The organism is Paraburkholderia dipogonis (assembly GCF_046027395.1).
In the GTDB taxonomy this organism is placed as follows: Bacteria; Pseudomonadota; Gammaproteobacteria; order Burkholderiales; family Burkholderiaceae; genus Paraburkholderia; species Paraburkholderia dipogonis_A.
Genome location: NZ_JAQQEG010000019.1, coordinates 1 through 56,871, shown reverse-complemented (window position 1 = coordinate 56,871; position 56,871 = coordinate 1). Strand labels below are relative to the sequence as shown.

Here is a 56,871-nt window from a genome sequence, read left to right as displayed (position 1 = left end):
GCCTGGCCGCAGTCGCCGGGCAGTCTTGACGCGCCATTGGACGTCATGGCCAGCACTTCGACAATCCCCTTCGTAGAAATACTGACCGGCAGATTGGCTACCTCTGTTACCTTCGCCCACGTACAACGCCTAATTTCGTTGCTGGGCACGGGCTGTTCGCCATCGGCAATCGTTGCGACGAATACATGGTGACAGGTGTGGATGCCGGTGAAGCCGAAGATGTACCGCATGTCCATTGCATGAAGGCGCGTTTCCTCCATCAATTCTCGCAGCGCGGTTTCACGAAGATCTTCCCCTGCCACGGGCTTGCCGCCAGGCAGCGACCAGCGGGTGCCTTCCCGGCTGACCAGCAAGATTCGCCTGCCAAGCTGGCAGACAACAGTCGCGCGTTGCTTCACGGTGTCTCTCATATTTTCGCCGCGTTGTGTAGCGCACGTCGCATGCCTGGATCTGGCGAAGCGGTGCAACACTGCGGTCACTATCGTCGGGACAGCGACAGAATCTCTGCGCCATACCGCCCGTCCGGGCCAAGGACGGTGCAACCACCGATCGTCGTTTTAAAGTGTGACAATAGTGTGGCGACGATGCAGCGGCGATTTCACCTGTAGCGTGGCGCCGACTGTCGAAGCTTGCCCTCTTAACGCAAGCCTTACCTGATCGCCAGCGCGACCATCGATCTCAAGGTAACTCAAGGAAATGCCGTCTGACGCGGACCAGGCTTGATCGTCGCCGCGGCAAATTGAACTCACGTGACGTCGGTAGTGAGCCGGTCGCGCGCGCCGCTATCGACAAGACTTTCCAACGCCTGACTGCCGTCCGTGCGAGCGGCGTCCTCAACCGAGAAGGTTCTTTCACTGAAGGCGATCAGTTTGAATCCGCTTCCCTTCGCGCGCGGGACCGTGATGCCCCAATGCCAGCCTCCGGCTTGCTCGAAGACATGCAATACAGGGACGGTTGGAGTGTGTGAAGACTGAGAAGTCGTCATGGCGCATTCTCCCGTCATATTGCGACCGTGGGTGCACAATTGCAGTTGCCCCGTCTTTAGTCTACAGGTATTTTGCTGCGCTGCAATATGTCGACCGTGGTAAAAATGTCAAATGATGACGCGTCACAATTTTGAAAAGATTTGCCGCCCGCTGAGATGTGCGAACATGAATTGACGAATTTTTGATCCGACATGATCTACGGGGGCTCCATGGGTAGCCATTCGCTTATTTGGGCAGCGGTGCCGCACAATAGTGACGGCGTCGTTTTTCAGATTCGCATCGTCCACGGACTTCAACGTTTCTACGTCTCGCGCCGCGTGCTCGAAGATGTGTTCGACCTCGAACCACGAGCCTCTGACGCCAAACAACTGCAGCATTTCTATTTGCATCTAACGCACATCCTCGCCCGAGCCAGCGCGAAGCGATCGTTCTCCGCTTCAGATACGGTTCCACTTCAGGCAGCCGATTTCACCTCGACGAGCATGGAGCAGTTCACGTCGAGTCGGCATGCGGTGGCATGAAGCGCGGCTTGAGCGACGCCACCGACCAAGCTGCGTCTACAGCCAGCGCCAGATGCCCGCCGCCCAGCCGGTGAGCGGGATATGAGCCCAGGTCGCCGCGAGCCAGACGGCAAGGCCGCCCAACAGCGCGTGCATACCGAACCCGCCCAGCCGCGCACGGCCGGCGGCGATCGCCGCGAACGGCAGGTAGCTGGTCTTCGACTCCCATGCGGGCCAGAGATCGGGTTGGAGTTGCTGCTTCTTCCGGTCCTGCAGCGCGGCGCCGACGAGCGCGAGAATCACCATGGCCGTTGCAAGGATGATGTTCTTGGCCACGGGGAACACGGCGATGTGGCAGAGCCCCCAAAGCGCGAACGACCACATCATCGGGTGACGCGTTACCGCGAACACGCCGCGGGCGACGTCGGGAAACGAGCCGGGCCGGCCGCCGGTAGGCAGCGCCGGATTGCGAATCAGAGAACCCATTAGCAGGATCGACGCGATCAGCATGACCGCGGTCGCGACCGCCCAGAGTCCGTCTCCTACCGGCCATAGCGGTGCCGAGAGGGGCGCCTTTCCGTAAGCCACGATCAGCCAGCCGAGCGTCAGGAACGCAACCAGCGAATAGACGCCCTGAAATGCCGCTTCGCCAACGGCGCGGACCAACGGTCTGCGCAGCGGATGAGACAAGAGAAAGTGGCTGCCCAGGAAGGCGACTGCCGCTGCCGCAACTGCGCTGGTGCTTCCCATTGACCCGGCTCCTCAAGTCGTTGACCGTGTTGCCCTCATTGTCGACGGCGCGGTGCGCGGGCTCTCGACCATGAAACAGGGTTTCGCCCGTCCGCCACTCTCGCACAACCACGCATGGTTTCGCACAAAAAAACGGTGCGATTCCGATAAAACGGAACTCGCACCGTAACCTGACAGATCACCTTTCGCCCGACAGGGGCAAGGTTCCGTCAAAGCCGAAACCCTGACGGAACCGCGGCGCGCATTCAGGCGAGGTCGAACCGGTCGAGGTTCATCACCTTGACCCACGCTGCAACGAAGTCGTTGACGAATTTCTCCTGCGCGTCCTCGCTTGCATAGACTTCGGACAGCGCCCGCAACTGCGCATGCGAACCGAACACCAGATCGACGCGGCTGCCGGTCCATTTCAACTCGCCGCTCTTGCGGTCGCGCCCCTCGAACGCGTCGCGCGCTTCCGAGGTCGGCTTCCATTCCGTGCCCATATCGAGCAGGTTGCGGAAGAAGTCGTTGGTCAGCGTTTCCGGCTTCTGGGTGAAGGCGCCTTGCGGATTTTGCCCGGTCCCTATGTTCAGGGCCCGCAAGCCGCCGATCAGCACCGTCACCTCGGGCGCGGTCAACGTCAGCAATTGCGCCTTGTCGATCAGCAATGCCTCAGCCGGGACACCGAACTTGCCCTTCAGATAGTTGCGGAAACCATCGGCGACCGGTTCGAGCGCCCCGACGGATTCCACGTCGGTCTGTTCCTGCGAGGCGTCCATGCGCCCCGGCGCAAACGGCACCGTCACCTGATGCCCGGCGCTCTTTGCGGCCTGTTCAATGCCGGCGCTACCGGCCAGCACGATCAGGTCCGCCAGCGATATTTTCTTGCCGCCGGACTGCGCGCCGTTGAACTCGCTCTGGATGCCTTCAAGGACCTTCAGTACCTTCGCCAACTGTTCGGGCTGATTGACGGCCCAGTCTTTCTGCGGGGCCAGGCGAATGCGCGCACCGTTGGCGCCGCCACGCTTGTCCGAGCCGCGGAAGGTGGACGCCGACGCCCAGGCCGTCGACACCAGTTGCGAGACAGGCAGCCCCGCAGCCAGGATCTTCTGCTTGAGTGAGGCGACGTCCTGTTCATTGACGAGCGGGTGGTCGACTGCCGGAATAGGGTCCTGCCAGATCAGTTCTTCAGCCGGCACTTCCGGCCCGAGGTAGCGGGCGCGCGGTCCCATGTCGCGGTGAGTCAGCTTGAACCATGCGCGGGCGAAGGCATCGGCGAGCTGGTCGGGATTTTCCAGAAAGCGCCGCGAAATCTTCTCGTAGGCGGGATCCAGGCGCAGCGAGAGGTCGGTGGTGAGCATCGTCGGCCGCCGCTTCTTCGAGGGATCGTAAGCGTGCGGGATCGTCTCGTCGGCGCCTTTGGCGACCCACTGGTTGGCGCCGGCCGGGCTCTTGGTCAGTTCCCATTCGTACTTGAACAGGTTCTCGAAGAAGCCGTTGCCCCATTTCGTCGGCGTAGTGGTCCAGGTGACTTCCAGACCGCTGGTGATAGTGTCGGCGCCCTTGCCGGTACCGAAGCTGTTCCTCCAGCCGAGCCCCTGGTTCTCGAGATCGGCGCTTTCGGGTTCGGGACCGACGTTGTCGGCGGGACCGGCGCCATGCGTCTTGCCGAAGGTGTGGCCACCGGCGATCAGCGCGACGGTTTCCTCGTCGTTCATGGCCATGCGAGCGAAGGTTTCGCGAATGTCGTGTGCGGCGGCGATTGGGTCCGGATTACCGTCGGGGCCTTCCGGGTTGACATAGATCAGGCCCATCTGCACGGCTCCCAGCGGATTTTCCAGGTTGCGTCCGTTGTCGTCGCGGCTTACCTCTTCGCCGTGCTTTTCTACGTCGGCGACGATCACGCCGCCGTCGTCTTCATTGCCTGCGGCTCCCTTGCCATAACGGACGTCGCCGCCCAGCCAGGTCTTTTCATTGCCCCAGTAGACGTCCTGGTCCGGCTCCCACGTGTCGGGGCGACCACCGGCGAAGCCGAAAGTCTTGAAGCCCATGGTTTCGAGCGCGACGTTGCCGGTGAGGATCAGCAGATCGGCCCAGGAAATTTTCTGGCCGTACTTTTGCTTGATCGGCCAGAGCAGGCGGCGTGCCTTATCGAGGCTGACGTTGTCAGGCCAGCTGTTGAGCGGCGCGAAACGCTGCTGGCCGCGCCCGGCGCCGCCGCGGCCGTCGCCGATGCGGTACGTGCCGGCACTGTGCCAGGCCATGCGGATGAAGAGCGGGCCGTAGTGGCCGAAGTCCGCCGGCCACCAATCCTGCGAATCGGTCATCAGCGCGGCGAGGTCCTTCTTCACTGCCGCCAGATCGAGGCTCTTGAAAGCCTCGGCGTAATTGAAGCTGCCGTCCAGCGGGTCCGACCTGCTGGAGTGCTGGCTTAGCAGGTCCAGCCGCAGTTGCTTCGGCCACCAGTCACGGTTCGTCGTGCCGCCGCCGGCAGTATGGTTGAACGGGCACTTTGCTTCAGTTGACATGCGCTATCTCCTTGAGAGGACGTACCCACTATTTGTTCTGTTACGGTGTGTGTCATCTATGGCGCATTGCACGATCCCGCGCCGAGGGGCTGCCAGAACATTACCTGGTGGGCTCTTGTGGGGGTACTGGGTGTACCACTGCGATTACCCGACGCACATGCTTTCCATCCGATATGGATATCGTGGCATGCATTGGACGAGGATTGCTCGCGTCGGCAGGCCTGCTGCTGCAACTCAAAATATAGGTGAGAGTCACCATCAATAGAATGAGAATAAGGCAATGTCGTCGATAGTACACGGCTATGAAATGTCGCGGGCTTTCGGTGTCATGGCCGATGCCGACCGGCCCCATTGCTGGGGGCGGCCGAAGGCGTCGACGTTGCGGCGGGGGACGAAACTGATACCGGTGCTCGGGCGAACAGCGGCGAGAGACGGCGAAAGACGGTGAAGCGGGAAGGCGATACGGCAAGTTCCAGAAGGTCGATCAGGTATCGAAGCTGTCCGCTATCCGCTCAGTTCGGCGACGAGACGGGACAGGCGGGCAATGCGATAGCGGAACAGCGGCGCATGTGGACAATTTTTCAGGTGTTCGACGCGATCGCGCCAATAAGTGGGCGGAAAGGGTTCTCGTGACGCGCACGCGATTACACGTTCCAGATGAACGAGTTCGCTTTCGAAAATGTGGTGATGCATTGTTTGAATCCCCGTGAATGGCCAGTGTGGTCGGCTCGCGAGGTCGCTAACAATCTGACGCCGCGTAGGGTTGCGAAAAGCAGATTCTGTTCCACGCAGTCGATCTGCGTGTTCACGCAATGCAAGGGGACCGCTGACCGACGCTCCGGACAAATCTGTCGGGACGGGCGGGCGTGCGGGTGCCGCAGGCAGTTGGTTCGAAATACCCTGCGAAGGGCGGCAAATTTGCCGCCGCGTTTGTCGCAGACTGATTAAAAAGAACGAGCCGCCGCTGCGTGTCCCCGGAAGGGAGGGCAACGACGGCCGAACCCCGTAGCAGCGCGCCTGGTGCATAGCCAGACGGTTCCCGCCATTTCGCAGTCGCGCATCGCAACGAACTTCTCTATGGAAGCATTCGGTCGCGATGCGCTGACACACGACAGTCACAACTACAACAACTGCACAGCCCTCTCTCGGTCTGTTGCCAACGACTCGATATCGTTGGACTCGATCGGCGCGTCAACCATTGTTCGGATCACTAACCGAATGGCCTCTGTGAATAGCGGCGGCCCGGATTTCGGCGGCGCCGGCGATTCGGCAGCAGTCTGCACGTCGCCGGACGTCGGTGTGTCGAACGCTATGCAGCGCGTGATCTTGTTGGTCTCTCAGGTTCCCCCGCCTTGCCGGACGGATTTACTGCACATTCCGCAAACCGCCTGTCCAGGTTGTTTTTCAGGCGGTATTTCGTCTCACTATTTAAGCAATGAGCGTGCCAGATGTCGAAGGCACGTCGGAGCGGGCATGCCGGAGAATTTCGGACGTGAGACTGGTCAGTCCCGTCCATGTACACCCTGAGGATTGGACGATTTCGTCCAATTGGCCGCATCAGGCATGGCGAGAGGGCACTTTCGGCCACATGGGGACGAAAGCGCCTGGGAGGCAAGGGGAAGGGGGCAGGGAAGGCACGAGCATCCGGCGCGGCAAGCGCGCCGCGCCGGAGGAGCACGGAACGACGCGTCCGGTTTACGACTGAAGACTGACCTTGCTGTAAGTCAACCGGCTGGGGCGTACCTTCATCCGCACCAGCGAGACGAGGAAACTGAAGCCGGCCTGATTCGGATCGATCACCGGCACATACGCGCCGAGCGCCTCGCCGAGCAGCGTGGAGACACGGCTCGCGACGTCGACGAAACCGGTGCAGCCGAGCAGAATGGCTTGCGCGCCGTCGTCCTTGATGGCCTTCAGCGCCGCCTCGAAGGTGCGAACGACCACCACGTCGACGTTGTCGAGCTGCGCGACCGGGCAATCGATCGCGCGGATCGACGCGAACGTGTCCTGGATGCCATAGGTCTGCGGATGACCGCGCTGCATCGCCAGCGTGCTTTGCAGGATCGTGATGATCGAGAAGCGCTGGCTGAGCGCGAGCGCGGTGAAGGCCGTAGCGGGAAAGCCGCCGATGATCGGAATGTCGATCACTTCGCGCGCGGCCTCGACGCCGCACATATCGAAATCGGTCAGCCAGATGCCGTCGAAACCATCGTTAGCGATGATCTGCGCGAGTTCGACCACCGGCATGCCGTTCTGCAGCCAGTTCGTGCGGCTCTCGATATCGGGATGCCCCTCGGTGATATTGCGAATCTCGACCTGCACGTCCGGCGGCACGACCGGCGCGATGGCCTTCATGATGCGGTCGTTGTAGGCCGACGTGGCAACTGGCACGAGCACGCAGATGCGGATAGGCGAGTTCAAAGGCGCGCTCAAGATGCGTCTCCCTTGCGTGCGTGATGGAGCGCATGAAGCGATTCAAGCGGCACATACGGCCCAAGATAACCGAGCGAGTTCAGCAACTGCATGAAGCTGTCGAGAATCAGGCCTGGTTTGCGCAGTTCGGCTTCGGCACGCCAGGCGATCAGCGTTACGGGGCGCTTGCCGATCACCGGGTTCAACGAACCGTCATCTTGCACGAGGTCGCCGTTGCTGAAGATTGCCTGACCTTCGCCGCCGACGAAATACGCGACGCTGTCCGGCGCCAGCACGATCGGCTGCGGACATGCGCTGTCCCACGCGAGCAGCGACTCGTTCTGGTACATGACTGTGTAGGTTCGCTGTCCGGCCTGAATATGAACCTTGCCCACGTCGAAGCCACCGCTCGTATCGACTTCCGCCGAGACCAGTTCGCCGGGCTCCGAGATGGCGCGCGCGGCGAGCCCGCACTGTTCGGTGAGATAGCCGATCATCTGCTGCGCGCTGCCGATCCGCCCGGCCTGCAGCGCGCGCCCGAGGTCCAACGCGCGCGTCAAGGTGCCATGGATCGGCGTCGCGCGGCGGATGTCGGCCGGCTTCATCACCCACATCGCGAGGCCGCCGAACTGGCCGAATTCGGGATCGGCGACGACCGGGCGCATCATCTGCTCGACGATCGCCGACACGTCGCGTTGATGGGTCGGACCGCCCTGGCTGCTGGCGCGCGGCGTCACGTCGAGTTCGACGCACAGGCCGCCCTGGCTCACGAGGAACGCCGGGCGCGGATCGATCTCGGCGGCCGCGAAGGTGAGCATCGGCAGCGAGGGCACGGCGCGGCCGGCGCCGTCGGCGTCGATCACCGCGAGGCCGAGTTTCGCCGCCACGAGCGCCGCCACCGTGAAGCCCAGCGCGCCGCTTTCCGGCGGCATCACATAGGCGAGCTTCGTCGATTGCGACGCGAGCCGGGCTTGGACGTTCTGCACGGCCGTCACAGGTCCGATCGGATAAATAGCGGAGTTGATCGCTTCAGGCGCGCCGAGGTAGGCGACCATGACGGCCGCGCCTTCGGTGGCCTCGTCGACCGACACCACCTTGACCGTGTCGGTCGGATAATAGTCGCCTGTGACGAAATGCTCGGCCAGATGCCGCGCGGATTCGATCGTGCCACCGCCGCCGCTTCCGAAGAACGCTGCTCCCAATAGCAGCGGTTCCAGATCTTCCCGGCGTAATTCATATGCCATTTGCGATTCCTTTACTGTCGAGGTTGAAAGAAGCGTCCTGCTGAAGTTCGGCAAGCAAATTCGCGGCACGGGTGACGCGAGTGGTCGGATCCGTCGTCAGCGAGCGCAGACCGCGCTCGAGCGTGTCGATGGCTTCGGCGCTGCGGCCGGTGGAGCGCAGCAGGTCGGCGAGGTAGCGCGCGGCGTCCACGCGCGCCGGCACCGAACCGAAGGCGAGCGCGGTGGACAGCGCGGTGCGCAGACCGAGTTCGGCGGCGTTCACATCGCCGAGCGCCCACTGCGCGCGCGCGCGGGTGACCAGCAGTTCGCCCAGGTACACGCGTTCCTGACGGGCGAGCGTCTCGTCGATCGCGGTGGCGAGAATCGCCTCGCAGGTCTTCGCGCGGCCGGCGCGCAGCAGCAGCTCGCCGTGCTGCCACGTCTTGAAGGAATAGAACAGCGCACCGCCATTGCAAACAACGTGGTTGTCGTAGCCGTCGAGCATGACGGTTTCCGCTTCGTCGGAATGGCCGAGCGCGCTGAGGTGGCATGCGCGGAGCACCTGGCCGACGCCCCGGTAGAACGCAAAGCCGTTCGCGATCGACACGGATTCGAGTTCGCTCGCGAGATGTCCGAGCCGGTCGACGTCATCGAACAGGCAGGCGAGCCAGGCGGCGCCCTGCAGATTGACGGCATGAGCGAGCGCGTGCGCGCCCGGTTCGGACGCGCGCAGGATCAACATTTCCATGGCGCGCCGCGCCTGCCCGAATGCGCCGATCTGATAGGCGGCGAGCCCTTCGAAAGTCAACGCGAGGCTGGCGAGATCGATCCCTTGCGAGCCGGTGCGGGTGTCGTTGCGCCCCACGCCGAGCAGGTTGCCGCGCGCGAGACAGGCTAGGGCTTCCTCGCTGTCGCCAAGCCAGAAGAGGGTGTTGGTCATCGCGACGTGAGCTTCGTCGAGCGAAACCCGGTCGCCGCCGTTCTGCGCGCGCTCCAGCATGTTCTGCGCGGTCGCGCGCGCCTGCTTGAGCTGAAGCGTCGTCAGCTGCGTGGTCCAGATGCCGAACTGGATCGCGGCGATTTCGGCGGGCTCGCAGACGCCTTCGCCGATGGTCAGCGCGGCGGCATAGCAGGCAGTGGCCTCCGCGTAAAGCCAGCCGTGCACGCTGCGCAAGCTCATGCCGAGCAGCCGGTAGGCGTCGAACTGCAGACGGCGCACCGCCTCCTGTTCGTGGGGCGTCTGCAACACGTCGAGGCAGCGGCGCAACAGCGGAATCGCTTCGGCGAACTTCGACTCCTCGATCAGCGCGCTCGCATGTTCCAGACACTTGCGCGCTTCCCGGTGATGTTCCTCGCGCGACTTCAGACGCCGCTCGATGGTCTTGCGGCCCACGCCGAGCATCGTTGCGGCCGCGCTCTTGTTGCCGCTGGTCCGTTCGAGCGCGCGGTCGATCAGAAGGTCCTCGGCGGCGGCGAGTTTGTCGCGGCCTTCGAGTTGCAACAGCATGTCGGCGAGGCTCGCGCGCGATACCGGCCCGCTGGTTTCGTTGGCGAGAAACGGCTCGAGCGAGTCGACATCGATCAGCGTGTTTTCGGCGAGCACGCTTAACTGGCTGATCAGGTTGCGCAATTGCCGGATATGGCCCGGCCATGAATGCTGGCAAAGCCGCCGGATGGCAGCCGGCGAGAACTCGAGACGGCGCGCGTGCTGCGATGCGAAGTGGGTGACCAGCGCCGGGATATCCTCGATGCGCTGCTCGAGTCCGGGGACTGCCAGCACGAAGACCGCGAGGCGATAGAACAGATCCTCGCGGAATAGCCCTTCACGCGCGAGTTCACGCAGGTCGCGATGGGTTGCGGCGACGACACGCCCCGCGAAATGCAGACTGGTGGACGAACCGATCGGACGGAAGGTGCGCGTTTCAAGTACGCGCAGCAGTTTGGGTTGCAGCGCAAGCGGTAGTTCGCCGATTTCGTCGAGCAGCAACGTACCCTTGCCGACCTGCTGGAAAAGTCCCTGGCGGTTTTCGCCCGCGCCGGTGAATGCGCCTTTTACATGCCCAAACAGTTCGGCTTCGACGAGGTTCTCTGGAATCGCGCCGCAGTTGACGTCGACGAACGGTTGGTCCTGGCGCTGGCTGTGCGCATGCACTCGCCGGGCGACCAGTTCCTTACCCGAACCCGTCGGGCCGAAGATGAGCAAAGGATGTTCGGTCGGGGCGACCCGATCGATCATGCGGACCAGTTGGCGAAATGCCGGGGCGCCGCCCACGAAGGCGCCCGAATCAGCCTTGTCGTGGGCGAACGGAACGACAGGGGGGTAACTCATTGCAAAGCACGCTCCACTTGAACCGCGCGTGGCGCTACGCGGGAATTGCCGTCGAAAGGACGGGGCGGACGGTCATGCATCGATCGCGTTTCCGGCGAAGTCTTCCGGGTGCGTTGTCGGACCGTCCGCCGCAAGAAGAGACAGAGTATGACGGCTTGTTGCCGATCTTGTCCTTTTCGAAAATAATCCTGGCGTCAGCGCATTTGCGGATTTCGTCGCGATGTGCTGCGAGCAGTGCCGTGGTTCCACCTGAAGGCTGATGAAAGCTTGCGGCGCTGCCGCCGATTTGGCGGCAGGCGTGGTGTATGGCGTGTAAGGGCAAGGCACGAATGGGTATTGGCCGCGACGGCGGTAGCGCGCCTGGCCGATTGACGATGCGTTACCCTGATAACGGCTTTTCAGCGATGATTCTTTAATGGAAGTCGGACTTCCTATTCAGGCTGCCGCGCCTCACATCACGGATTGACGCCCGGCCCTGTGACAGGTCGTTTGCTGGCGGAGATGATGACAGGCGCACAGCCTTTCATTGATGCGCGTCCATTCCGTCCCCACCGGTTCGGTTCGCTGTTGACTAACGGATCGCCTGATTGAATAACAAAGGAGAGTGCCATGAAGATCAAGGACTTCGGCGTCGAGCGCTGGATGGATCTGTACGAAACAAAGTGCACGTACAACCTGGCGGAAACCTGCGTGGAATCGCTCACGGTCGATCAGTTGCTGACGCTCGCGAACAAGCAGGACAGCATTCTCGACGAACTACGCGGGCTCAGGCTCACCTACGGTGCAATCGAAGGTTCGACCCGCCTGCGTGAAGCGATCTCGGCCATGTACGCGCGCCAGTCGCGGGAGAACGTGATCGTCACGCACGGCGCAATCGGCGGTAACGCGTTGGTGTACGAGACCTTGGTCGAGCCTGGCGATACGGTGGTCTCGGTTCTGCCAACCTACCAGCAACACTATTCGATTCCCGAGAGCTACGGCGCCGACGTGCGGATTCTGAAGCTGCGCGAGGAGAACGGCTTTCTGCCGGATCTCGCCGAACTCCGCAGTCTCGTCAACGACAAAACCCGACTCATCGCGATCAATAACCCCAACAATCCGACCGGTTCGCTGATGGACGAGAAGTTCCTGACCGAGATCGGCGAGATAGCGCGTTCGTGCGGCGCGTATGTGCTATGCGACGAGGTGTATCGCGGCACGGATCAGGAAGGCAGTGGCTATACCGCTTCGATTGCGGATGTGTACGAGCGCGGCATCAGTACCGGCAGCATGTCGAAAACATACTCCCTCGCCGGACTGCGGCTCGGCTGGATCGCCGGTCCTAAGGATCTCATCCGCGCTGTCGCGATTCATCGCGACTACAACACGATCAGCGTCGGCATGATCGACGATCATTTCGCCTCCATCGCTCTGGAGAACCGTGCGGCGATTCTGGCCCGCAATCACGACATCGTGCGGACCAACCTGGCGATCGTGGACGCGTGGATTGCCAAAGAACCGGCGATGTCTTATATCAAGCCCAAGTCCGGAACCACGGCATTGTTGAAATTCGACCTGCCGATGTCGTCGCTCGAATTCTGCGTGGGGCTGATCGAACAAACCGGCGTGATGCTGACGCCGGGCAGTGCGCTCGATATGGAAGGTTATGTGCGTCTTGGGTACGCCAACAACCGCGACGTACTCGAAACAGGGCTTGCAAACATTTCGGATTTTCTCGCGAAACTTCGAGCCTGATTCATTGTTGATCGTGGCGTGAGGGCATTCACTCCTCGCACTTCACGTCCTGTCTTCGCACGACGATGATCACCGGATAAGTCCCATGTTCGAGTTCCACGCGCGCGACGACGGACATCGTCTCACTGTCGATATCGTCGTACACGCTGACCTTTTCATGCCGCAGGCTCGTGAGGCCGGTACAGCCGGATGCGCGACCCTCGTCGGAGATCTTGCATTGAATCGGGTTGTCCGCAAGGTAGCGGTATCGGTCTCTGTCAGAAGTCGCCAGGTATTCGCGAAAACTCTGCGCCGATCCGCCGATGCCGGTGACATACCCAATGGCGCACTGCAGTTTGGGTGTGTCGCTGCTCCCGGCTGTCTGGGCTGTCGCGGCCGTGCTTGCGGCCGCGATGAGCGCCGCGAGTGTCGATGCAAGGAGGTATTTCATGGCGCGAATCACGGTTGTCGAATCGAAGTGCTGGATTGTAATGGCATCTTCGCAAGCATGCTCCGCTAGACATTGAACAGCTCGCTGCGCGCCGCGTCCAGAATCATCGCGACAGCCGGGTGGCTGATCCGGCGCTCGATCGAGATCGCAAAGAATTCTTCGACGATGGAATTGATCTGTCCGACCGTCGTCAGTTTGTGTTCGGCCTGTAGCTGGCTTTCCAGCACGGTCGGCGCGAACAGCAAGCCGCGGCCTTCGCGAGCGAACGCCATGGTCATCGCCCCGTCGTCGAACTCGCCGACGATGCGCGGCGAAATGGCATGGGACGCCAGCCAGTGATCCAGCTTGCGGCGCACCGCCGACTCCGTACCGGGCAGCAACACCGGTAACTGACCGAGCGACAACGGGAAGCGTTTCCTGCCGCTCTGGATCAGCGCTTGCGCGCCGAAGCAACTGAGCGTCGAACGGCCGAGACGGTGATTGAACGCCTTGACATTGACGTCGGCGGGAATGGGGGCGTCCGCGATGATCAGGTCGAGGCGGTGCAAGGCCAGTTGCGCGAGCAGCGCATGCAGCTTGCCCTCGTGGCAGATCATGCGCACTGACACGGACGCGCTCAGCGCGGGTTCCAGCAGCCGGTACGCGATCGCCTTCGGCACCGAATCCGCGATTCCAACGCGAAACCGGGTTTGCGGGCCCGCTTCGTTCTCGCGCCGCACGGCGCTTTCAAGTTCCGAGCCTAGCGAAAATATTTCGTCGGCGTAATCGAGCGCCAGGCGACCCGCATCGGTGAGTTCGAGCGTGCGGCCGCTTTTCCTGAACAGCTTTTTATCCAGCGCTTCTTCGAGCAGCTTGATCTGCCCGCTGAGCGTTTGCGGCGAGATGTGCAACTGCTCGCCCGCCCGAACGATGCCGCCCGCGTGCGCCGCGACCCAGAAGTAATGCAGATGCTTGAAGTTCACGATCTCTCCGTCGATTACTTGATACTACGGTTTTCTCGAAGTATCAGCACTAAAAATACGCATTTTACGTTACCTTGCGTTCAGGTAGATTGAGGTCTCGCCCTTGGGTTCATGCGGGGCGGCTAACGGTACCTGACGGAGGTGGCAGATGGCATCGGTTGCGCAATTCCTGCGTTCAAAGGCGTCCCGGACAGTATGGTCGACCCAGGCATCCGCTGCGGTTTACGACGCGATCGCGATCATGGCTCACAGGCAGGTGGGCGCGCTCATCGTCGTCCATCAAGGGCGCGTGGCCGGCATTGTCACGGAGCGCGATTACGCGCGAAAAATCGTGCTGATGCACCGTTCGTCAAGGGATACGCCGGTGCGCGACATCATGTCGACCGCCGTGCGCTATGTCAGCCCGGAGCAGTCCACCGAGGAATGCATGGCACTCATGACGGAGCACCGGATCCGTTATTTGCCTGTGATTACCGCGGGACAGGTGATCGGCATGGTGTCGATCGGCGACCTGATCAAGAACCTGATTGCCGAGCAGGAAGACACCATCCGGCACTTGGAGGACTACATCCACGGCAACAGTTTTCAGGCCGGTCATCATGGCTTTCAGGCGCAATCACCGGCAGATTTGACCACTCAATAATATTACTGTCCGTAATGTACTCCGCGCGAAGAAGAAGTGCGCCTGAAGCGGGCAGTCCCCTGACTCACCAACGAGGTTTTTATGTACATGCAGATCATCAATCAAGTTCGACGTGCTGCCGGCGCGGTGACGCGCGGGACGGCGGCGCTCGGTCTGGCGGGGCTCCTCGCTCTCGGCGCCGTGGCTTCGAACGATGCAGAAGCGAAGCGCGTAGGCGGGAGCCAAAGCATCGGGCGTCAGTCGCAAACGGCGTCGCCGTCCGGGCAAACACAACGGAGCCAGCAAGCTCAACCGGCGCAGCAGGCCGCACAAACGCCGGCCGCCGCCGCGGGTAGCCGCTGGATGGGCCCGCTCGCGGGGCTCGCCGCCGGACTGGGTATTGCGGCGCTGCTGTCGTCGTTTGGCCTTGGCGAGGGGCTCGCGCAAATGCTGTCGAATGCGCTGCTGATCGGAGCGGTCATTTTCGCGGGCGTGCTGCTGTTTCGCTTTATCGCCAACCGGCGTCGTCCGGATCTTGCGTATGGACACGGTGCCGCGAACCGGCAACAAAACGGCGGCTCGCCATTTCAGAACCAGATGGGGCAAGCGCGGCCTGACACGGATTTTCGGGGTTGGCCGCGCGCAGCGATGGGTTCGACCGGAGCAGCGAACAGCGTAAAGCCTGAGCTTTCGCCCGGGCCAGACCAGGCGGCATTTCTCGTATCCGCGAAGGCGATGTTCATGCGCCTCCAGGGTGCGTGGGACAGGAACGAGCAGGGGGACCTGTTCGAGTTGACGACGCCGGAGATGTTTGCGCGACTTAAGCAGGATCTGGAATCGCGGGGCCGCGAGCCGAGCCATACGGACGTGCCGCAACTCGATGCCGAGGTGCTGGGCACCGAAAGCAATGCGGATGAAACGTTCGTCAGCGTGCGCTTTTACGGTCAGATCCGGGAAGACGATGCGCAGACCGCGCAGCCGTTCCAGGAAATCTGGAACCTGGTCAAACAGGCGCAAGGTGACCAGGCGTGGCGACTGGCCGGTATCCAGCAGTTCGACTGATAGCAGCACGGTCGAAGCCGGCGCGAACAAGCGCCGGCCTTCGGCCGCTCATGCATCTCACATCTCACGTCGAAAAGCGGCAACGAATTGACCTGCGAGCGTCATCATCCGGACACAGAGGTGTGGCTGCTAGCGATCGCCGCGACGCAATCGATCTCGATGTCGAAGCGTCCTGGCCACGCCGGCACATTGACGAAAATCCTCGCAGGCGGGTTCGCTCCGAAGAAGCGCGCATAGATCGCGTTGACGGCCGGAAACGCTTCAACCGACGTGCAATACACGTTGCACTTGAGCACCTGATCGAGCGATGAACCCGCCGTCTCGACGCACAATTTCAGCTGTTCCAATACCCGTTCCGTCTGCAACTCGATCGGTGCGTCCATGACTTCGCCGGTGTGGGGATCGAACGGCGGGAAACCGGACACGTAGATCGTGTCGCCGTGGCGGGTGACGGCGGACGTCGGCGCTTTCCAACGTTCGAGCCAGCTCGAAAGCGGTTCGACACGAATGATTTCACGGCTCATGGTTCGCTCCATGTACAAAGGGTTATTCGATGAAGAAGACGCTACGCGACGTCGTGAAACATGCCGTTCAACCACGCGCTTGACGGCTCCTTCGGCAAACGATCGAAGCGGCCGTCCGCAAGCGACTGAACGCTAGTCACCAGCCCGCCCCAGGCCGCGCGTGCGAGTGCGCCGCCCACGCTCACGCGCCGCACGCCGAGCCTTGCCAGTTCGTCGAGCGTAAACGCGGAGGGTCCGCCGATCAACAGATTGACGGGCTTCGGGCTGACCGCGGCGAGCACCGCTTCGATCTGCTCGCGCGTCTGGATGCCCGGCGCGTACAGACAGTCGGCGCCGGCTTGCGCATAGGCTCGTAAGCGCGCCACCACGTCTTCGAGATCAGGTACGCCGACAAAGAAATTCTCAGCACGTCCGACGAGCAGCGTGTCGCCACCTGTCTCGTCGATCGCGCGTCTTGCCGCGGCGAGGCGGTCGACGGCGACATCGACCGGAAACAGTGGCGACGTCGGATCGCCCGTCGAATCTTCGATCGACAGTCCGGCTATACCGGTATCGACCGCCATCCGGACGCTTTGCGCCACCTCGGCGGGATCGTCGCCGAAGCCGTTCTCGAAGTCGGCGTTGACTGGCAGATCTGTCGCGCCGACCATCTCGCGAAGGTGCGCGAGGATCGCATCGCGTGATACGCCGTTATCCGGCCGGCCGGTCGACCACGCGAAGCCCGAACTGGTCGTGGCAATCGCCTTGAAGCCGACCGACGCCAGATAACGCGCGCTGCCAACGTCCCACGGATTCGGCAACACGAAGCATCCGTCTTTGTGCAACGCGCGAAACGCCGAGCGTTTTTCGGCAGTGGTTGTATGGTCTCGTGACATGTTCGGTCTCCTTGTCTGACTACGTGGCAGCGCGCTGTCGTTACACGACTTCGGTTTCGACGACCGGAAAATCGACCTCGGTATCGAACGCGTTGTTGACGAAATTCGTCAGCATGAATTGCGCGGCAAGCGCGATGATTTCGACGATGTTCGCATCGCTGAAGCCGGCTTCGCGCACGGCGCGCAGATCGCTTTCGGTGACCTTGCCGCGCGTTTCCATCAGCGTCTTCGCGAACGCGACAGCCGTGGCGGTTCTGGGCGTATGCGATCTGCCGAGCCGGTTCAGGCGAATCTCGTCGTCGTCGATATGAGCCATATTGCTCGCGACATAGCTATGCGCCGACAGACAGTACTGGCAGCCGTTGACCTGGGAAACGGCGAGCGCAATGCCGTCGCGCAGTTTCGCATCGAGCGTTTTCGCAAGCGCGCCTTGCAGGGCGGCCCAACCGTTCAGCGCATTGGGGCTGAGCGCCATGATGCGAAAGAGGTTGGGCGTCATCTTCAACTGCTTCGTCATTGCATCGATGACCGGCTGCGAAGCGGCCGGGATAGCGTCGTTGGCGGGGAGGGCGATGCGGGTCATGGTCGTGCTCCTGTTTCTGATGATCGGGAGAAGGGTGCGTCTGCATCGGAATATCGACGTGCGTTCTCGGCTGCATTGATGAAAATTCTAGGCGCGCAGGTCGAACGGAAAATCCTGGGAACAGACTCAAAAGTCCGCATATGCACGTGTAGGCGTGGGTCGCTTTAAAAACGAAACCGGCGCCTTGCGTCGGCGTTGATATGCCGGTGCAAGGCGCCGGTCAGGGCGCAGGAGCGTGCGAGTCTGGAGTGCAGGGTCCGGCAAACGACGCAGGCAGCCCTGGCGTTCAGCCCTTGGCGGATCCCTCGCGGTATTCGGCGGGGCCCGTATCGAACACCTCGCGAAACGCGCGCACGAATGCGCCGCGGCTCGCATAACCGGCGTGGCGCGCCACCTGATCCAGCGAGAGGTCGCCAGCGCGCAGCTGGGCGGCCGCCTGGCGCATGCGGATGTCGCGCAGTACCTGCATCGGCGACTGGCCGAGCGCGGCCGAAAAGCGCGCCATGAACGCCGAGCGGCTGAGGATCGCCGCTTCGGCGAGACTGGCGACGGTGTGCGGTGCGCCCGGGCGGGCCACCATGTCGGCGAAAGCCCGTGCGATTTGCGGATCGCCGAGCAGCGCGAATCGCTCCATCCAGAGTGCGTTGGATTTCAGTGACCGGCGCACGAGCGCGACGATCACCTGCTTGAGCAACGCGCCCGACATCGCGCCCGCGCCGATCTCCTGCGCGACGAGCTCATCGAACGCCGTGCGCAGATAAACATCGAGCCGGTCGGAAGCTTCGAACTGCTCGACGATCGGCGTCGCCAGGGTCCCGAACAGATTGATCGACGCGCCGAAGGACGCCTTGAAATAGCCGCAGATCATGACGGTCATCGGTTCGGCGTTGCCCGCGCGGAAGCGATTGATCGAATCGACGACCTGTTTGTGCTCGCGCCCCGGCACGACGGTCGGCGCGATACCCGCCTGGTTTGCCGGTACCTCGAGCTTCAGCGGATGACGCGGCGGCACGATCAGCAGCGTGTGAGGCTTGAGCGGGACGGTCCCGGCGCCTGCGATGTGCAGGCGCCCTTCGCCCGAAAGGATGTAGTGGATGCCGGGCGCGTCATGGCCATCCAGTTCCAGCACGAATCCCCGGCTGACCAGGCACTCGGAAAGCCCCAATACCTGAATGTCGAGCAGGGTGATCAGCTCGTTCAGATTGCTGGGCGATAGACGTGGCGACGAAATTGCTTGTGAAACAGGCATGGGTCATCCGCGGGAAGTGAGGCAATCAACAGATGTTTGAGCGTGGACGCTGATTGTCGCAGGTTTCCGATGAACGCAATTGTGTGGCGCAGGCGGCGGAGCCACGCGTGGACTCGCCAGGCGGCTCGTGCAGTGAACGCACGAACGTCGGACCGCACGATACGAACACCGCTCAGCCTGGCGTGAGAGGCTTATTTAGCAGACCGAATACACCGGTAATTTACGTATCGCTCGTTGAACGAAGTGCCCGCTGCCTTGACAAGCAGGAAAGGAGTGGCAAATGGAAAACAATCTTCATACCAGGGAGAATCGGCTATCCCGCCATGTCGACCCCGTTCGTTTGCAACCCGGTCGAGGACCCACGCTTCGAACGCTTCTGTTTGCGGTCTTGTCGTGCTTCCTGAGCACCGCGCTTCCGGCGCAACCGCCGGCATCCGCCGATGCCAGTCCGGCGAGCGCAAAGACAGCCCAACACGGCCATCTCGATCGCTCCGGCAAGTCCCGCAAGGGCAAGGCCTCGTATTATGGCCGGGAGTTCTATAAAAAAGAGATGGCCGACGGTACGCCGATGAATCCGCAATCGAATGTCGCCGCGAGCAAGACTCTCCCGCTTGGCACCAAGGCCCGGGTCACGAATCTGAAAAACGGTAACAGCGAGGTGGTCGAAATCAGGGATCGCGGCCCCTATGTCAAGGATCGAATCGTCGACCTGTCGCCCAAGACCGCGGATAAGCTCGGGTTGAAAAAAGACGGCGTTGTCCCCGTCGAAGTCAAGCCGATGGAAGTTCCGCAGGCCGACGGTACCGTGAAGCCGGGCGCAGGTGTACAGGAAAGCGAGCGCGGCAGGTCGTCGGTTGATGTGCAGGATAGTCATTCCTTGCATTGAATGGACGGCACTACGACGACGCACGCTTCCCATCGTTCGGCTCGTGAGAAAGCTTCGTGAGCGGACGTTTGCCCGCGTCGACTGAATGCCGGGAGATAGCGCGCGGTTGGTGCTGGCTTATGCGGGCGGGCAGTTCATCGCCTTAACATGCAGGCTCTGGCACGGATACGATTCAGGCAGTTGCACGCTCCGCGCTGCACTCAGATTTGAATCGCCACCAGTCGCCGCGCAGCCGGCAAGCATCATCGCCAGACTCGATATGACCGCGACGTGACTCCACACAGTAGATCGCATAGGTACTCCACACAAAAGGAACGGGTTGCGGTACGGGATTGGCTTCGCAAACGCTATAAGCCTGTTGTCGATCAAGGTCTGGTCACCGAAAGGTAAGCTGCAGCCTCTTCGATCTGCGCATCATTCAACGTCGCCGCGACGGCTGTCATCGTTCCCGGCGCTGGCGGTTTCCCTTTCGCGCGCGCCTGAAATTCGTGCAACCGCGCAACCACAAACGCCGCCGGTTCACCCGCGATGCCCGGAAAGCGCGCGCCATTGCCTTTGCCTCCGACCCCGTGACAGCTGAAACAGGCGGGAACGTTGGATCCAGCACCCATCTCGGCGAGCTGCTTTCCGGCGATCACCAGACTCTGCTGCGGCGGCGCACCTGCTGCAAGGGGCGGGTCCTGCCTGGAAAAAAAGTTTGCGAGTTCACGTATTTCGCTATCGGACAGATTGAGTGCGACCGTCTGCATGACAGAGCTTGCACGGGTGCCAGCCTTGAACATCGACAGTGCATGCGCGAGATAATCTGCATCCTTGCCGGCAAGCCGCGGCCCTCCGGTCACGGTGCCGGCGCCGAGGGCGCCGTGGCACGCAACACACGTTGCGATGGAGGGCGCCGTTGCCCCCGCGGCGCTAGCCTGCGCATTTACTGCGGACTGTGCGTGACAGGTGCCCGCGAAACCGACGAGCGCCGCAATCGAAAGCGAACGCACGCCGTCGCGCAGCAGGTTGGTAGAACGTGAACTGATCATCGTGGTCTTCCCGATATCCCCCGAACCAGCGTCCGGTGAATGACGCTGTGAGACGATTCTGCGGGAATGATCCTGACCAGTGAGCGTCGAAAGAATTACGGATTTGTTATCTAAGGCGGGCACCGGCCTTACGCGTTCCTCAATTGCCCATAAAGCCAAACAGCCAGTGGCACGTGATTCCATTGCATAGAATCAGGTTACGCGCAGAACGCTTTCGGGCAACACGATCGCAGTCGCGTTCGCGGTCGAGCTTGCGCGCATTCAACGCGATTCGTACCAATCGTAAGGAGAATCGTCATGGCGACCTATGTGGTTCTTGCACAATTCACCGATCAGGGCATACGCAACATCAAAAACAGCCCACAGCGGGCCGGTCAGGCGGCGGAACTGGCCAAGACCTTTGGCTGTGAAATGAAAGAGATCTATTGGACGGTGGGCAAATACGACATCGTCACGCTCATCGACGCACCGGATGAGCAAAGCTTCGCGGCATTCGGCTACGCGTTGGGGTCGGCAGGCAATGTCCGCACGCAAACGCTGCGCGCGTTCACAAAGGACGAATGCAGCGCGATTATCGGCAAGCTTCCATAAAACACGCAGTCATCTGGCACGTGAGCCGTTCTCTTTCCGCGACTCTTTCTCAGGAGATCACAATGAACGCAAAAGCAAACGACAGCGAAGACGTACGCGCATTCGTTCAAACGGCCGAGCAGGCCGGCGAGTTTGTCTGGGTCATTACGCTGGTCGACTTCGGAGCACAAAAGGTCAAACGGTCGATGGTTTCGGACGACACATTCGCCATGCGCGCTGCGGCTCAAGACGCCGGCGAAGCCTATCTGAAGGGGCTGACGGAAGACCGGTAGCGAGGCGGGCAGACGCCTTGTTTTCGCTCGCGGACAGACTAAAGCTGGACCAGAGGCAGAGGGCCGGAATACGCAGTGCCTGCGAGGCGAGGATGACTATACTCAAAGAGGCCGCCTCTGATTCAGGTCCACCGGGTTCAGGTGGTAGAGGCGCCGCGCAGGATTTCAACGCGAGCCAGCCGGGTCGCGGGGGAGAAATGTATGTTCAAGCATCTGCTGGTGCCGACCGACGGCTCGACGCTTTCCGAGGCCGCCATTCAGATGACGGTAACGCTCGCCTTGGAAAGCGGAGCCAAAGTCACGGGCCTCCATGTCATCCCGGAGTTTCATGTCCTCGCTTATGGCACGGAGATGATCGCGGACAACGAGGATCGAATCATTCAGGCCGCGCGACAGCGTGCCGACGACTACCTGGAAGTTATCAAAAAAGCCGCTGCGCAAGCAGGTGTCGAGTGCGATACGGTTGCCACGAGCCGCGCCCATCCTTATGAGGCGATCATCAGCGTTGCTGCAGAGCAGAACTGCGATCTCATTGTGATGGCGTCGCACGGTCGAAGTGGCATGCGGGCTTTTTTGCTCGGCAGTGAGACCCAGAAGGTCCTGACGCACAGTCAGATCCCGGTTCTCGTCGTCCGGCAGTCGACGCCAACCGGCGTGCCTTCAGGGCGATAGTCCGGCTGGTAGCTGAACGAGGGCGCCCGCCCGGAAGTGCACGAATGAATTGCATCGGAATCCTGATATAGGTCCGGCATCCGCGCCACGCGAGCGGTTTGTAACTCGTGTGGCGCCGTACCATCATCCCTCGCGGGCGGCGACTCGTTGTTGCCGCAAAATCCTCACAAAGTTCAGCACGGTGGGCGACTTTTCGCGCGGCCGATGGATCAAGGCAATACCCGTCGACAGTGGGTTGCCCCGCAGTGCGTGATACGACACGCTTTCGACCTGGATCTGCCGGATCGACGCGGGAACCACCGCAACGCCGAACCCAGCCGCCACGAGATTCGCCGCCGATGAGATCTGCGGCGACTCCATGCCGATCGAAGGCGCGAAGCCGGCTTCGCGGCAGGCGCCGATGATCGAGTCATACAAATCCGGGCCGATGGGCCGCGGAAAAAGGATGAACGGATCGTCCGCAAGGTCCGCCAGATCGATGCGCCGTCGCCGGTTCAGGCGATGGTTCGCCGGCAACACCGCCAACATGTCTTCGTCGACCAGCGGTTCGACAATCAGATCGCGGCAGTTCAGCGGCATGCGCACCAGAGCGGCATCGAGCTGCCGCTCGGCGACTTTATCCAGCAGCAGCGAGCTGTTGCTCTCCTCGCAACTGATCGACACGCGCTCATACGCATGCCGGTAGCGCTGCATGGTCATCGCGACCGCTGGATGAAACACCGTCGAGCCCGCGAAGCCGAGCGAGAGCCGCCCGGTCTCTCCACGTCCCGCGTTCTGCACCTCGACGAACGCCTGCTGCGCGTCCTCGACGATGCGCCGCGCGCGTTCGCGAAAGAGTCGTCCTGCCTCTGTCAATTCGACGCGGCGCGGATGACGGATAAACAGCGGCGTGCCGATTTCCCGCTCGAGCTTCAGGATCTGCTGGCTCAAAGGCGGCTGGGCGATGCCCAGATGAGTCGCGGCATCGGTGAAATGCAGGTGTTCGGCGACGGCGAGGAAGTAACGCAATTGGCGAAATTCCATATGTTTTTCGTCTCCAAATAGCGACTTCAAGATATTGGACTAATGACCGGACTGATTTTAACCTTCGTGTCAATCCGATGCGCTCAAAGGTCGCAGCCAAAACCGCTGGACCCAGCCGATGCGCGTCGTGCCCAACGCCCTACGAGGAGATTTCGATGTCAGCAGCGCACACACCATGGGAAGCCGCCCGGTCCGACGTGGCTCAAACGTTGATCGCGGAGCTACGCGGCATCGTCGGCAGGAAACACACGCTGACCGATGACGCCGCGACCCGCCGCTTCCGGACCGGCTTTCGTTTTGGCGCGGGCAAAGCGCTCGCGGTGGTGCGCCCCGGTACGATCGTCGAGCAATGGAAAGTACTGCAGGCATGCGTGGCGGCGAACGTGATCGTGATCACGCAGGCGTCGAACACGGGCCTCACTGGCGGCTCGACGCCCGACGGCGACGACTATGATCGCGACATCGTGATCGTCAGCACGAGCCGCATGAAGAAGGTGTTTATGATCGACGGTGGCAAGCAGGTCGTCTGCCTGCCCGGCGCAACACTCGACCAGTTGGAAAAAACGCTGAAGCCCCTTGGCCGGGAACCGCATTCGGTGATTGGCTCGAGCTGCATTGGCGCGTCAGTGTTCGGCGGTGTCTGCAACAACTCGGGCGGTGCGCTGGTGCAGCGCGGCCCGGCGTATACGGAAATGGCGGCATTTGCGCAGGTCGATGAAACGGGCAAGCTGCACTTCATCAACCATCTCGGGATTCAGCTCGGCGAGACGCCCGAGGAGATTCTTGGCCGGCTCGAGCACGGCGAGTTTTCTGATTCCGATGTCCGGCACAATGCGGGCGCCGGGTCGGATCATGGCTACGCGAGCCATGTGCGCGAAATCGACGCCGATACGCCGGCGCGCTTCAATGCCGACCCGCAGCGTCTTTATGAGGCGTCAGGCTCGGCTGGCAAGCTGATGGTGTTTGCCGTGCGGCTCGACACGTTCCCGATCGAACAGAACGCCAAGGTGTTCTATATCGGCACGAACCGTCCCGACGAACTCACCGAGATTCGCCGCCACGCGCTGCATGACTTCAAATTCTTGCCGATCTCGGGCGAATATCTCCATCGGGACGCTTTCGACGTCGCTGAAGAGTACGGTAAAGATACCTTTCTGGCGATCAACTATCTCGGCACGTCGCGGCTCCCCGCGCTGTTCGGACTGAAGAGCCGTTTTGATGCGCTGTTCGATCGTCTCGGCTTTCTCCCTGCGCATTTCACGGATCGCGTCATGCAGGCCGCGAGCCGGCTGTTTCCGAGCCATTTGCCACCGCGAATGAAACAGTATCGCGACAAGTACGAGCATCACCTGATGCTGAAGGTCGCGGCTGAGAGCGTCGACGAAACCCGCGCGTTCCTCTCCGGCTACTTTGCGAACGCCACCGGGGGTTATTTCGAATGCACGGATGAAGAGGGCCGGAAAGCGTTCCTGCATCGCTTCGCTGCCGCCGGTGCAGCGGTCCGCTATCGCGCCGTGCACACCCGCGAGGTGGAGAACATCGTTGCGCTCGACATCGCACTGCGCCGCAACGATCGCGACTGGATCGAGACGCTGCCGCCCGACATCGAGGAAACGATTGCCATCAAGTTGTATTACGGCCACTTCCTGTGCCACGTGTTCCACCAGGATTACATCGTCAAGAAGGGCAACGACTGCCTCGAGGTCGAACACAAGATGTGGACGCTGCTGGACCGCCGCGGCGCCGAATATCCGGCGGAACATAACGTCGGCCATCTTTACCGCGCGAAGCCCCAGCTTGCGGCGTTCTATCAGCAACTCGATCCTTGCAACTGCTTCAACCCGGGGATCGGACAGACATCGAAATTCAGGAACTATCGGGAAGCGGCGGTTTAGCAGAACACCGTCATTATGAAGTGGCTGCGCTCTTTAGCGGAATTCCGCCCGCATGTGGATTAGCGTCGTTCACATCCTCCGGCGGCAAGTTGCCGTCCTCAGGACTCGCCGGCCTCGTCTTGCGGTGCATTCGACGGCCCGCCCACCGCGAAACCTCAAGCCGCCGGTGATAGAACGAACTTCACGACGGCGTCGCCGAACTCTCGCGGAAACTCGACGTTTGAGAGATGTACCGCGGGCAGCACCAGCAAGGTCGCGCCTGGAATAGTCTTCGCCATCTGCACGCTGTAACTCGCTGCCGTCACCGTATCGTGCTCGCCTGCAATCACCAGCGTCGGCCGCGCAATGCACGCAATATCCTGTCGCAAGTCGGTGTCCTGCACGGCGCGCCACGAGCCGACCAGGCCATGCCGGTTGGTCGCGAGCAGCATCGCCCGGAATCTCTCCACCACCGGATTGGGCGCCTCGAACATGCTCGCCGGAAACCAGTTGTGCAGGAACGTCTCTGCCGTAGTGGTCATGTCGTCGGCCTGAAGCGCCTCGGCGATCGGCGCATCGAACCTGTCCGCAGGCCCAAGATAGGGCGCGGTATTGCTCAGTACGAGCCGGTCGATCCGTGCCGGCGCGTGGATGCCTAGCCACTGCCCGACGATGCCTCCCAGCGAGAGCCCAAGGAAATGCGCTTGCGCAATGCCGAGCGTATCCATCAGTTCGAGAACATCCTGTCCCAGTCGTGCAAGCGAATACGGTCCGTCAGGGACGCTCGACGCGCCGTGTCCGCGGGCGTCGTAGCGCAGCATTGAAAAATGGCTGCTCAACTCAGGAACTTGCCCGTCCCACATGCGCAGTGTCGTGCCAATGGAATTGGACAGCACCAGCACTGGCTTGTTGAGATCACCATCGATCCTGTAGGCAATCCTCACGCCGTCGGATGTCGTGAAGTAGGAAAGATTGTCCATAAGGTTCTCGCAATAGAAACGCCGCGTCGCGCGGCCCCATTGGCCACACGTCGTCACGGCACAGGTTGATGGGATTGAGTATGGACAACGTCTCGATCCGATAAAATTACAATGTTCGGATATTCTTTGTCAGGAAAAATGACATGACCGATTTTGCCCTGCACGATCTGAAATGCTTCGATGCCGTCATCCGCACGGGCAGCTTCCAGGCTGCGGCGGCTGCCTTGCACCGGTCCCACCCGGCGGTGTTCGCTGCGGTGGCGAGGCTTGAAAGCCAGGCGCGTCTGCAACTGCTCGATCGCGGCGGCTACCGGGTGAAGCTCAGCGATGCGGGGCGCTCATTCCATGAGCGCATGCAGCCGCTTTTGTCCGAAGCCGAGGGTTTGCGTCAACACGCGGCCCAATTAGCCATGGGCGAAGAGAGCGAACTGCATGTGGTGTTGGGCGACCTGTGCCCACGCCCGGCTGTGCTCGGGCTACTCGCGCGCTTCTTCTCGAAGTGCCTGCACACGCGACTGCATCTGCATTTCGAAACAGTCGGCGGTCCGGTCGAGCGCCTCAAGGCTCGCGACGCTGACCTGATGTTTCACCGCGTCGACACGACAGACCCGTCACTGGAGTGGATTGCACTCCGCAAGGTTCGACTGATTCCTGTGGCCGCTCCGAGCCTGCTGCCGGCGTCGCTGGCCAGGACACTACGCCCGGAACAGCTACGCGACTACACGCAATGCGTCATGCGCGATTCGGCTCGCGCGCCACGTGACGAGCAGTTTCTGGTAATCGAGGGAGTACACCAGGTCACGGTTGCGGACCAGTTCATGAAGAAGGATGTCATTCTCCAGGGCCTCGCCTGGGGGCATTTGCCGGATTTCCTGATCGACGGAGAGATGCGTAGGGGCGAACTCAGGTCCATTGCCGGCCGGCACTTTCCCGGCCACACGGAAACGGTGGTTGCCGCTCGACGCATCGACGGGGCGCACGGTCCGGTCGCCCAGCGACTGTGGGCGCATTTGCAGGCTTCGTGCGGCCGCACCAGCTCGTCATCCTTGCCATATGTCTCGTGAAGCGATGGAGGAGGGTGCGGGAAAGAGGCCGCACGTCGATAGCCATGCCACGTGAACTCAGCGCAAACTTCTCACCTGGCTCGGCGTGACAGTTCCGGCAAATCGATTGCCGAAATGAGTTCTCGTGTAGTTGACGACAGCCGCGACCTGATCGTCGTTCATCGCGTCGCCAAACGATGGCATCGCCTTTCGGCCGCGCAGTACGTTGACGATGACGTAGGGTGCGGCTTCGACTGCCGGGTTGTCAGCGAGCGCCGGGTAGTGACCCGCGCCCTGTGCGCCTTTACCATCCGGCATATGGCATCCGGCGCAGGTAGCGTTGTAAAGCGCTTCGCCGCTTTCTTCGGTGAAGCGGTAGCCCGGAGAAATCGTGAAGGTGCGTGCTGCGTCCTGTGCCACGGCCTGAGCCGACACCGTCGCGGCTCCCATCAGCAAGGCCATCAGCATCACGCTGACGAACAGCGTCGGCCTATCCATTGACGATTCTCCGATGCAACCGGGTGATCGCATCCAGCGACGACAGCACGGCGCCTTCCTGCCATGCCGGGATATGCGAGGCGTGCTCTCCGGCAAGGACGATCCGTCCGTCGATCTGACAGAGATTCGCGTAATGCGCTTTTCGCAGCGCATCCGTCCATGCGGCGAAGCAGCCATTCACGAACGGTGATCGGCTCCAGCTCATCGCGAAGCCGTTCTGGTACTCGCGCGCGTACTGCGGATGAATCTGGCTGCCCTGGCTCAATGCCACCGCGATCCGTTCGGCAGGGGGCAGCGCGCCCACCTCATAGCTGGCGGGGCCCCACATGTAGGCGCCGAGCAGCACCGCGGGACCGATCGTTCCGTAACCTGTTGCCGGATAGCCGATCGTCGAGATCGGCAGGTCGGTGTGCGTGATGCCGCCGTAGATCTGCTCGTCTTCTTCCCAGAATCGCCGGCCGAATTGCAACCCGATTTTCACCGACGTTTCGTAGGGCACCGCATCGATCGCGGCGCGCATGGCCGGGCCGACCGTAATGTCGATCTGACTCAGAATCGAGAGCGGAATGGTGCACACCAGCCAATCCGCGTGCGCGTTCCGTTCAGTCCGGGTGGCCGTATCGGTATAGCGCACTGTGACGCCTTGCTCGTCCTGCAGGATAGCCGTGACTTTGGCGTTCAACACTACGGCGCTCGCGACCTGCGAATGAAGCGCATGGGCAATCCTGTCCATGCCGCCGACGGGCTGGAAAATGGCGCTCTGGAAGTCCTGCTCGTTTCCAGACGAGAGCCATTGCCACAAACGCGATGCAAGCAATGGGTCGCGCGGGAGCAGATCCGACGGCACGGCCTTGGGCATCAGCCCACCGCCATGCGCGATCGCGAATCCGCGGCGTTCACTGCTTCGCCCGCCCGCCTGATAGCGACCATCCCGGCCGAGCGCACCCCATTGGCGCAGGGATTCGAGTAGCAGTTGCGCATCTTCGGCTGACAACGCATCATCGAGTGCGTCTTTGTGGATTGCTTTGGAAAGCAGCTCGGCGACATAGCCTTGATAGTCGGTCTGCACCGTCCGGAATCGTTGCGGCTTGCCACCGAAAGCCTCCGTGGAATGCAGGTATGCGTTGTAATTGACCTGGATGAACGGCTCGAGCGGCACCTTCAGGCGTTTTGCATAGTCGAGTACGCCCTGGTGGTGATACGGAATGCGCCACGGCCCTGGGTTCAGATAAAGCCCGTCAGCGAAATCACAATCCTGGGTGGCGCCGCCGAGTTCCGTATAACGATCACCGCCCCTGACAGTCCAGGCCCGACCACCCGCGCGGCTGTTGTACTCGAGCACCTGCACGTGGTAGCCCGCGTTCCTCAACTCAAAGGCCGCGACGAGGCCAGCCATGCCCGCGCCGAGCACGAGAATTCGCGTTGCTTTGGGTGCGCCGTCTAGTCTGATCGGTCCGACGTAGGTCGAGGCAGCGGCGAACCCAAGCGTGCCCATGCCTTGCATCATGGCGGCCGCGCCGAGGTTCTTGCCGATCAGCGTCAGCAGGTGCCGGCGGCTCATCGCATTGGTGGTCATTCTCGACATAAGGACGTGGTGCCCCGGCTGGAGAGAAACGATGGCGAACGAAATCAGATGGCATCCCAGATTGCAAAGGCCCGAGCCTGCTTCCGCTGAAATCGGGCTTGAGACGAATTAAAACTATGAACCGTTTCTCGTGATCACGTGCAGCTGTCCGTCATGATTGGATGGCAGCCGCAGGCCTGATCCGGTTGTATTTGCGAGGTGGCGGCATGCAGTCCAGCGCTGCCCGAGGCTTTCGTCATTAGACTGAACTGCCAAGCTGCGCAAAATCGGGTAACGGTTATCACGATCCGAAGAAAGTTCGGCGACGATGGCGAGTCCGCGCTACAGAACGTAAAGCCAGGCAAGCAACGTGAAGACTGAAAAGAGCGTCGTCATCGAGATCACTGCGCCCACTACGGTCTTTTCGACATCATATTCAACCGCGAGCACGTACGCGCTCTTGGCAGTGGGCACGGCAGCGCACACGACGGCGGCGACGGTCGCGGTCCGGTCGAGGTCTGTCGCAAGACAAAGCGCGTAGACCACGAGCGGCATGATGGCCAGCTTGAGCGTCGTCAGCAACGCATAAAGACCCAGACGTTCGCGCAGTTCGGCGATTGTCAGATCAAGTCCAATTGCGAACAGCGCGCATGGCGTCAACGCTTCGCCGAGTATCGTGAGAAACGACGCGGCCGGGCCGGACAGTTCCGAACCGAGGATCGACCAGAGCAGTCCGAAAATCGTGGCAAGGATGACGGGATTGGTGGCGATCTGCCGCAGCAGCGCCGCCGTCCGTACGTTGCGTGATGTATCGTATCGCCCGATCTCGAGCAGCAGAACCAGTATCGGAAACATGACGGCGCCGACGAAGACGGTCGCAATCGCCGCCGCGAGCACGCCCGCCTGGCCAAAAAGCGTCTTCAATATAGGGAGCGCGACGAATCCGGTGTTCGTCATCGACACGGCAGCAGCCAGTATTCCGCTTTTTCCGACGCCCGCGCCGCGCGCGATTCGCACAAACATCATCACCGCCACAAAGCAGATCATGGAGCCGCCGCCGAACGCAGCAAGAAAACGCCAGTCAAGGAGCGAGTGAAGCGACTCATCGGCGATCGTCAGGAAGACCAGCGACGGCATCGCCACGTAGTAGGCAAAGCGCATCAGCGGCGCGGCTAGCGCGCGCGGCATGTAGCCGGAGGCGCCGGCAAACCATCCCGTCAGAATGATGGCAAAGATCGGAAGTATGGTGCCGGCGAGATGCATAGTGACCTCCCGTAGCTTATGGGACTTAGACGCGTCGCGAAGCGGGCTACGCACCGTGCTGATACTTCGGCAAGTCGTCGCTCAACGAAAGGCCAGGAAACATGCTCGCGCACCACACGTGCCATGACGGGCGGACCCTGGCGGGATCGTCGAGCGTCGCGTAGTTGATTTCGACCGTTTGCTGCGCTGCCGACTCGCGATACTCGAGTTGCGTACCGCAATGACCGCAGAAGCGCCGTTCGCCCCAAGTGCTCGACTTATACACCCGCGGCTCACCGCGGACGTACTTGAACTCGCCGATCGGCACCGAGGCGGAAGCGGTCACCGCGGCGCCGGTGGTCTTCTGGCACAAGCGGCAGTGGCAAAAGCCGGCGTCGGTCGGAACAGTCGTGACCTGATAGCGGATAGCGCCGCATGCGCAACCTCCTTCCAATACGTCATCGCTGTTCATCCTTGTCCCCGCATGTTCTGTCGCGAACGTCTTGAAGGATACGCAAGCGCGGGCAGTGCAAGCGTATGAGTGATGCAGCCATATCCGCGGCGCGCCGCTTCATTCGGGTGCCGTTCGGGCATTGCCTGGGTGCCCAATCGACAATGCCAGCTTTCTTGCGATCGTTCGGGAATCAGGATGTCGCCCGTCTCCGCTGCCCACTCCCACAAATGCAGCGCGATTGACGTACTGGGTTTCTGCGCGATGCCAAATGCTTAGGCGGTGCCCAGGCGCGATTCGGCAATCCGCTTCAGATCATCGGGGGTTGAAGCCGATTCAGCCAACTGCTCAAGCAAGCCCGTGGCTCTCTTTTCGTCTTTGGGCCCACCATCGCCGAGCGTCAAACTCGTCGCCAGGTTAAGTATCGACCGGGGCAGTCCTCGCGAGGCCAAAGCCTCAAGGAGGTGACGAGCCACTTCGGGTTCGCGGTTTCGGTTGCCGCTTAGCAACTCATCAGCAATCGATTCCACAAACCTCAGCGAGCCTTCGTTTTCCGTTCTGTGTATGCCAGTCACGAGCGCTTGTTCGAAGTGGCCGACGGGATGGTGCGCGGCGTGAGCTAGCGTGCTAAGCGCCTCCTGAAAACTCAGATCTTCCTTCGAGCCGGCAAACGGTGTTTCTGCCGCGTTGCGACCCTCTTCGTGAGCATGCGCCGCCGATGGTTGCCACCATCGAACAAAGTCGTCCGCGGATTCACCGTGAAGATCAACTGACGATGCGAGCAATTGCGACACCTGATAGACGCGTCTCTCGGTGAGTGTCGCGCTGTCACACGCCTCGTCGAGCGCGGAAGCTGCTTTGCTGCCCAACTCGCTGTGGAGGTCGGTCCAGTCCCTATAGCCGAAGACTTCGGAGGTCACCTGTCGCGCCTGGGATTCCTTTAGAGCAAGGCGGTACTTGAGTCGATTGGCGGCCCGCGTCGGGATAGACGCGTTCTGGAAATAGATACGCATGGCTTCGGTCCGAGTATCCGTGCCGACGAGCCTCCACAGCCGGCACGGAATCGAAATGAACTGTGAGGCGGCGCAGGGGGCGTGATGCCCCGTCAGAAAAATACCGCCGGTTTCTCATGCAGTCAATCCCATTCCAGGAGATAGGCATTTTGAGCGATAAAGCCCAATCTAAGCGCCAGGAGGTCTTCAGGATAGCGTTTCTCAGCCCCGGATCTGCAATTGTCCCTGTACTTTAGGACAAGGATACGGACATTGTCGACGAGGGGCGCGCCACAGCGCGCGCGCCTCGCCTGGCCATATCAAACGTGGTAATAGCCGTCGCCAGCAGAATTCTGCAGCACGCCGTCGACGTACACGCCCACGGGATCCCCGTCGGCCGACGTCAATATTGTGCCGTAGCCATGCTGGCCAATGAGCTTCATGCGGCCTCCGTGAATTTCGGCCATCGCCTCGCGGTCCAGGTCAATGGACGTGGGAAGGTCCTTGATCGTTAATGCTTTCATGATGCGCTCCTTAGGTGGGTAAAGGATGAGGACTGGACGAGCGGCCGGACGCTTGCAGCAATCGATGCATATGTTGTGCCATCGCACTGGTTCACACTGGCTTGTCCATCCGACGGCATCGAAGTGAGGCGCGGTGGGCCAACCGCCGCCACCTGAGATGATTTCAGTTGCCCGCACGCCAACACTACAGTAGCGAAGAGAGCCGGAACGTCGCGTGCGAGTATCAGGGGCGGCGTGCGGCCAGTTCGCTAGGTGTACACGGCCTGCACCTGATCACCCTTTTTGACGTTTGTGAACTGTTCGGGGTCCTTCACTATCCTGCTGTGCCCATGCCGCGGCCGCCAAGGTGGCGATGACGAGAAATTTTGCGTTCGTCATGAAATGGTTGCTTTGAGCGATCGTCGGCAATGCGCTCAAAAGCGCAAGCCTACGCCGGCTTCGATCAGATCCGTATCGCGGTCGTAGCGCGTGACGATGCGATTCCATGTGATGCGCGTGAGCCAGTGCTGGCCGAGCCTGTAACTCGCTGATACGGCTACAAGCGCCGAGACGCGGCCGTCGCCGGTACGGTTTTGCGGAAGGTCATCGTTCTGTGTGATGGAAACATAGGGCCCAACGCCGATCGACAGCGTGAGCTCATCGTCGAAGAAGGCGCGGGTCGCCCAAAGCTGCGCGGCAACACCGTCGCGGCGCGACTGGATTTTCCCTCCTTCGTGGATGTATGAGGCCGTCAAGTCGACATAGCGCCACAACCCGCGCCGGTATTCGAGACTGCCGGCATTGGCCGACTCGGAGTTATCGCTGTTCAGGATCGTCTTGCCGAACATCACGGTGACTTCGTTATTCGTTACCTTCGATGTCCGTGGTATCGGGCGCTGTCGTGGACCGGGCTCGCCTTTGTCCTCGAGTTGATAGCCGATGCCGAACAGCAGCGCGGTCGTGTCTGGACCGCCAAACGCCTGGACGTGATTCAGCTGCGCCTGGGCGATCCACCGGCGATCGAAATAATATGCGGCGCGTAGGCTCCACAGGAGACCCCAACCGTGCGTGTTCGAATAGTCGCCTCCGGATCGAGCCGCGGTTGTGTCGAAGTATCGGTACGGCCCGGTACCGGCCGATAACTCGAGCCGGTCGTTCCACAGCGGCAGGCGCCCCCAGACTTGCACGGTCTGGCCGTCGCGGTGATGCTGCGGAATGTGCCCTTCGTTGATCCAGGAAAAGCTCCACGCGGCGAAGCGGCCGAGGCCTTCGCGATAAGTGGCGTTCCACGAATACGTGTTTGTACTGTCGCTAAAGAGGGGACCGGCCAGCAGCGAGAATTCCTGCGCACTGACGGGCGAAGACAAGACGAGCAGGGTGCCGAGCAGAAGCGTCGACAGGAAAGTAATGTGGTTCTTGTCGCTTTGGATTGTGGACACTATCTCGCCCTTGGCAGACTGGGTATGACAAAGATAGCTTGTTGGGACCGGTTGCGTTACCGCCGGAAGCGATATCTGCAGAAAGGAAGGTAGTGGATGAGACCCATGACACGCGGAAATTACCTCACCGACATGATCCATGTATGTGTGTTAGCGAACGTATCCGGCCTACGCTGTGGCGAAGACATGTTACGTGCGAACGGCCGATTTTCCACTATCGGTTATGCCCTGTGGCGAAACGCCATCGCTTTGCCGCGAGGGCGGATTCAACCGTTGGACGCAATAGTTTGCTGGAATCGTTCGGCTTGCGTTTCGTCGTTCAGGGTCTTTCTCGGACGCCCGTTCAATCGTTTCGCTACGGCATTGAGTACCTCGCTGCGTGCGTCACTGACATGCGTCGCGGAACGGATGGCCTGGCCGCACTTATCCATAACAGTTCTTAAGCAATCAGACGGTCTCTGTCTGGCGATGATTGGTCGTCGCGCGGTGCTGTATGCACGGCGGTTTCATGCAACGATGCGCGGCTTCGGCGAACAAGAAAGCGATCGCAATCAGCGCGGCCGCAACCAGACTCAGGTACTGCCCGCCGATCGACTGAAGCACTGCACCGCCAAGCACGCCGGAGCAGGCGAGCCCGATGTATGTCGCGGTATTGTTGAGGGCTAGCAGCAGGGGTGCCACGCCCGGCGTGAGTTGCACCAGCCGATGTTGTTGCGGGACGATGAGCCCCCAGCCGCATATCCCCCAGATCGTGAGCGCAACTGCAGTGCTGAATGCATGCGCGGATGTCCACGGCAACGCACAAAAATTGATGATGGCAAGCCACAGCATCGCATTGATAATGCTGCGGCTCTTGAATCGGTCCACAAGGCGGCCGGCCAGGAGGTTCCCGGCTGTCGCCGCCACACCCCACAACAAAAACATCCCAGCAAGAATGCGTGCGTCGCCGTGCGTGACACGCTGCAGCACCACGCCCGCATACGTGTACACCATGAGGAACCCACCAAAGGCGAATAGCGAAGTGAGCAAGGTGAGCGCGATCCGCACATCGCGGACCGGTGCAAGCCGTTCTCGCAACCTGATGGATGCAGGCTGCGGAACGGATGGCAGCATCGTCCAGACGCCGATCATCGCCACAATCCCGAGCAGAGTGACGAACCAGAGAGTCGTTCTCCAGCTTCCAAATCCGCCGATAAACGTGCCGATCGGCGAGCCGAGAGCGGTCGCTCCCGTCAATCCGGCCGTTACCGCAGCCAACGCACGGCCGCGTTTTTCGGGCGGGGCAAGCGCAGAGGCAACGCCCAATGCAGTAGGCGAGAACAGAGCTGCGCCGAATCCCGACAGAGCCCGGCTGAATAAAACCCAGTGCAAGTCGGTCGCGACCGCGCTGAGCATGTTGCCGGCGACGAAAATACCGAGCGCGGAAACCAGCAGAAGCTTGCGCGGCCAGCCGCCCGCCAAAGCCGCCATGACTGGGGCAGCCAGCGCGTAAGTCAAGGCGTAAAAGGTGACCATCAGCCCGGCGAGGCTGACGGATGTATGCAGTGATGCAGCCACGCCAGGAAGAATACCGGCGACCACGAAGTTGTCGGTACCCATTGCGAACATGCCCACGGCCAGTATCAGTAGTCGACGATCCATACGAAAGCTCTTGCGATAAGCGGTTTGAGGTTGAGTCTGAAGACGCGCGTCGCGCTTTGACTGGCACGCGATCGCTGCGTCCGCCCGGCCGGCGTCTTCGAACGGTATGGGTAGAGAATAATCGCCGTTGACCGTGTCTCAAATGTCATATATACAAGCGATTCAGGACACGACCTCGGCACGCTATGCATACGATCGGCTTCGTTGTATTCCCGAATTTTTATCTCATGGGCTTGGCGGCAGTGACTGCCTTCGAGCTGGCGAACGTCGTGCTCGGAGAGCCGGCATACCAGGTGACGGTCCTGTCCGAAGAGGGCGGACTTGTATTGTCCTCGGCAGGTATCCGTGTAGAAACGCAACCCTTTTGCGACGCCCCATTTGACACCGTCATGTTTGGCTCTGGCGTCGAGATCGACATTGTCTCTACCGCATTGACTGCCTTCGTCAGGCGTGCCCTGAACACGTCGCGGCGAATCGCGGCGCCATGCACAGGCGCTTTTATCCTGGCCGAAGCAGGGGTTCTGGATGGTCGCCGAGCGACGACACATTGGCGCTTCGCGCACGATCTGCAGTGCCGTTTTCCCGCAATAGCCGTCGAAGAGGACCAGATTTTCATTGTCGACGGACCGATCTGGACGTCGGCAGGCATGACAGCCACGATCGATATGGCGCTCGCCATGATCGAAAGGGATCACGGCCAGGATGTTTCACGCGCCGTCGCCCGCAAGCTTGTCGTTTATCATCGCCGCGCCGGCGGGCAATCGCAGTTTTCCACGTTGCTCGACCTGGAGCCCAAATCCGACCGGATCCAGAAGGCGATCGACTATGCGAGCGCCAATCTGCGCAATGCCTTGACCGTCGAGGAATTAGCCGACGTGGCGGGCTTGAGCCCGCGCCAGTTCAGTCGGGCTTTCAGTGCTGAAACGGGCCAATCGCCTGCCAAAGCCGTTGAACATTTGCGAGTGGAAGCCGCCAGATTGTTGCTGGAAAAAGGGCGTTTATCTTTGGATGTGATCGCAGACGAAGTCGGCTTCTCGGATCGGGAGCGAATGAGGCGGGCGTTCCTGCGGACCATTGGGCAACCGCCCCAGGCGGTCCGTCACTCCAGCAGGGAAACCCGTGGACCGATTGGGCGTCACCAGCAATAGCCGGAGACCGCTTAGCCCCGAAGGTTTTCACCCGTAGGATTCACCAGATTGCAGATGCGAATGGGCTGGACTGACCCATTAGTTTCCTCGCGGGTCACGTAGCATGCACAGCACAATGCCGAATCACGCCAGCCTCAGATTGGCGACCAGAATCCATTGGGGATAGCCCCGAAAATCGAAATTCACCCTTGCGAACAACGCGCTTAATTATCAGTGACCGCTTTCCTAAACTTGGTATCGCCTGCTATCGACTCGATCCCGCGCTGCCGGCGCACTGTGTGACGTTGATACTGTGCAATACCGGCCTGAGAAGCCTTATCGCGCGTCGCTTGAACTGATTGAGACATAGAGGGAAGGCATCGTGATGCATAGACGAAGTGCCGGTCACCTGGATAGGCCTTAGGCGGGCGTAGATTCTTTCTAAGAATGAACTACGTGTCTCGTTGCCGGCCCTGAGCGGCGATTTGTGGTTTGCGTCACGTGCACCACTGCGAACGGTCGCGCGAGTTTGTTTGATCGCCACGAACCAAGCGTACAACGACCGCTATGGAAAAATATCAATGGATCGTTTGCGTCGAAATTCCAGTCCAATCAAGGAGGAACGGGTCATGAACAAGGCAACCAGCACATTGATCGCGGCCGTGGCCGCACTCACGCTGTCGGGCGGCGCGTATGCACAGAGCAACAACACGCTGGCGACCCCGAGCACCGTGTCGCCGGCCGCGGTGTCGCCGGCCAATGCAACGAGCGGCTACGGCACGCCTGGCGTTACCAACTCGGACAGCGGCATGGGCGCCGGGTCGCCGAACTCGGGCCTACCGAATAGCACGAACAATAGCTCGACGTCCCTCACCAACGCTCCCGGGAATCACAACACGCTGGCGACCCCGAGCGTAGTGTCGCCGGCCGCCGGCCAATAACAGTTGTTAAAGAGGACAACCAGGCGCAAATAAGCGCCACCAACGAAGCGCTCCAATCGCGTAAGGCGCAGTGGTGATTGTGACCGGTGCCACAGTTTCCCGACCAGCAGGAGCTAGTTGATCCGATGGGCCTACACGGTCCGTGCTGTCGAGCGTCACGAATAGTGACAACCTCGCGGCGAAGCGGCGTCGTGGACGCGCATAGGCTGACGGGGGCGTGAGCAGTTCAAGCCCCGGCAGAGCGAGACATCGACACGCTCAGCGTGTGTCGTAACGGACTATCTTCAGGAAATCCACAGGTCTGGAGTTCGAGTCCCTCATTCGCCACGCATCGTAAGAGAGACCGCTGCCCTCACGGACAGCGGTCTTTTGTTTCTCCCTGCTCCTTCTGGCGGCGGCTTGCGGCACACTGACTGGTTGCATGCACGCAGGGTGATCGAATCACAGCGACTGGCGACACCGTTCGGCGACTGCAGGAAAAAGGTAATGCGATTGGCCCAGCCTGCCATAACGCGCCAGATGGCCGAATTCGCCCCAACGTTGAATGACCGCTTCGCGGAAAAGCGAAGAACCGACATGGTCGATGTCTGTCATGCCGGTCGCTGCCGAGCCAGCAGGGCTCCGCCTGGTTTGATTGGAAAGGGTCGATCCATCGGTTTGAACGATCGCCATGTCCTCCACAGAACAATCCGCAACCTGGAACTATACTGGGGCACCTGGAGGTTTCAATGGCCGATCACGACAGACTGCATCCACTACGTCCGCTCCTGAAAAATTGGATTTGGGAGCATGGTCGAATCGGGACTCGCTATTTGGACTGCGTCGACGTCAAGATCAAGTTTGACGAAGGCAAGAAATCGCATTTCGCAGCCGAGAAATATACCTACGTGTCCCTTGGCAAGGACGCTCAAGACGATGCATCGGAGGATGGTCCTGCGATCCAGGAGGCGGGACTTGCCCGGTTTTTGCGGGCTGCGCAGTTGGGCACACCAGAGGAAGCCGGTTCTGCGGCGGAGGTTCAACGCGCAGTGCAGGACTGCATTGAACTCGGCCTGTTCAGCGCATATCAATGGGAGGCTCGAGAGGCATTGGCCCGCTACGCGCAGGAACCCATGTTCGAAGACGAGATCCGCGCGGCGGTTGTCGACGACATCCGGCGCATCTACGCCGGCATGCCGGAACAACTTGCGCTGTACGATTTCAGTGTGCTTTACGGCTTGCCCACACCGCTGCTCATCAGTGAGACGCCCTTCATCGACTGGCGCGTGCGCGTCAGTCCGGCACTTCCGTTTGTATCGCTTCCGCTGGGACCTTACTGCCTGCTTGTAGGCGCACCGTCGGGCAGGCGAAGCCGAATCGGCTCGGTGGTCTGGAAGGCAGCTACCGCGATGGGCCCATTGAAGGACCACAACCGCCGGATCGCGGAGAACGCTCGTCTGTGGCTGGTGGCGACCACTGATGACCAGCTCGTCGCTGCTCAAAGCCGCATTGCTGCGGCTATGGGCTCCAGGCAAGAGGATGCGAAGCGCTAACAGCCACGGAAAGCAGACGTCGGCGGCGGGTGACGACCGGTCTATCAATATCGCGGGATCGCTGGTGTCCGTGTTTGGCCGTACATAGCGATGCGGCAAGGTCTACGAGCGGCCATCAAGGTCATTCGCCTGCACCGGCCGCCCGGACATTGGGGCGTCGGCTCTACCCGGTGGATTCAACCGGGCGGAAGCACTATCCAGCGACCGAAACGCTACCGAGCCATGACCGGTGCGGCGTCTTCTCCCGCTGGCGCATCCACCGACGCAACATCAGCCGCAACATGGGACAGCTTCATCATGCGTGGCTGCAGCAGCAGCGCGACGAGCCCGCTCCAGCCGGTCTGATGCGAAGCGCCGACGCCGCGTCCGTTGTCGCCGTGAAAGTACTCATGGAACAGGACGAGATCCTGCGACCGCGGGTCGGCTTGCAACATCGGATAGGCGGCCATCACCGGCCGCGCGCCTCGTGCATCTTTGAGAAAGAGCGTGGTGACGCGCCGTGCGAGGTCGTCGGCAATCTCGCTCAGCGAAAAACGCTTGCCCGATCCCGTCGGATACTCGACGCGAAACTCATTGCCGTAGTAGCGATGGAACTCATACAGCGATTCGATCAGCAGGTAGTTGACCGGTATCCAGACCGGCCCGCGCCAGTTCGAATTGCCGCCGAATACGCGCGAGTCCGATTCGGCCGGCTGGTATTGAATGCAGACGTTCACGCCGTCATGGTCGAAGACATAGGGTGCACCGCGATGCACACGGGACAGCGCCCGCACGCCGTGCCCGGAGAGAAACTCGGCTTCATCGAGTGCGCGGCGCAGCAGCGCAGTCATCCGCTGTCCGCGCAACAACGACAGCAGCGTGGTGTTACCCGTGCCGGGTTCGGTCCAGCGCGACACCAGCCTGGCGAGATTCGGCCGATGATCGAGAAACCACGCCAGCCGTTCGCGCAATCCCGGCAGATGGCCGTACACGCGATCCTCGAGCACGTGAACGGCGAACAGCGGAATCAGCCCGACGATCGAACGAATGCGCATCGGCACACGGGTACCGTCCGGAAGGTGGAGTACGTCGTAGAAGAATTCGTCCTGTCCGTCCCATAACCCTGTTCTGCACCCTTCGTTGCAACTGACCGCCTCCGCGATATACAGAAAGTGCTCGAAGAACTTCACCGCGATTTCGACATACGCGCTGTTCGTCATCGCCAGTTCGAGTCCGATCTGCATCAGGTCGAGCGCGTACGAGGCCATCCATGCCGTGCCATCCGCCTGATCGATGCGGCCGCCGGTGGGCAGCGGCGAAGACCGGTCGAAGATGCCCACGTTGTCGAGCCCGAGAAAGCCGCCCTGAAAGATGTTGTGGTCCTCGGCGTCCTTGCGGTTGACCCACCACGAGAAGTTGAGCAGCAGCTTGTGGAACATGACTTCGAGAAATTCGTGATCGCCAACGCCCGTCACCTCGCGGTCGAGTTCGTACACGCGCCATGTGGCCCACGCATGAACCGGCGGATTCGCATCGCCGAACGCCCACTCGTAGGCGGGCAATTGCCCGTTCGGATGCATGTAGCGTTCCTTCACGAGCAGAAGCAATTGCTTCTTCGCGAAGTCGGGATCGATCACGGCGAACGCGACTGCATGAAATGCAAGATCCCACGACGCGTACCATGGATACTCCCACTTGTCGGGCATCGACACGATGTCGCCATTGCACATGTGCCGCCAGTCGGCGTTGCGGCCGTGCCTGCGTGTTCCCGGTGGATTCGGTTGCCCGGGGTCGCCGTCGTGCCAGCGCGTCACGTCGAACTGGTAGTACTGCTTTGTCCACAGCATGCCGGCGAGCGCCTGACGCTGCACGAGCCGCGCATCCGCGTCGGGGATGTCGTGCTGAAGCGCAGCATAGAATTCGTCAGCTTCCGCTTGCCGGCGCGTGAAGAGCGCTTCCATGTCGAGAGGCACGGCATCCGGGGCCGCTTCGGGACGCCAGCGCAGATATAGCACCGAGCGCTCATGAGGCGCGAACTGCAGGCACCCATGCGCGGCGGCGCGGGTGCCCTTGTCGCGCCGGATTGCCTGCTCGTCGCCGTCAACGAGGTAGTCATTGAAGCCGTCCTTGAACGGACCGGCACCTTCGACGCCGAAAATGCGGCGCACATTTGTTTCGTTTTCGCAGAAGATCCACTCGACCGGCTGTTGCGCCGACGCCGTCACGATCATCGTTTCGAGTGCGGGATTGCGCGCGATGACGCGCGCGCCTTGCTCGGCATTCGACTCCAGCGTGAGCGACGGCTTGCCGGGCTTGCCCGACCACGCCCATCTGTTGCGCGCCCAGAATTGCGGCAACACGTGAAGCACCGCGCGCTGATCCGCGCGATTTTCGACGCTGACGCGCATCACGATATCGTCGGGTGTGTGCTTCGCATACTCGACGCAGACGTCGAAGTAGCGGTTATCGTCGAACACGCCCGTATCGAGGATTTCATATTCGGGCTGATCGGCGCCGCGCCGCAGGTTTTCGTCGATCAGATCCTGGTACGGGTACGCATCGTGAGGATACTTGTATAGCATCTTCATGTACGAATGCGTCGGTGTGCCGTCGAGATAGAAGTAAAGCTCCTTGACGTCCTCGCCGTGATTGCCTTGCTCATTCGTCAACCCGAAGAGCCGTTCCTTGATGATCGGATCGCGCCCGTTCCAGAGTGCGAGCGATACGCACCAGTCGAGCGGGTCGTTGCCGAATCCGGCAATGCCGTCCTCACCCCAGCGGTACATGCGGCTGCGCGCATGATCGTGCGGAAAGTAGTCCCAGGCAGTGCCGTATTCGCTGTAGTCTTCGCGAACAGTGCCCCATTGCCGCTCGCTCAGATAAGGCCCCCAGCGGCGCCAGCGGTCGAGCTCCGGACCATGGAGCCGGGCACCTTCCGTCGATTGGAGAAGATTGATTGCGCGTAGCGGTGGCATGGAACCTCCCGACCCGACATCGACCGTTCAACGTGTTCAGTAGATGAAAGTCTGACGTTTTTCATCCTCAACGGCGGCCAGACTCTACCGTAATGATAGGCGCCATCGCGCTGCAGCGCGTGAACCGCGGACCGGCCCTGTGTTGCATACTTGAGCGAATCACACTGCCGGAAACATCGATATGGTTGCGAATCTTGCATGCTCCTGGCTGACCTGCAGCGCACCGGTGGCCGCTGCACAGGCCGCTGGCCGGCCGCTCGTGGCGCTTGAATCGACCATCATCGCTCACGGCATGCCATACCCGGAGAACGTTCGCACGGCACGCGAAGTGGAGGCCTTGATCCGTGACCTGGGAGCCGAGCCCGCCACGATCGCACTGATCGGTGGGCGAATCCGCATCGGTCTTTCGGACGACGAGCTGGAACTGCTCGGCCGCTCGGACCACGTGCACAAAGTCAGCCGCCGCGACCTGCCGGCTGTGCTGGCCGACGGCGGGCTCGGTGCCACCACAGTGGCCGGCACGATGATATGTGCCGCGCTGGCCGGCATCGAGGTCTTCGTCACCGGAGGCATTGGCGGCGTGCACCGGGGCGCGCCAGAAACCTTTGACATCTCGGCCGACCTGCAGGAACTGGCGAAGACCTCCGTGGCGGTGGTCTGTGCCGGTGCGAAGTCCATCCTGGACATCGGCCTCACATTGGAATACCTGGAGACGCACGGCGTGCCGGTGCTCAGTTGCGAGCAAGACAATTTCGCTGCGTTTTACACGCGGGACAGCGGCTTTCGCTCGGACTTCAGGCTGGACGACGCGGCGCAGCAGGCACGCTTCATCCGCACCAAGTGGGATTTGGGCCTCGTGGGCGGCGTGGTATTGAGCACGCCGGTGCCGGAAGCGGCAGCGATGAGGTTCGAAGAGATCGACGCGCTGACTCAGCAGGCGCTCGCCGAGGCCACGGCGCGAGGAATCACCGGTAAGGCCGTGACACCGTTCCTGCTGGCTCGCATCAAGGCGCTGACGGGTGGACGCAGCCTGGCGACAAACATCGCGCTCGTGAAACACAATGCCGAGGTGGGGGCAAGGCTGGCGTTGGCGTTGGCACACGCAGGGCGCGGGGCGGGCGCGGCGTAGCCGCCGGAGGGTGGGCCGTCGAACTTGCGTGTTCGGCCAGCAACGGACTTCGGTCGTGGCCTAAAGCGCGCTATCGAACGGCCACCCGTCGCTCATCGCCGAACATCGGGCAACTACAGCGAACGCTCGATCGCCTGACCGAGCAGATCCAGACCCAGGTCGATCTCATCCTCGTGGACGGTCAACGGAGGGGCGATCCGGAAGACGCCGCCCATACCAGGCAACTGCACGATGTTCATGCTGAGCCCCAGGTTCATGCACTCGCGGGTGATCTTCGCGCCAAGCCCATCCGCCGGCTCCTTTGTGCGGCGGTCCTTGACGATCTCCATACCCAGAAGCAGCCCTCGGCCGCGAATGTCGCCGATGCACTCGAAGCGTTCCATCAGATCCAGCAGGCCGCGTTTGAGTCGCTCGCCCATCAGGTTCGCACGCGCAACCAGCCCCTCGCGCTCGACGACATCCAGCACCCGCAAACCGACGGCGGCGGGGAGCGGGTCGGATACATGGGTCGTATAGAACAGGTAACCCAATTCGTGGGCCCGCTCCTCTATCTGTGCGGACGTCACGACGGCCGCGAGCGGCAGACCGGCGCCCAGCGTCTTCGATAGAGTAAGAATGTCGGGCGTGACGCCATCGCGCTGGCACGCGAACATCGTGCCCGTGCGGCCGACCCCGGTTTGCGCTTCATCGAGGATCAGCAGCATGCCGCGCTCCTCGCATTTGCGCTTCAGCGCGGCCATGTAGCCTTCCGGCAGTTCGATGATCCCGCCGGAACTGAGGATCGGCTCTGCAATGAAGGCGGCGAGATTGCCACTGGATTGACGATCGATGAGATCGAACGCATAGTCCAGTTCCGCCAGGTAATCGTACTCGCCATGGCGCTCGAAACGCGGCCGGTACAGGAAGGGAGCGGGGATCGCGAAAGAGCCGACCGCCGCCGGACCGACGCCCTTGCGACCGGCGCTGTAGGTGGCGGATGCCGCTGCTCCCGTCATGCCGTGCCAGGACTGCGCAAAACCGACAATTTCATATTTGCCGGTGACCAGCTTCGCCATGCGAATGGCGGCCTCGTTCGATTCCGCGCCCGTGCTGAGTAGCAGTGCCCGGTCGAGTCCGTCCGGCGTGATGTCGGCGAGGCGGGTCGCCAGGTCGACCACCGGTCGGGAAAGCATCCCGCTGAAGAGATGGTCGAGCTTGCCGGCGTATTCGTTGATGACCGAGACGATTTCCGGATGGCTGTGCCCAAGGACCGCGCTCATCTGGCCGGAGGTGAAATCCAGAATCGCCCGGCCGTCCGCGTCATAGACGAAGCTGCCCTGGGCGCGCTCGATGATCATCGGCTCGAAGGTGCCGCCATAGCGGATGAGGTGCTGCCGGGCGTTGCGCCAGAAAACTGCATCATTGTTTTGGGACACCTTGGTTCTCCTTGGCAGGTAGCGGGAATAACTTGCAGTCTAGGTGGCTCTCTGGTTTCATAGAATCGAATAGTTCTTATCGAAGATAGAAGCGGACCTAATACCTTGAGTCTTTCACTCGAAATCGATCTGCTGCGATCGTTTACGGTCGTTGCCGAAGTTCGGGCGCTCAGTCGCGCGGCGAACCGGATCGGACGGACCCAGTCGGCGCTGAGTCAGCAGATGAAGCGCCTCGAAGAAATCGTCGACCAGCCGTTGTTCCAGCGCACGGGTCGTGGGGTGGTGCTGACGAATCCCGGCGAACGCCTGTTGATCCACGCCCAACGCATTCTGCGACTGCACGACGAGGCGATGGCCGATCTGTCAGGCAAAGGGCTGTCGGGCACGATCCGCTTCGGCTGCCCGGACGACTACGCCGCCGTTTTCCTGCCGCATTTGCTGCGGCAGTTCTCGAGCCAGCATCCGCATGCGCTGGTCGAAGTCATTTGCGCCCCCACGCCGCGCTTGCTCGAACAACTGGAGATGCATGCGCTGGACCTTGCCATGATCTCGTTGCCGGAGGGCGCCTCGAATGACGACATCATTCGCCGCGAGCCGCTGGTCTGGGTTGGCTATCCGGGACTGGATTCCGCACACTTCGACCCGTTGCCGCTGGCGCTTTCCGATCCGGACACGCTCGACCACGTGGCGGCCTGCGAAGCGCTGCAACGCGCGGGCAGGGCCTACCGCATCGCCTATGCGAGCAGCAGTCTCGCCGGCCTCACGGCCCTGGTCCGCTCGGGGCAGGCCGTGGCCGTCATCACACAGACTGCCGTCGCCCCGGATCTCTCCATACTCAATGGCGATCCCGCGCTTCCGCCCTTGCCCACTATAGGCATTACCCTGAAGTTCGAGCGGGAGCGTCCGTCCCATCTGATCACGGTATTCGCGGAACACATCAGGCTGACGCTGCCGTTGCTGTGATCGAACAGGCTCGCGCGCGGAGCGTTGCGCGGGTTCAGTCGTGAAACTCTTTGTAGAACGCTCGATTCACATTAGACACACGATGGATTATTTTGCCGCGGTACGCGCCTTCATTTGCGCAGCGGAACTGCAGAGCTTCAGCAAGACGGCCCATGAAATGGCAGTCAAGACCTCGACCGTCTCGCGCTACGTCAGCGAGCTGGAAAAGGATCTGGGCATTGCGCTATTTAACCGGTCGACGCGGGGGCTCGTCCTGACGGAAGGCGGCAGGCTATTTCGTGAGCACGCCATGCTTGCCCTGCAAGCGCTCGACGACGCGCGCCAGGTGACGTCGTCACTGAATCGCACACCGCAAGGCTTGCTACGCGTTACGATGCCGCCGGCATTCGGGCGCCGGCATATCGTGCCGCATCTGCCAGCGTTTATGACGCGCTACCCTGACATCGGCCTCGATATCGTGTCGACCGACGAAACGCTGAACATGATCGAAGCCGGCATCGACGTGGCGATCCGTGTCGGTGTGCTGCCCGACTCGTCACTGATGGCCAAACGCATGGCGCCGCATCGCCGTATCGTCTGCGGCAGTCCGGTGTATTTCGAGCGGAGCGGAATGCCTCGTGTCCCTGAAGATCTGGCCGCTCATGATGTGCTTCGCTTGTCCCTGTTGCCGGACGACAAATGGTCTTTCACTCGCATCGCGGGTGCACAGGCGTCGCCCGAGCAAGTGCTGGTGGCATTGCGCGGGCGTTTGCGCGCCGACGACTCCGAAGCCGTGCTGGAACTCGCCGTGGCCGGCTGCGGCCTTGCGCTCCTGCCGACGTGGCTCGCGTCTACGGCCCTGCGCGACGGGCGCCTGCAGCACGTGCTGCCTGAATGGGAAGCGCGCACGGGGCGAGCCGAACCAGCGGTCTGGGCGGTCTACCCGCCGAAGAAAATCGTATCGTCGAAGGTGCGCGCGTTCGTGGACTTCTACGCCGAGGCGATTGGCGAGCCGCCGTACTGGGACGACGGACTCGCACTGGCGCTTCAGGCTTAACGGGCGAAGCGGATGTCGAGCGTGCGCAGCCAGGTCTGCAGGCCGGCATCCTGGATCGGAATCACATACGCGTTTTCGTCCGTTTCATTGAAATGCGCATGCCAGTATCCCGGCGGCGTCACGAACGCCATCCCGGCTTCCCAATCGACGCGGGTCGGATGGGCGATATTGCCGTTCTCGTCCAGTTCGGTGCCGACCAGCGTATAGACGCCTGGCTTGCCCCCGGCGATGAAGTCGAGTGCAATCGACTGATGGCGGTGCGGCTTCTGCATCGAGTTGGGCGGCACGATGCCGAACATGGCCCACAACACATGCGTGACCGTTCGCGTCTGCGGAAAGTTGGCGTTGCCCATCAGCACGCTGATGCGGTTGCGGCGGCCCGCATTGGCTTCTTCCGCGACCTTGCGCAATTCCGCCTGTGCCTGGGCGGCCGGATAGCGCGTCGGCGCAAAGCGCGCCACGACGCCGGTCGTGCCGAGATAGGTGAGCAGCGGCGCGTCGTTGACGTAATAGAGCGTGGCCGTCGTGTCGGCGGACAGCACAGCGGCAGCGCCGCCAGGCAGGGTGAAGAAATCGCCCTGCGCGAATGGGAAGCGGGTCTCCGCCTGCGTCACGCTGCCGGTCCCGCTGATGACGTAGCAAACCTGCGAGGTCGCGTTCGGGGCGAGCGTCAGTGCGTCCCCCGCGTTGATGCGCAGGAAATTGGCGCTCAGGCCGGGACCGGTTGCGGGGCCGGGGCAACCCAACTCCGCGGACAGGTCGAGCGGCACGACCCGGGTTGCGCCGTCCGCGTACAGCGAAGGCGGGAAATTGCGGAAGGGCACCCGCGAGATGAGCTTCGCGCCGATCGGATTGGCTGACGACGTGTATTCGAAGTATTGCGCATCGAGGGTCACGGCAGCGGGTTCGGCGAGAGGCGCCGGAGACGTGCGGGTCAACATGGTCTGCTCCTTTGGATTGGAAGACTTCGTGCGGGCCCCATCACGAAGTGGGGTGAGCGTCCGAAAGCTGAGCTGACTATAGGCGCGGGCCGCCGGCCTCAGAAGTACCCGATATCGAAATCACCTTTGCACAAATGGGCACACCGTTCATTCATTGCCGCTATTCCGAGCAAGGATAAGGTTAACTTAAGTCGATTTATAAAATAATTAAATGGCGCACAGATATTCAAGATAAAAACATATTGCTCATAAGGGTATGTGTGGAAATACTAAATTCAATTGTAATGGCTATCGTACAGATAAAGCACGCAGCGACTGCCCACTTACAATCGTTCTGCGCGGATCTGCGTTCATTGCCTCCTGGTATCCTGCACTTGTTATTTTTGAAAGCAATTCTATCGCTATTGAAATGATAGGAAAAATAGACTGGATAATCGAGTGACTGAGTCATAGGATTGCTGCGCTTTCCAACTGAACCAGGAATACAACGTGAAAATATTGAAGACACAGATTGCAGCAAGCATTTTATCGATCATTTCGGCAATCTCGATCGCTCAGCCGGCGCATGCCGCGGATATGACCCAGGATAGCGGCTCGCCGGTCGGCGACAACCAGAACTCGCAGACGGCGGGCCCTGAAGGTCCAGTTCTTTTGCAGGACTCTCATCTCATCGAGAAGCTGCAGCGCTTCGATCGCGAACGCATACCCGAGCGCGTCGTGCATGCGCGTGGCACAGGTCTCTTCGGCGAGTTCGTGCCGACTACAGACCTCAGTTCGCTGACCACTGCCCAGGTGTTCACGCCGGGAACGAAGACCCCGGTCTTCGTTCGGTTCTCGACGGTGATGGGCTATCGCGGGTCGCCCGAGCAGGCACGAGATCCGCGCGGTTTCGCTATCAAGTTCTACACGCAGCAAGGCAACTGGGACATGGTCGGCATCAACTGGCCGATCTTCTTCATCCGCGACGCCATCAAGTTTCCTGACTTCGTGCATGCGAACAAACCGTCGGCGGTGACGGGTGTGCAGGATCCGAATCTGGCGTTCGACTTTTTTGCTCACTCGCCCGAAGCGACGAACATGCTGACGCATCTCTACACGGACGAGGGCATGCCGGATTCGTATCGCCACATGGACGGTTTCGGTGTGCACGCATTCAAGTTCGTGAATGCGAAAGGGGAAGTTCACTACGTGAAGTTCCACTGGAAAAGCCGTCAGGGCATCGAAGGCATTCGTCCCCGGGATATCCCGCATTCGATCGGCGCCGACTGGAACATGATGACCAACGACCTGTACAACTCGGTCAAGGCGCATTCCTACCCGCAATGGGATCTTTATATCCAGGTGCTCTCGCCGAAAGATCTGGACAAGTTCGATTTCGATCCGCTCGATGACACGAAGGTGTGGCCGTCCTCCATCCCGGAGCAGAAGGTGGGCACGATGACGCTCAACCGCATTCCGGATAACTATTTCGAGTCCACGGAAGAATCGGCATTCGCGCCGTCACGGCTCGTGCCGGGCATCGAGCCGTCCGAAGACCGGATGTTGCAGGGCCGCCTGTTCGCCTATGCCGACACGCAAATGTATCGCCTCGGCCCGAACTACAACCAGTTGCCGATCAACCGTCCGATCGTCCCGGTCTACAACAACAACCAGGATGGCTTGATGAATGAGGATGATCGAAAGGGCGAAGTGAACTACGAGCCATCCGGAGTCGCCGAAATCGCACAGCAGGACAAGTACAAGTCCGTGCAGACGCCGCTGAAGGGGACAACCCAGCAAAGCGCCATCCACAAGACGCTCGACTTCCGTCAAGCCGGCGAGTACTACCGGACGCTGTCCGAGACCGACAGGACAGATCTGATCACGGCGCTGTCGGGCGACCTTGGCCGTGTGACGAACGACGCGAACAAGTACGCGATGCTCTCGTACTTCTATAAGGCTGATGCCGACTACGGCACCCGTCTTGCGCGTGCGACTCATGCGGATGTCACCCGTGTGAAGGATGCGGCAGCACACCTGAGCGATAACTGAAGCGTGTACGGGAGGCCTGCGCAAGCAGGTCTTCCAACTGAATAAATATGCTTTCTCCCGGAGGACGTAATGCAATGCTCTTTCACCGCCCGGCGCCTTGTTCGGACCGTGGCGGCCGCCACCCTGACCGCACTGTTGACGGCCAGTTGCGCGCAGCATGTGTATCAGCCCGGAACGTATTCGGCCGCGACGGACACGCCGCGTTACACCGAAGACTGGTTTGCCGCGGCGCGTGCGGGACGCACGGATATTGTTCAGGCGTTGATCGATGCCCATTTCCCGCTCGAGACAACGACGCCCGAAGGCTATACCGCGCTGATCCTTAGCGCGTATGACAATCATCCGCAGACATTGAAGGCTTTGCTTTCCGCGGGCGCCGACGCTTGCGCCGCCGACCGGCATGGCAACACGGCGCTGATGGGGGCGCTCTTCAAAGGCGAGACGAATATTGCAATGACGCTGCTCGACACGCGTTGCGCCATCGATCAAACCAACAACGCGGGGGAAACGGCATTGTCGTTCGCCGCGCTATTCGGCCGGCTCGATATGATCCCGGTGCTTGTCGCGCACGGCGCCAACGCGAATCATGTCGATGCGCGCGGCGGGACTGCGTTGCAAATGGCGATCGCACAACACAACCCGGCCGCGGAGGATGCATTGCGGCACGCCGGCGCGACACAATGAGGACTGAAGGTCAGTTCGCGGTACAGCGTGTTGCCGGGTGCCATCACCACCGCCTCCTGTCACGCGACGAGCACGCGTTCCGGCGGCGCCATGAATTCCGGCCCCACGGATCCTTGACGAACTGCGCGACAATCGCGTCGATCTGCGGGATATGGGATTGGGTCGAGGCCCACAAGAGCGAAATGGAATTGGCGCGCCGCGAGTTCGACCACGGCGAAACGCGGATCGATCATCTACGTCCGCGTGATGTGCCCATCGCTTGGCGTAGTCGCAGCAAGAGGACATCGACGCTGAGCACGATCGTCGAGCTGCCAGCAAGACCGCGAGAAATTGCCCATAATTGCGCGCACTGTTCGACCAACCGTTGGGACGTTTCATGAAAGCCGCTTCTGCCGCACCGCAATCCCCGATCGCATTTCTGGCTGTCGCGTTGGCGTTCGCGATCAACATGATGGGTACAACGCTACCGACGGCCATCTATCGGTACTACCAGCTGCAATATGGTTTTACTCCGACCACCATCACGGTGATCTATGCGTCGTATGCAATCGGGGTGCTGAGTGCGTTGCTGCTGGTCGGCAACTGGTCCGATCAGCTAGGCCGTCGCCGCATGCTGCTGGCGGGACTGTGTGCGTCGGCCGCGTCGGCGCTGACGTTCCTGCTCAGCGACGGGCTGGCGCTTCTGATGCTGGGCCGCCTGCTGTCGGGAATCTCCGCCGGCATCTTCACAGGAACCGCCACCGTAGCCGTGATCGAACTCGCGCCGCCTGCGTGGCGCGGCAAAGCCATGCTCGCGGCTACCGCCTCCAATATGCTAGGGCTGGGTTGCGGTCCGTTGCTAAGCGGCATCCTCGTCGAACTATTTCCCTGGCCGATGCGCTTGGCCTATGCGGCGCATCTCGCGCTGGTCGGTCTCGCCGGACTGATCGTCCTGGGCGTGCCGGAGACCGCTGCGATTCCGTCGCGAGTCAAGCTCGGCATCCAGAAAATTTCGCTTCCCGCCGAAGTACGCCCTGCGTTCATTCCTGCCGCGTTGGCGGGCTTTGCCGGTTTCGTCGTGGTGGGCTTCTTTGCGGCGGTCGCCCCTCAACTGATTCGGAGCGTACTCGGCTTTCACAGCGGCATCGTGACCGGCGCGATCGTGTTTTTGCTGTTCGCGTGCTCCGCCCTCGGGCAGATCGTGCAGACGGTCATTGCTGCCCGATGGAGGCAAGCGGCTGGCTGCATTGGACTCGTCGTGGGGCTGATGTGTGTCGGCCTGTGCGTGCCGGCGCAATCGCTCGGGGCGCTTTTGCTCGGCACGGCCCTGGCAGGCATCGGGCAGGGCATCAGCTTCCGCGCCGGGTTGGGCGAGATCGCCGCGGCGGCGCCTGCGCACCGGCGGGCGGAAGTCACGTCCAGCTTCTTCGTCGTGCTTTATGTGGCGATCTCACTACCTGTGATCGGCCTTGGTATCGCCGTGCAGATGTCCGACGTTCAACGCGCGACGCTGCTCTTTGTCGGCTTGACGATAGTCCTTGTGCTTATCGCGTTGCTCCTGCTGATGCGTAAGCAGGCGGACACCGGGCAAGAAGCCACAACGATCGGTGATTGATAGACCATTCGGCATCCGCATCTGATCGTCAACCATCAAGCGGTGAAGTCAGTCGATGCCGACAGCGCCTTCCAGGTTTCCGTTTCCTGCTCGACATAGGCATTCTTGTCAGCGATGGCCTTCAGCGTGTCGGTGCCAAGCGGCAGACGCAGCGGAGGCGTTTGCGCATCGACCAGTTCGATCATCGCCGTTGCGAGCTTCGCGGGATTCCCTGGCTGGTTGTGATTCATGTTGGCAGCGTGCCGACGCACATTGCCCGACGTCGCGTCATAGTCCGCAATGACCTCGCGTGCGACGACGAGCGATGACGCGTCGAGGAAGTCAGTCCGGAAGTAACCCGGCTCGACGACCGTCGCGTGAATGCCGAGCGGCTTCAATTCGGCGTGCAACGCTTCGGTCAAGCCTTCGACTGCGAACTTCGTCGAACTGTACGCGCCGAATCCCGCAGCAGCCCGATAGCCGCCGATCGACGACATATTGATGACGTGACCGGCGCGCTGCGAGCGCATCACCGGCAGAACGGCGCGCGTGACGGTCAGCAGCCCGAACACGTTGGTGTCGTACATGCGGCGCACGTCCGCGTCGGTGGACTCCTCGACCGCGCCGAGCAAACCGAATCCCGCGTTGTTGACCAGCACGTCGATACGGCCGAATTTTTCGATCGCGGCTTGAACCGCGGCTTTCGCCTGCGCTTCGTCCGTGACGTCCAGCGCCACGGGAAGCAGTGCCGGCGAGTCGCCGAGGCGCTCGACGATCGCCGCAACATTGCGGCCGGCGGCGACCACCGCATTGCCATCAGCCAGGGCCGCCTGGGCGATCAGGGCGCCCAGGCCGCGCGACGCGCCCGTGATGAACCAGACACGCTTGAAGCCGTTCTTCGTGAGCTCGACCATGATGCTTCTCCTACGTTTGGGGTGGGTGTGAACCGATCATAGGAGTATTGATTCGCACGAACTAGGCGTAGATTGCTAGACTGATAATCAACTTTTATTTGCGAATGGGGGCGGCGGTGAATGAAGTTCGCGCGATCACCATATTCGTCCGGGCGGCGGAACTCGGAAGCCTGCGCAAGGCGGCCGTCGATCAGGGCATCTCGCCGCAGGCCGCGAGCCACGCGGTGATGCAACTGGAAAAGGAGCTGGGCGTACGGCTCTTCCATCGAACCACGCGCAAGCTGAGCTTGACCGAGGAGGGGCAGGGCCTGCTCGACAGCGTGAAGCCTGCTTTGGCTGTCCTGTCGTCCGCACTCGACGACGCGCGACGATCGAAAGCAGAGATCGCGGGTCCGCTGCGGGTGAGCGCGCCAAGAGCAATGGGGCACGTGGTGCTGTGGCCTTACTTTCTGGAATTCGCCGAATTGCATCCGAACGTGCAGCTCGATGTGCAACTCGACGACCACTTTACCGACCTCATCAGCGATCGCGCTGATGTGGGCTTTCGTGGCGGGTCTCCGCCGTCGGGCGGCAGCATCGCGCGTCGGCTTTTGCCGATCCAGTTGATCGTCTGCGCGTCGCCCGCCTATATCGAGCGTCATGGCGCGCCGCGGACTATCGACGAACTCGAGGCTCACCGCTGCACGGGATACCGGCGCGCGAACACGGGCAAGCAGGCGCCGTGGGAATTCCTGATCGGGGATGAAATCGTCTACCGCGACATCGCGACGGCCTTATGCGTCAACGACACCGACGCCGAGACGGCAGCCGTGATCGCCGGACTCGGCATTGGTCAACTCGGCAGTTTTTCAGCCACCGCGCCGATCAGGAGCGGTCAACTGGTTCCGGTGCTGGTTCAGCACGTCACCCAGCGCGAGGCGGTCTATATCTACTATCGTCATCGCACTGAGCAGCCGTTGCGGGTGAGGACATTCATCGACTTCATGGTCGCGCGCCTCGTGGGGAACAGGAATTTTTATTTCGAGCCGTCCGAACTTCGTGCAGCCCGTTGAACCGGCCAGATTACCGGCGCGCGCATGTCCCGGAAACGGACGGTCAACCACGGCTCTGAAGCTGGGCGATGTCCGGGTCGCGGGTACGTGAGCGGAAAGCAATGGTGGAAAGAATGACCGGAAGCTGGGCCGGTTTGGCGAAATGGTGATCGAAACCGGAGTCGAGCGATACGGCCCTCTCGGACTGCGATGCCAACCCGGACACCGCGACAAGCAATGGTATGGGCTTGCCCCTGAGACCCCTGATTTTCCTGGCTACCTCTCGACCGTCGAGGCGAGGCATCTGAACGTCGAGAATGACCACTGCGGGAAACCACCGGCAGTACTCGGATAACGCATCGGCTCCGTCTCGAGTGGCTCGAATCTCGTAGCCGTGAAGCTCGAAATACTGGACGTATGCGGCGAGCAGAGCAGGGTCGTCGTCTGCAATGAGTAAATGGTGAGAGCGGACAAGCTTCATCGCCGTTTCTCCAGACTGTGTAGCGGATGAACGCAATTGGCGGACCCGGCCGGATCACGCGAGGGATTTCCGCGTAACATGGGCGTGGCGTATGTATGCAGTTCAAGGGTTTTTGCCACTATTCGAGGCGGACATGCGACTGGCCGAGTTCATCTTGCGGAATATGGAAGCGATCCTGACGCAATGGGAGGCGTTCGCCGGCACCCTGTTGCCAGCCGCCGCGAACATGCAATCCCCGGCTTTACGCGACCACGCGCAACAGATCCTCGAAGCAGTGGTGAAGGATCTGTCGACAGCCCAGACGAGGGAAGCACAACTTGAAAAATCAAAGGGGCGCGCGCCCCGGATGATCGATGCCCCTGAGACGGCGGCACAAACGCACGCCATTCTTCGAGCACGAAGCGGTTTCGACGTCAGGCAACTGACGGCCGAATACCGCGCCCTGCGCGCCAGCGTTCTGCGTCTATGGATGGACCAAGGCCCGCGCGATGAACGGGTCATGGACGACGTCATCCGCTTCAACGAAGCGATCGATCAGGCGCTCGCCGAATCTATCAGCTTTTTCAGCGCGCAAGTGGAGCAGGCTCGCAACCTGCTGCTTGGGATGCTCGGGCACGACATGCGCAGCCCGCTTCAGACCATCCAGATGACAGCTTCGTATCTCGCCGCGTTGAATGCTGGGGAGCGTGTGGCGAGTGCTGCGAGCCGCCTGATCAGAAGCGGCTCCCGCATGCAGGCTCTGCTGGACGACCTGAGTGATTTCAACCGGACGAAGCTAGGTCTGGGTATCAACATCGTTCCGACCCACATTGACGTTGCCACCGTCTTTCGCGACGAACTGGACCAGCTTCGCACGATACATCCTGATCGCCAGTTCGATCTGGAGATGCGGGGCCAATCTGAAGGTGTTTGGGACGGTCAACGTCTGCAGCAACTGCTAGGCAATCTCGTTCTGAATGCAGTCAAGTACGGCGCGCCGAACACACCGGTGCGGATCATTGTGACCGGTGAGGAGGAGGATGTTCGTATCGTTGTCGCAAATAGCGGTACTTCAATTGAGCCGTTGGCGATGGAACAGATTTTTGAGCCTCTAAAGCGCGGAGTGGGTCCTGACGAGGGCTACGAGGAGGACAGCCACCTCGGCCTCGGACTGTATATCGTGCGCGAAATTGCGAAGGCTCACGGTGGCGAGATCGAAGTGCGTTCCGAACAAGGCGAAACGGCGTTCGCCGTACGACTGCCGCGCAGCAGGTAACGATACCCTGCGCCGTTACCCGAATGCCTGGCCGCAGGCACGTAAATAACGCTTCCATACCTGCGGGCGCACCCGTCAATCGAACTCGCGAGAATCGGCGTCACCTCGCCGGTTGTTTCCGCAGAGCCAAGATGCTGGCCCCGCATGGCCGGTTAAGCAACGGTATTTGCACAATGGGCACAGCGCATGCTGAACAACGAGCGGCAATGCGTTGCCATGCACGGCATTTCCGCCGTGCATCCGCCAGAGCGTCCGCTCTGAGAGCCGGGCGCCCACCGTTGGGTGCGGGCAACCATTCGGTTGCACCGCTGTCCGGGTTGATTCATGGCCGCACGCGATTCTGGACAGGTACAGGGACATGACAGGTCCACGTCTGCACCTGTACGGCGTTGCTTCGGCCACTCACCGGAGAAGTCGCATGTTCATCCATAACAAACGCCTCCAGTACACTGTGCGCGTCGCCGCGCCGAATCCAGGTCTTGCGAATCTGCTGCTGGAGCAATTCGGTGGACCTCAGGGCGAGCTCGGTGCCGCCTGCCGGTACTTCACCCAGGCTGTTGGTGAAGATGATCCTGGCCGAAAAGATCTGTTGTTCGATATCGCAACCGAAGAACTGAGTCATCTGGAAATCGTTGGCTCGATCGTCGCGATGCTGAACAAAAGTGCCAAGGGCCAACTGGCCGAAGCCGTTGAGGCGGAGGCGGAGCTCTATCGTTCGATGACGGGTGGAGGAAACGATTCCCACACGACGGCGTTGCTGTACGGTGGCGGCCCGGCGCTGACCAATTCAGCCGGCGTGCCCTGGTGCGCTTCCTATGTCGACACGATCGGCGATCCGACGGCCGATTTGCGGTCGAACATTGCCGCCGAGGCTCGCGCGAAGATCGTCTACGAACGCCTGATCAACGTCACCGACGATCCGGGCATCAAGGAAACACTCGGCTTTCTGATGACACGAGAAATCGCCCACCAGAAATCGTTCGAGAAGGCGTTGCATTCGATCCAGCCAAACTTTCCGCAGGGAAAGCTTCCTGGCGTGCCGCAGTACACGAGCGTGTACTACAACATGTCGCGAGGCGACGACGCGCCGCGTGGGCCATGGAACGAAGGCCCGGATTGGGAGTTCGTCGAGTCTCCGGAGCCGGCCGTGGATGGCGGTGACGGCATGGCCACCGTCAACGTATCGCAACGCGATGTGAAGGTGCTGCAGGCGATGGCATCGAGAACCGCGTCGGATGCGGCCTCGGATCCGACGACAGGCGCGGACCTCGGCGCAGGTCAGACTGTTTGACGTTGTTGGTGAAGGCGCGGCCCGCCAGACCGCCCCGCCCGCCACTAGCGCCGCGTTGGCGTAAAACCCCCGCCCCGCCTCTGGTGGCCGGATAAAATGGGGCCGCCCGGCCCCCCCCCCGGG

At 61.4% G+C, this 56,871-nt stretch carries 52 protein-coding genes (1 of these 52 only partly in view); 22 read left to right on the top strand and 30 right to left on the bottom strand.

The features are described 5' to 3' along the window. Together PQR32_RS20310 and PQR32_RS20305 are read right to left on the bottom strand one after the other, a co-directional pair. On the bottom strand, positions 1 to 398 hold the 5' portion of the coding sequence (locus PQR32_RS20310) for an NUDIX hydrolase (protein WP_408230748.1). It extends 31 nt beyond the left edge of the window; 398 of the gene's 429 nt are visible here — the first part of the coding sequence; it begins with the start codon at positions 396 to 398; its stop codon lies off the left edge, out of view. 347 nt (positions 399 to 745) lie between these two features. Then, positions 746 to 985, bottom strand: a complete 240-nt coding sequence (locus PQR32_RS20305; protein WP_408230745.1) for a hypothetical protein — start codon at positions 983 to 985, stop codon at positions 746 to 748. A 210-nt stretch (positions 986 to 1,195) separates the two neighbouring features. Here PQR32_RS20305 and PQR32_RS20300 point away from each other — a divergent pair, with 210 nt between their 5' ends. After that, positions 1,196 to 1,507, top strand: coding sequence for a hypothetical protein (locus PQR32_RS20300; protein WP_408230743.1), 312 nt, complete (start codon positions 1,196 to 1,198; stop codon positions 1,505 to 1,507). A 36-nt stretch (positions 1,508 to 1,543) separates the two neighbouring features. Here the strand turns inward: PQR32_RS20300 and PQR32_RS20295 are convergent, their stop codons facing one another. From PQR32_RS20295 to PQR32_RS20275, 5 genes are all read right to left on the bottom strand, one after another. Next, a complete protein-coding gene (locus PQR32_RS20295) occupies positions 1,544 to 2,236 on the bottom strand; it encodes an NnrU family protein (protein ID WP_408230740.1) in 693 nt (230 codons plus the stop codon). A gap of 245 nt (positions 2,237 to 2,481) precedes the next feature. Beyond that, positions 2,482 to 4,743 carry a catalase/peroxidase HPI gene (gene katG / locus PQR32_RS20290; RefSeq protein ID WP_408230737.1) on the bottom strand — a complete coding sequence of 754 codons (2,262 nt, stop codon included), beginning with the start codon at positions 4,741 to 4,743 and terminating at the stop codon, positions 2,482 to 2,484. A 1,695-nt stretch (positions 4,744 to 6,438) separates the two neighbouring features. Continuing rightward, positions 6,439 to 7,164: an aspartate/glutamate racemase family protein gene (locus PQR32_RS20285; protein ID WP_408231050.1), complete on the bottom strand. Its 726-nt coding sequence runs from the start codon at positions 7,162 to 7,164 to the stop codon at positions 6,439 to 6,441. Between the two features lie 8 nt (positions 7,165 to 7,172). Further along, complete coding sequence (locus PQR32_RS20280) at positions 7,173 to 8,399, bottom strand: S-methyl thiohydantoin desulfurase domain-containing protein (RefSeq protein WP_408230734.1); 1,227 nt, start codon at positions 8,397 to 8,399, stop codon at positions 7,173 to 7,175. Then, positions 8,389 to 10,707, bottom strand: a complete 2,319-nt coding sequence (locus PQR32_RS20275) for a sigma 54-interacting transcriptional regulator (RefSeq protein ID WP_408230731.1) — start codon at positions 10,705 to 10,707, stop codon at positions 8,389 to 8,391. Before PQR32_RS20275 ends, PQR32_RS20280 begins: the two co-directional genes overlap by 11 nt. Before the next feature lie 609 nt (positions 10,708 to 11,316). On the opposite strand from PQR32_RS20275, the gene PQR32_RS20270 reads away from it, so the two are divergent. Continuing rightward, complete coding sequence (locus PQR32_RS20270) at positions 11,317 to 12,441, top strand: aminotransferase (RefSeq protein WP_408230728.1); 1,125 nt, start codon at positions 11,317 to 11,319, stop codon at positions 12,439 to 12,441. Between the two features lie 28 nt (positions 12,442 to 12,469). Here the strand turns inward: PQR32_RS20270 and PQR32_RS20265 are convergent, their stop codons facing one another. Together PQR32_RS20265 and nhaR are read right to left on the bottom strand one after the other, a co-directional pair. Then, positions 12,470 to 12,871 carry a hypothetical protein gene (locus PQR32_RS20265; RefSeq protein ID WP_408230725.1) on the bottom strand — a complete coding sequence of 134 codons (402 nt, stop codon included), beginning with the start codon at positions 12,869 to 12,871 and terminating at the stop codon, positions 12,470 to 12,472. 65 nt (positions 12,872 to 12,936) lie between these two features. Then, positions 12,937 to 13,833: a transcriptional activator NhaR gene (gene nhaR, locus PQR32_RS20260; protein WP_408230722.1), complete on the bottom strand. Its 897-nt coding sequence runs from the start codon at positions 13,831 to 13,833 to the stop codon at positions 12,937 to 12,939. Positions 13,834 to 13,981: 148 nt separating this feature from the next. Between nhaR and PQR32_RS20255 the strand changes: the two genes are divergently transcribed. After that, the gene (locus tag PQR32_RS20255) at positions 13,982 to 14,476 is read left to right on the top strand and encodes a CBS domain-containing protein (RefSeq protein ID WP_408230719.1); all 495 of its coding nucleotides are present in this window, start codon (positions 13,982 to 13,984) and stop codon (positions 14,474 to 14,476) included. A gap of 81 nt (positions 14,477 to 14,557) precedes the next feature. Further along, positions 14,558 to 15,517 carry a Tim44 domain-containing protein gene (locus PQR32_RS20250; protein ID WP_408230716.1) on the top strand — a complete coding sequence of 320 codons (960 nt, stop codon included), beginning with the start codon at positions 14,558 to 14,560 and terminating at the stop codon, positions 15,515 to 15,517. 104 nt (positions 15,518 to 15,621) lie between these two features. Here PQR32_RS20250 and PQR32_RS20245 read toward each other — a convergent pair whose 3' ends face one another. The 4 genes from PQR32_RS20245 to PQR32_RS20230 all read right to left on the bottom strand — a co-directional run bounded on the left by PQR32_RS20245 (position 15,622) and on the right by PQR32_RS20230 (position 18,748). Next, complete coding sequence (locus tag PQR32_RS20245) at positions 15,622 to 16,041, bottom strand: RidA family protein (RefSeq protein ID WP_408230713.1); 420 nt, start codon at positions 16,039 to 16,041, stop codon at positions 15,622 to 15,624. A gap of 41 nt (positions 16,042 to 16,082) precedes the next feature. Then, a complete protein-coding gene (locus PQR32_RS20240; RefSeq protein ID WP_408230710.1) occupies positions 16,083 to 16,916 on the bottom strand; it encodes an isocitrate lyase/PEP mutase family protein in 834 nt (277 codons plus the stop codon). Between the two features lie 40 nt (positions 16,917 to 16,956). Next, positions 16,957 to 17,499: a carboxymuconolactone decarboxylase family protein gene (locus PQR32_RS20235; protein WP_408230707.1), complete on the bottom strand. Its 543-nt coding sequence runs from the start codon at positions 17,497 to 17,499 to the stop codon at positions 16,957 to 16,959. Positions 17,500 to 17,785: 286 nt separating this feature from the next. Continuing rightward, positions 17,786 to 18,748 carry an AraC family transcriptional regulator gene (locus tag PQR32_RS20230; protein ID WP_408230704.1) on the bottom strand — a complete coding sequence of 321 codons (963 nt, stop codon included), beginning with the start codon at positions 18,746 to 18,748 and terminating at the stop codon, positions 17,786 to 17,788. A 280-nt stretch (positions 18,749 to 19,028) separates the two neighbouring features. Here PQR32_RS20230 and PQR32_RS20225 point away from each other — a divergent pair, with 280 nt between their 5' ends. Continuing rightward, entirely contained in the window at positions 19,029 to 19,634 is a 606-nt protein-coding gene (locus tag PQR32_RS20225; RefSeq protein ID WP_408230701.1) for a septal ring lytic transglycosylase RlpA family protein, read from the top strand. Between the two features lie 365 nt (positions 19,635 to 19,999). Here PQR32_RS20225 and PQR32_RS20220 read toward each other — a convergent pair whose 3' ends face one another. Continuing rightward, positions 20,000 to 20,665 (bottom strand): c-type cytochrome, encoded by a 666-nt coding sequence (locus PQR32_RS20220; RefSeq protein ID WP_408230698.1) that lies wholly within the window; start codon positions 20,663 to 20,665, stop codon positions 20,000 to 20,002. A gap of 297 nt (positions 20,666 to 20,962) precedes the next feature. Between PQR32_RS20220 and PQR32_RS20215 the strand changes: the two genes are divergently transcribed. The 3 genes from PQR32_RS20215 (at position 20,963) to PQR32_RS20205 (ending at position 22,200) form a co-directional block, all read left to right on the top strand. After that, positions 20,963 to 21,256: a GYD domain-containing protein gene (locus PQR32_RS20215; protein ID WP_408230695.1), complete on the top strand. Its 294-nt coding sequence runs from the start codon at positions 20,963 to 20,965 to the stop codon at positions 21,254 to 21,256. Between the two features lie 62 nt (positions 21,257 to 21,318). Next, positions 21,319 to 21,528: a hypothetical protein gene (locus tag PQR32_RS20210; RefSeq protein ID WP_132374516.1), complete on the top strand. Its 210-nt coding sequence runs from the start codon at positions 21,319 to 21,321 to the stop codon at positions 21,526 to 21,528. A 201-nt stretch (positions 21,529 to 21,729) separates the two neighbouring features. Beyond that, the gene (locus tag PQR32_RS20205; protein WP_408230692.1) at positions 21,730 to 22,200 is read left to right on the top strand and encodes a universal stress protein; all 471 of its coding nucleotides are present in this window, start codon (positions 21,730 to 21,732) and stop codon (positions 22,198 to 22,200) included. Between the two features lie 123 nt (positions 22,201 to 22,323). On the opposite strand, the gene PQR32_RS20200 is transcribed toward PQR32_RS20205, so the two are convergent. Next, positions 22,324 to 23,223 (bottom strand): LysR family transcriptional regulator, encoded by a 900-nt coding sequence (locus PQR32_RS20200; protein WP_408230689.1) that lies wholly within the window; start codon positions 23,221 to 23,223, stop codon positions 22,324 to 22,326. 155 nt (positions 23,224 to 23,378) lie between these two features. On the opposite strand from PQR32_RS20200, the gene dld reads away from it, so the two are divergent. After that, the gene (dld, locus tag PQR32_RS20195; RefSeq protein WP_408230686.1) at positions 23,379 to 25,118 is read left to right on the top strand and encodes a D-lactate dehydrogenase; all 1,740 of its coding nucleotides are present in this window, start codon (positions 23,379 to 23,381) and stop codon (positions 25,116 to 25,118) included. A 155-nt stretch (positions 25,119 to 25,273) separates the two neighbouring features. Here the strand turns inward: dld and PQR32_RS20190 are convergent, their stop codons facing one another. After that, positions 25,274 to 26,077: an alpha/beta fold hydrolase gene (locus PQR32_RS20190; RefSeq protein WP_408230683.1), complete on the bottom strand. Its 804-nt coding sequence runs from the start codon at positions 26,075 to 26,077 to the stop codon at positions 25,274 to 25,276. A 143-nt stretch (positions 26,078 to 26,220) separates the two neighbouring features. Here PQR32_RS20190 and PQR32_RS20185 point away from each other — a divergent pair, with 143 nt between their 5' ends. Beyond that, a complete protein-coding gene (locus tag PQR32_RS20185) occupies positions 26,221 to 27,141 on the top strand; it encodes a LysR family transcriptional regulator (RefSeq protein ID WP_408230680.1) in 921 nt (306 codons plus the stop codon). 57 nt (positions 27,142 to 27,198) lie between these two features. Here the strand turns inward: PQR32_RS20185 and PQR32_RS20180 are convergent, their stop codons facing one another. The 8 genes from PQR32_RS20180 to PQR32_RS20145 form a co-directional block, all read right to left on the bottom strand. Next, the gene (locus PQR32_RS20180) at positions 27,199 to 27,618 is read right to left on the bottom strand and encodes a c-type cytochrome (protein WP_408230677.1); all 420 of its coding nucleotides are present in this window, start codon (positions 27,616 to 27,618) and stop codon (positions 27,199 to 27,201) included. Beyond that, positions 27,611 to 29,203 carry a flavin monoamine oxidase family protein gene (locus tag PQR32_RS20175; RefSeq protein WP_408230674.1) on the bottom strand — a complete coding sequence of 531 codons (1,593 nt, stop codon included), beginning with the start codon at positions 29,201 to 29,203 and terminating at the stop codon, positions 27,611 to 27,613. Before PQR32_RS20175 ends, PQR32_RS20180 begins: the two co-directional genes overlap by 8 nt. Positions 29,204 to 29,524: 321 nt before the next feature. Beyond that, positions 29,525 to 30,445 carry an AEC family transporter gene (locus PQR32_RS20170; RefSeq protein WP_408230671.1) on the bottom strand — a complete coding sequence of 307 codons (921 nt, stop codon included), beginning with the start codon at positions 30,443 to 30,445 and terminating at the stop codon, positions 29,525 to 29,527. A 46-nt stretch (positions 30,446 to 30,491) separates the two neighbouring features. Next, positions 30,492 to 30,896 (bottom strand): GFA family protein, encoded by a 405-nt coding sequence (locus PQR32_RS20165; RefSeq protein WP_408230668.1) that lies wholly within the window; start codon positions 30,894 to 30,896, stop codon positions 30,492 to 30,494. 254 nt (positions 30,897 to 31,150) lie between these two features. After that, a complete protein-coding gene (locus PQR32_RS20160) occupies positions 31,151 to 31,888 on the bottom strand; it encodes an SEL1-like repeat protein (RefSeq protein WP_408230665.1) in 738 nt (245 codons plus the stop codon). 299 nt (positions 31,889 to 32,187) lie between these two features. Continuing rightward, a complete protein-coding gene (locus PQR32_RS20155) occupies positions 32,188 to 32,391 on the bottom strand; it encodes a hypothetical protein (protein ID WP_408230662.1) in 204 nt (67 codons plus the stop codon). A 413-nt stretch (positions 32,392 to 32,804) separates the two neighbouring features. Beyond that, the gene (locus PQR32_RS20150) at positions 32,805 to 33,779 is read right to left on the bottom strand and encodes a hypothetical protein (RefSeq protein ID WP_408231047.1); all 975 of its coding nucleotides are present in this window, start codon (positions 33,777 to 33,779) and stop codon (positions 32,805 to 32,807) included. 477 nt (positions 33,780 to 34,256) lie between these two features. Beyond that, positions 34,257 to 35,450, bottom strand: a complete 1,194-nt coding sequence (locus PQR32_RS20145; RefSeq protein WP_408230659.1) for an MFS transporter — start codon at positions 35,448 to 35,450, stop codon at positions 34,257 to 34,259. Positions 35,451 to 35,635: 185 nt separating this feature from the next. Between PQR32_RS20145 and PQR32_RS20140 the strand changes: the two genes are divergently transcribed. Further along, entirely contained in the window at positions 35,636 to 36,598 is a 963-nt protein-coding gene (locus PQR32_RS20140; protein WP_408230656.1) for a GlxA family transcriptional regulator, read from the top strand. 608 nt (positions 36,599 to 37,206) lie between these two features. After that, on the top strand, positions 37,207 to 37,518 hold the full coding sequence (locus PQR32_RS20135) for a hypothetical protein (RefSeq protein WP_408230653.1): 312 nt from the start codon (positions 37,207 to 37,209) through the stop codon (positions 37,516 to 37,518). 441 nt (positions 37,519 to 37,959) lie between these two features. Here the strand turns inward: PQR32_RS20135 and PQR32_RS20130 are convergent, their stop codons facing one another. Then, complete coding sequence (locus tag PQR32_RS20130) at positions 37,960 to 38,190, bottom strand: hypothetical protein (RefSeq protein WP_408230650.1); 231 nt, start codon at positions 38,188 to 38,190, stop codon at positions 37,960 to 37,962. 56 nt (positions 38,191 to 38,246) lie between these two features. Between PQR32_RS20130 and PQR32_RS20125 the strand changes: the two genes are divergently transcribed. Then, entirely contained in the window at positions 38,247 to 39,050 is an 804-nt protein-coding gene (locus PQR32_RS20125; RefSeq protein ID WP_408230647.1) for a hypothetical protein, read from the top strand. 212 nt (positions 39,051 to 39,262) lie between these two features. On the opposite strand, the gene PQR32_RS20120 is transcribed toward PQR32_RS20125, so the two are convergent. Continuing rightward, the gene (locus PQR32_RS20120; RefSeq protein ID WP_408230644.1) at positions 39,263 to 42,004 is read right to left on the bottom strand and encodes an MGH1-like glycoside hydrolase domain-containing protein; all 2,742 of its coding nucleotides are present in this window, start codon (positions 42,002 to 42,004) and stop codon (positions 39,263 to 39,265) included. Between the two features lie 181 nt (positions 42,005 to 42,185). Between PQR32_RS20120 and PQR32_RS20115 the strand changes: the two genes are divergently transcribed. After that, positions 42,186 to 43,133: a pseudouridine-5'-phosphate glycosidase gene (locus PQR32_RS20115; RefSeq protein WP_408230641.1), complete on the top strand. Its 948-nt coding sequence runs from the start codon at positions 42,186 to 42,188 to the stop codon at positions 43,131 to 43,133. A gap of 113 nt (positions 43,134 to 43,246) precedes the next feature. On the opposite strand, the gene PQR32_RS20110 is transcribed toward PQR32_RS20115, so the two are convergent. Beyond that, on the bottom strand, positions 43,247 to 44,548 hold the full coding sequence (locus PQR32_RS20110) for an aspartate aminotransferase family protein (RefSeq protein ID WP_408230638.1): 1,302 nt from the start codon (positions 44,546 to 44,548) through the stop codon (positions 43,247 to 43,249). Between the two features lie 105 nt (positions 44,549 to 44,653). Between PQR32_RS20110 and PQR32_RS20105 the strand changes: the two genes are divergently transcribed. Together PQR32_RS20105 and PQR32_RS20100 are read left to right on the top strand one after the other, a co-directional pair. After that, positions 44,654 to 45,511 carry a LysR family transcriptional regulator gene (locus tag PQR32_RS20105; protein WP_408230635.1) on the top strand — a complete coding sequence of 286 codons (858 nt, stop codon included), beginning with the start codon at positions 44,654 to 44,656 and terminating at the stop codon, positions 45,509 to 45,511. 82 nt (positions 45,512 to 45,593) lie between these two features. Then, a complete protein-coding gene (locus PQR32_RS20100) occupies positions 45,594 to 46,547 on the top strand; it encodes a LysR family transcriptional regulator (protein ID WP_408230632.1) in 954 nt (317 codons plus the stop codon). Here the strand turns inward: PQR32_RS20100 and PQR32_RS20095 are convergent. After that, a complete protein-coding gene (locus PQR32_RS20095) occupies positions 46,544 to 47,488 on the bottom strand; it encodes a cupin domain-containing protein (protein WP_408230629.1) in 945 nt (314 codons plus the stop codon). The two genes, PQR32_RS20100 and PQR32_RS20095, sit on opposite strands and share 4 nt — an antisense overlap. 576 nt (positions 47,489 to 48,064) lie before the next feature. Between PQR32_RS20095 and PQR32_RS20090 the strand changes: the two genes are divergently transcribed. The 3 genes from PQR32_RS20090 (at position 48,065) to PQR32_RS20080 (ending at position 51,797) form a co-directional block, all read left to right on the top strand. Continuing rightward, the gene (locus PQR32_RS20090) at positions 48,065 to 49,519 is read left to right on the top strand and encodes a catalase (protein WP_408231044.1); all 1,455 of its coding nucleotides are present in this window, start codon (positions 48,065 to 48,067) and stop codon (positions 49,517 to 49,519) included. A 69-nt stretch (positions 49,520 to 49,588) separates the two neighbouring features. Further along, positions 49,589 to 50,203, top strand: a complete 615-nt coding sequence (locus PQR32_RS20085) for an ankyrin repeat domain-containing protein (protein ID WP_408230626.1) — start codon at positions 49,589 to 49,591, stop codon at positions 50,201 to 50,203. A gap of 376 nt (positions 50,204 to 50,579) precedes the next feature. Continuing rightward, a complete protein-coding gene (locus PQR32_RS20080) occupies positions 50,580 to 51,797 on the top strand; it encodes an MFS transporter (RefSeq protein ID WP_408230623.1) in 1,218 nt (405 codons plus the stop codon). A 35-nt stretch (positions 51,798 to 51,832) separates the two neighbouring features. Here the strand turns inward: PQR32_RS20080 and PQR32_RS20075 are convergent, their stop codons facing one another. Further along, on the bottom strand, positions 51,833 to 52,690 hold the full coding sequence (locus PQR32_RS20075; RefSeq protein WP_408230620.1) for an oxidoreductase: 858 nt from the start codon (positions 52,688 to 52,690) through the stop codon (positions 51,833 to 51,835). A gap of 116 nt (positions 52,691 to 52,806) precedes the next feature. Here PQR32_RS20075 and PQR32_RS20070 point away from each other — a divergent pair, with 116 nt between their 5' ends. After that, positions 52,807 to 53,742, top strand: coding sequence for a LysR family transcriptional regulator (locus tag PQR32_RS20070; RefSeq protein ID WP_408230617.1), 936 nt, complete (start codon positions 52,807 to 52,809; stop codon positions 53,740 to 53,742). Between the two features lie 43 nt (positions 53,743 to 53,785). Here the strand turns inward: PQR32_RS20070 and PQR32_RS20065 are convergent, their stop codons facing one another. Next, positions 53,786 to 54,202 (bottom strand): response regulator, encoded by a 417-nt coding sequence (locus tag PQR32_RS20065; RefSeq protein ID WP_408230614.1) that lies wholly within the window; start codon positions 54,200 to 54,202, stop codon positions 53,786 to 53,788. A gap of 133 nt (positions 54,203 to 54,335) precedes the next feature. On the opposite strand from PQR32_RS20065, the gene PQR32_RS20060 reads away from it, so the two are divergent. Both PQR32_RS20060 and PQR32_RS20055 read left to right on the top strand, forming a co-directional pair. After that, on the top strand, positions 54,336 to 55,457 hold the full coding sequence (locus tag PQR32_RS20060) for an ATP-binding protein (RefSeq protein ID WP_408230611.1): 1,122 nt from the start codon (positions 54,336 to 54,338) through the stop codon (positions 55,455 to 55,457). Between the two features lie 418 nt (positions 55,458 to 55,875). After that, entirely contained in the window at positions 55,876 to 56,748 is an 873-nt protein-coding gene (locus tag PQR32_RS20055; protein WP_408230608.1) for a manganese catalase family protein, read from the top strand. Positions 56,749 to 56,871 lie beyond the last annotated feature (123 nt).

Excerpts from the sequence above, each read along its gene's own strand:
- PQR32_RS20095 (WP_408230629.1), bottom strand. The coding sequence starts at position 47,488 with ATGTTGACCCGCACGTCTCCGGCGCCTCTCGCCGAACCCGCTGCCGTG.
- PQR32_RS20170 (WP_408230671.1), bottom strand. The coding sequence starts at position 30,445 with ATGCATCTCGCCGGCACCATACTTCCGATCTTTGCCATCATTCTGACG.
- PQR32_RS20220 (WP_408230698.1), bottom strand. The coding sequence starts at position 20,665 with ATGATCAGTTCACGTTCTACCAACCTGCTGCGCGACGGCGTGCGTTCG.
- PQR32_RS20180 (WP_408230677.1), bottom strand. The coding sequence starts at position 27,618 with ATGGATAGGCCGACGCTGTTCGTCAGCGTGATGCTGATGGCCTTGCTG.
- PQR32_RS20125 (WP_408230647.1), top strand. The coding sequence starts at position 38,247 with ATGGCCGATCACGACAGACTGCATCCACTACGTCCGCTCCTGAAAAAT.
- dld (WP_408230686.1), top strand. The coding sequence starts at position 23,379 with ATGTCAGCAGCGCACACACCATGGGAAGCCGCCCGGTCCGACGTGGCT.
- PQR32_RS20160 (WP_408230665.1), bottom strand. The coding sequence starts at position 31,888 with ATGCGTATCTATTTCCAGAACGCGTCTATCCCGACGCGGGCCGCCAAT.
- PQR32_RS20210 (WP_132374516.1), top strand. The coding sequence starts at position 21,319 with ATGAACGCAAAAGCAAACGACAGCGAAGACGTACGCGCATTCGTTCAA.
- PQR32_RS20190 (WP_408230683.1), bottom strand. The coding sequence starts at position 26,077 with ATGGACAATCTTTCCTACTTCACGACATCCGACGGCGTGAGGATTGCC.
- PQR32_RS20135 (WP_408230653.1), top strand. The coding sequence starts at position 37,207 with ATGAACAAGGCAACCAGCACATTGATCGCGGCCGTGGCCGCACTCACG.
- PQR32_RS20250 (WP_408230716.1), top strand. The coding sequence starts at position 14,558 with ATGTACATGCAGATCATCAATCAAGTTCGACGTGCTGCCGGCGCGGTG.
- PQR32_RS20270 (WP_408230728.1), top strand. The coding sequence starts at position 11,317 with ATGAAGATCAAGGACTTCGGCGTCGAGCGCTGGATGGATCTGTACGAA.
- PQR32_RS20100 (WP_408230632.1), top strand. The coding sequence starts at position 45,594 with ATGGATTATTTTGCCGCGGTACGCGCCTTCATTTGCGCAGCGGAACTG.
- PQR32_RS20300 (WP_408230743.1), top strand. The coding sequence starts at position 1,196 with ATGGGTAGCCATTCGCTTATTTGGGCAGCGGTGCCGCACAATAGTGAC.
- PQR32_RS20055 (WP_408230608.1), top strand. The coding sequence starts at position 55,876 with ATGTTCATCCATAACAAACGCCTCCAGTACACTGTGCGCGTCGCCGCG.
- PQR32_RS20185 (WP_408230680.1), top strand. The coding sequence starts at position 26,221 with ATGACCGATTTTGCCCTGCACGATCTGAAATGCTTCGATGCCGTCATC.
- PQR32_RS20200 (WP_408230689.1), bottom strand. The coding sequence starts at position 23,223 with ATGGAATTTCGCCAATTGCGTTACTTCCTCGCCGTCGCCGAACACCTG.
- PQR32_RS20075 (WP_408230620.1), bottom strand. The coding sequence starts at position 52,690 with ATGGTCGAGCTCACGAAGAACGGCTTCAAGCGTGTCTGGTTCATCACG.
- PQR32_RS20215 (WP_408230695.1), top strand. The coding sequence starts at position 20,963 with ATGGCGACCTATGTGGTTCTTGCACAATTCACCGATCAGGGCATACGC.
- PQR32_RS20295 (WP_408230740.1), bottom strand. The coding sequence starts at position 2,236 with ATGGGAAGCACCAGCGCAGTTGCGGCAGCGGCAGTCGCCTTCCTGGGC.
- PQR32_RS20130 (WP_408230650.1), bottom strand. The coding sequence starts at position 38,190 with ATGGCGATCGTTCAAACCGATGGATCGACCCTTTCCAATCAAACCAGG.
- PQR32_RS20065 (WP_408230614.1), bottom strand. The coding sequence starts at position 54,202 with ATGAAGCTTGTCCGCTCTCACCATTTACTCATTGCAGACGACGACCCT.
- PQR32_RS20305 (WP_408230745.1), bottom strand. The coding sequence starts at position 985 with ATGACGACTTCTCAGTCTTCACACACTCCAACCGTCCCTGTATTGCAT.
- PQR32_RS20145 (WP_408230659.1), bottom strand. The coding sequence starts at position 35,450 with ATGGATCGTCGACTACTGATACTGGCCGTGGGCATGTTCGCAATGGGT.
- PQR32_RS20165 (WP_408230668.1), bottom strand. The coding sequence starts at position 30,896 with ATGAACAGCGATGACGTATTGGAAGGAGGTTGCGCATGCGGCGCTATC.
- PQR32_RS20225 (WP_408230701.1), top strand. The coding sequence starts at position 19,029 with ATGGAAAACAATCTTCATACCAGGGAGAATCGGCTATCCCGCCATGTC.
- PQR32_RS20255 (WP_408230719.1), top strand. The coding sequence starts at position 13,982 with ATGGCATCGGTTGCGCAATTCCTGCGTTCAAAGGCGTCCCGGACAGTA.
- PQR32_RS20085 (WP_408230626.1), top strand. The coding sequence starts at position 49,589 with ATGCAATGCTCTTTCACCGCCCGGCGCCTTGTTCGGACCGTGGCGGCC.
- PQR32_RS20235 (WP_408230707.1), bottom strand. The coding sequence starts at position 17,499 with ATGACCCGCATCGCCCTCCCCGCCAACGACGCTATCCCGGCCGCTTCG.
- PQR32_RS20155 (WP_408230662.1), bottom strand. The coding sequence starts at position 32,391 with ATGAAAGCATTAACGATCAAGGACCTTCCCACGTCCATTGACCTGGAC.
- PQR32_RS20120 (WP_408230644.1), bottom strand. The coding sequence starts at position 42,004 with ATGCCACCGCTACGCGCAATCAATCTTCTCCAATCGACGGAAGGTGCC.
- PQR32_RS20115 (WP_408230641.1), top strand. The coding sequence starts at position 42,186 with ATGGTTGCGAATCTTGCATGCTCCTGGCTGACCTGCAGCGCACCGGTG.
- PQR32_RS20175 (WP_408230674.1), bottom strand. The coding sequence starts at position 29,203 with ATGTCGAGAATGACCACCAATGCGATGAGCCGCCGGCACCTGCTGACG.
- PQR32_RS20280 (WP_408230734.1), bottom strand. The coding sequence starts at position 8,399 with ATGGCATATGAATTACGCCGGGAAGATCTGGAACCGCTGCTATTGGGA.
- PQR32_RS20245 (WP_408230713.1), bottom strand. The coding sequence starts at position 16,041 with ATGAGCCGTGAAATCATTCGTGTCGAACCGCTTTCGAGCTGGCTCGAA.
- PQR32_RS20080 (WP_408230623.1), top strand. The coding sequence starts at position 50,580 with ATGAAAGCCGCTTCTGCCGCACCGCAATCCCCGATCGCATTTCTGGCT.
- PQR32_RS20090 (WP_408231044.1), top strand. The coding sequence starts at position 48,065 with ATGACCCAGGATAGCGGCTCGCCGGTCGGCGACAACCAGAACTCGCAG.
- PQR32_RS20230 (WP_408230704.1), bottom strand. The coding sequence starts at position 18,748 with ATGCCTGTTTCACAAGCAATTTCGTCGCCACGTCTATCGCCCAGCAAT.
- PQR32_RS20205 (WP_408230692.1), top strand. The coding sequence starts at position 21,730 with ATGTTCAAGCATCTGCTGGTGCCGACCGACGGCTCGACGCTTTCCGAG.
- PQR32_RS20140 (WP_408230656.1), top strand. The coding sequence starts at position 35,636 with ATGCATACGATCGGCTTCGTTGTATTCCCGAATTTTTATCTCATGGGC.
- PQR32_RS20265 (WP_408230725.1), bottom strand. The coding sequence starts at position 12,871 with ATGAAATACCTCCTTGCATCGACACTCGCGGCGCTCATCGCGGCCGCA.
- PQR32_RS20060 (WP_408230611.1), top strand. The coding sequence starts at position 54,336 with ATGCGACTGGCCGAGTTCATCTTGCGGAATATGGAAGCGATCCTGACG.
- PQR32_RS20275 (WP_408230731.1), bottom strand. The coding sequence starts at position 10,707 with ATGAGTTACCCCCCTGTCGTTCCGTTCGCCCACGACAAGGCTGATTCG.
- PQR32_RS20240 (WP_408230710.1), bottom strand. The coding sequence starts at position 16,916 with ATGTCACGAGACCATACAACCACTGCCGAAAAACGCTCGGCGTTTCGC.
- katG (WP_408230737.1), bottom strand. The coding sequence starts at position 4,743 with ATGTCAACTGAAGCAAAGTGCCCGTTCAACCATACTGCCGGCGGCGGC.